Origin of the sequence: Nostoc sp. FACHB-133, assembly GCF_014698055.1 — a bacterium.
GTDB lineage: Bacteria > Cyanobacteriota > Cyanobacteriia > Cyanobacteriales > Nostocaceae > Nostoc.
In genome coordinates this window covers 1-47,877 of record NZ_JACJSH010000055.1, presented here as the reverse complement: position 1 = coordinate 47,877, position 47,877 = coordinate 1, and the positions used below count along the sequence as shown (strand labels likewise).

37 protein-coding genes and 2 pseudogenes are annotated in these 47,877 nt (G+C 40.9%); 22 read left to right on the top strand and 17 right to left on the bottom strand.

Going from position 1 to position 47,877, the window contains the following annotated elements; genetic code table 11:
• Positions 1 to 1,310 (top strand): hypothetical protein (locus tag H6G86_RS29980; protein WP_206758453.1); only part of this gene is annotated, 1,310 nt, incomplete at its 5' end.
• Between the two features lie 218 nt (positions 1,311 to 1,528).
• On the opposite strand, the gene H6G86_RS29975 is transcribed toward H6G86_RS29980, so the two are convergent.
• Positions 1,529 to 1,708 (bottom strand): hypothetical protein, encoded by a 180-nt coding sequence (locus H6G86_RS29975; RefSeq protein WP_190937362.1) that lies wholly within the window; start codon positions 1,706 to 1,708, stop codon positions 1,529 to 1,531.
• A 36-nt stretch (positions 1,709 to 1,744) separates the two neighbouring features.
• A pseudogene (locus H6G86_RS39000) lies at positions 1,745 to 1,855 on the bottom strand (IS1 family transposase); the annotation flags it as partial.
• A gap of 63 nt (positions 1,856 to 1,918) precedes the next feature.
• Between H6G86_RS39000 and H6G86_RS29970 the strand changes: the two are divergent.
• The 4 genes from H6G86_RS29970 to H6G86_RS29955 all read left to right on the top strand — a co-directional run bounded on the left by H6G86_RS29970 (position 1,919) and on the right by H6G86_RS29955 (position 6,127).
• Positions 1,919 to 2,629, top strand: a complete 711-nt coding sequence (locus H6G86_RS29970) for a TIGR04283 family arsenosugar biosynthesis glycosyltransferase (RefSeq protein ID WP_190937361.1) — start codon at positions 1,919 to 1,921, stop codon at positions 2,627 to 2,629.
• 90 nt (positions 2,630 to 2,719) lie between these two features.
• Positions 2,720 to 3,478: a TVP38/TMEM64 family protein gene (locus tag H6G86_RS29965; protein WP_114081623.1), complete on the top strand. Its 759-nt coding sequence runs from the start codon at positions 2,720 to 2,722 to the stop codon at positions 3,476 to 3,478.
• Positions 3,447 to 4,220: a TVP38/TMEM64 family protein gene (locus H6G86_RS29960; protein WP_190937360.1), complete on the top strand. Its 774-nt coding sequence runs from the start codon at positions 3,447 to 3,449 to the stop codon at positions 4,218 to 4,220. Before H6G86_RS29965 ends, H6G86_RS29960 begins: the two co-directional genes overlap by 32 nt.
• Positions 4,221 to 4,573: 353 nt before the next feature.
• Positions 4,574 to 6,127: a mercuric reductase gene (locus H6G86_RS29955; protein WP_190937359.1), complete on the top strand. Its 1,554-nt coding sequence runs from the start codon at positions 4,574 to 4,576 to the stop codon at positions 6,125 to 6,127.
• Between the two features lie 183 nt (positions 6,128 to 6,310).
• Here the strand turns inward: H6G86_RS29955 and H6G86_RS29950 are convergent, their stop codons facing one another.
• Positions 6,311 to 10,228, bottom strand: coding sequence for a PA14 domain-containing protein (locus H6G86_RS29950; protein WP_190937358.1), 3,918 nt, complete (start codon positions 10,226 to 10,228; stop codon positions 6,311 to 6,313).
• A 1,201-nt stretch (positions 10,229 to 11,429) separates the two neighbouring features.
• On the opposite strand from H6G86_RS29950, the pseudogene H6G86_RS29945 reads away from it, so the two are divergent.
• Positions 11,430 to 12,014: pseudogene (locus H6G86_RS29945) on the top strand (magnesium transporter); the annotation flags it as partial.
• A gap of 28 nt (positions 12,015 to 12,042) precedes the next feature.
• On the opposite strand, the gene H6G86_RS29940 reads toward H6G86_RS29945, so the two are convergent.
• A complete protein-coding gene (locus tag H6G86_RS29940) occupies positions 12,043 to 12,300 on the bottom strand; it encodes a hypothetical protein (RefSeq protein ID WP_190937357.1) in 258 nt (85 codons plus the stop codon).
• Between the two features lie 321 nt (positions 12,301 to 12,621).
• A complete protein-coding gene (locus H6G86_RS29935) occupies positions 12,622 to 13,494 on the bottom strand; it encodes an SDR family oxidoreductase (protein ID WP_190937356.1) in 873 nt (290 codons plus the stop codon).
• Positions 13,495 to 14,421: 927 nt separating this feature from the next.
• On the opposite strand from H6G86_RS29935, the gene H6G86_RS29930 reads away from it, so the two are divergent.
• A complete protein-coding gene (locus H6G86_RS29930) occupies positions 14,422 to 16,023 on the top strand; it encodes a peptide ligase PGM1-related protein (RefSeq protein WP_190937355.1) in 1,602 nt (533 codons plus the stop codon).
• A 69-nt stretch (positions 16,024 to 16,092) separates the two neighbouring features.
• Here the strand turns inward: H6G86_RS29930 and H6G86_RS29925 are convergent, their stop codons facing one another.
• Positions 16,093 to 18,057: a protein kinase domain-containing protein gene (locus tag H6G86_RS29925; RefSeq protein ID WP_190937354.1), complete on the bottom strand. Its 1,965-nt coding sequence runs from the start codon at positions 18,055 to 18,057 to the stop codon at positions 16,093 to 16,095.
• A 396-nt stretch (positions 18,058 to 18,453) separates the two neighbouring features.
• Between H6G86_RS29925 and H6G86_RS29920 the strand changes: the two genes are divergently transcribed.
• The gene (locus H6G86_RS29920) at positions 18,454 to 19,728 is read left to right on the top strand and encodes a Pvc16 family protein (RefSeq protein WP_190937353.1); all 1,275 of its coding nucleotides are present in this window, start codon (positions 18,454 to 18,456) and stop codon (positions 19,726 to 19,728) included.
• Positions 19,725 to 21,713 (top strand): ATP-binding protein, encoded by a 1,989-nt coding sequence (locus H6G86_RS29915; protein ID WP_190937352.1) that lies wholly within the window; start codon positions 19,725 to 19,727, stop codon positions 21,711 to 21,713. The genes H6G86_RS29920 and H6G86_RS29915 overlap by 4 nt, the downstream gene beginning before the upstream one ends.
• A gap of 164 nt (positions 21,714 to 21,877) precedes the next feature.
• Here H6G86_RS29915 and H6G86_RS29910 read toward each other — a convergent pair whose 3' ends face one another.
• Entirely contained in the window at positions 21,878 to 22,681 is an 804-nt protein-coding gene (locus H6G86_RS29910; protein WP_190937351.1) for an SAM hydrolase/SAM-dependent halogenase family protein, read from the bottom strand.
• A gap of 111 nt (positions 22,682 to 22,792) precedes the next feature.
• On the opposite strand from H6G86_RS29910, the gene pirA reads away from it, so the two are divergent.
• A complete protein-coding gene (pirA, locus tag H6G86_RS29905) occupies positions 22,793 to 22,948 on the top strand; it encodes an arginine synthesis PII-interacting regulator PirA (RefSeq protein ID WP_190937350.1) in 156 nt (51 codons plus the stop codon).
• Between the two features lie 120 nt (positions 22,949 to 23,068).
• Here the strand turns inward: pirA and H6G86_RS29900 are convergent, their stop codons facing one another.
• Entirely contained in the window at positions 23,069 to 23,512 is a 444-nt protein-coding gene (locus H6G86_RS29900; RefSeq protein ID WP_190937349.1) for a GNAT family N-acetyltransferase, read from the bottom strand.
• A gap of 146 nt (positions 23,513 to 23,658) precedes the next feature.
• Between H6G86_RS29900 and H6G86_RS29895 the strand changes: the two genes are divergently transcribed.
• A complete protein-coding gene (locus H6G86_RS29895) occupies positions 23,659 to 24,015 on the top strand; it encodes a hypothetical protein (protein ID WP_190937348.1) in 357 nt (118 codons plus the stop codon).
• A 25-nt stretch (positions 24,016 to 24,040) separates the two neighbouring features.
• On the opposite strand, the gene aspS is transcribed toward H6G86_RS29895, so the two are convergent.
• Entirely contained in the window at positions 24,041 to 25,828 is a 1,788-nt protein-coding gene (aspS, locus tag H6G86_RS29890; RefSeq protein WP_190937347.1) for an aspartate--tRNA ligase, read from the bottom strand.
• Positions 25,829 to 26,274: 446 nt separating this feature from the next.
• Here aspS and H6G86_RS29885 point away from each other — a divergent pair, with 446 nt between their 5' ends.
• Both H6G86_RS29885 and H6G86_RS29880 read left to right on the top strand, forming a co-directional pair.
• A complete protein-coding gene (locus tag H6G86_RS29885) occupies positions 26,275 to 26,538 on the top strand; it encodes a Txe/YoeB family addiction module toxin (protein ID WP_190937346.1) in 264 nt (87 codons plus the stop codon).
• A 167-nt stretch (positions 26,539 to 26,705) separates the two neighbouring features.
• A complete protein-coding gene (locus tag H6G86_RS29880; protein ID WP_190937345.1) occupies positions 26,706 to 28,862 on the top strand; it encodes a pentapeptide repeat-containing protein in 2,157 nt (718 codons plus the stop codon).
• 188 nt (positions 28,863 to 29,050) lie between these two features.
• Here the strand turns inward: H6G86_RS29880 and H6G86_RS29875 are convergent, their stop codons facing one another.
• On the bottom strand, positions 29,051 to 29,266 hold the full coding sequence (locus tag H6G86_RS29875; RefSeq protein ID WP_190937344.1) for a hypothetical protein: 216 nt from the start codon (positions 29,264 to 29,266) through the stop codon (positions 29,051 to 29,053).
• Here H6G86_RS29875 and crtD point away from each other — a divergent pair.
• From crtD to H6G86_RS29860, 3 genes are all read left to right on the top strand, one after another.
• The gene (crtD, locus tag H6G86_RS29870) at positions 29,266 to 30,780 is read left to right on the top strand and encodes a C-3',4' desaturase CrtD (protein WP_190937343.1); all 1,515 of its coding nucleotides are present in this window, start codon (positions 29,266 to 29,268) and stop codon (positions 30,778 to 30,780) included. The two genes, H6G86_RS29875 and crtD, sit on opposite strands and share 1 nt — an antisense overlap.
• 118 nt (positions 30,781 to 30,898) lie before the next feature.
• Complete coding sequence (locus H6G86_RS29865; RefSeq protein ID WP_190937342.1) at positions 30,899 to 32,005, top strand: saccharopine dehydrogenase family protein; 1,107 nt, start codon at positions 30,899 to 30,901, stop codon at positions 32,003 to 32,005.
• 235 nt (positions 32,006 to 32,240) lie between these two features.
• Positions 32,241 to 32,630, top strand: a complete 390-nt coding sequence (locus tag H6G86_RS29860) for a hypothetical protein (protein WP_190937341.1) — start codon at positions 32,241 to 32,243, stop codon at positions 32,628 to 32,630.
• Between the two features lie 144 nt (positions 32,631 to 32,774).
• Here the strand turns inward: H6G86_RS29860 and H6G86_RS29855 are convergent, their stop codons facing one another.
• Positions 32,775 to 34,073 carry a cation:proton antiporter gene (locus H6G86_RS29855; protein WP_190937340.1) on the bottom strand — a complete coding sequence of 433 codons (1,299 nt, stop codon included), beginning with the start codon at positions 34,071 to 34,073 and terminating at the stop codon, positions 32,775 to 32,777.
• Between the two features lie 622 nt (positions 34,074 to 34,695).
• On the opposite strand from H6G86_RS29855, the gene H6G86_RS29850 reads away from it, so the two are divergent.
• Positions 34,696 to 34,965, top strand: a complete 270-nt coding sequence (locus H6G86_RS29850) for a hypothetical protein (RefSeq protein ID WP_012409476.1) — start codon at positions 34,696 to 34,698, stop codon at positions 34,963 to 34,965.
• Between the two features lie 318 nt (positions 34,966 to 35,283).
• On the opposite strand, the gene H6G86_RS29845 is transcribed toward H6G86_RS29850, so the two are convergent.
• Both H6G86_RS29845 and H6G86_RS29840 read right to left on the bottom strand, forming a co-directional pair.
• Positions 35,284 to 36,423 (bottom strand): glycosyltransferase family 4 protein, encoded by a 1,140-nt coding sequence (locus H6G86_RS29845; RefSeq protein WP_190937339.1) that lies wholly within the window; start codon positions 36,421 to 36,423, stop codon positions 35,284 to 35,286.
• Positions 36,424 to 36,498: 75 nt separating this feature from the next.
• The gene (locus tag H6G86_RS29840; protein WP_190937338.1) at positions 36,499 to 37,668 is read right to left on the bottom strand and encodes a glycosyltransferase family 4 protein; all 1,170 of its coding nucleotides are present in this window, start codon (positions 37,666 to 37,668) and stop codon (positions 36,499 to 36,501) included.
• Between the two features lie 500 nt (positions 37,669 to 38,168).
• On the opposite strand from H6G86_RS29840, the gene H6G86_RS29835 reads away from it, so the two are divergent.
• Complete coding sequence (locus tag H6G86_RS29835) at positions 38,169 to 40,466, top strand: NHL repeat-containing protein (RefSeq protein WP_190937337.1); 2,298 nt, start codon at positions 38,169 to 38,171, stop codon at positions 40,464 to 40,466.
• Between the two features lie 45 nt (positions 40,467 to 40,511).
• On the opposite strand, the gene H6G86_RS29830 is transcribed toward H6G86_RS29835, so the two are convergent.
• Complete coding sequence (locus H6G86_RS29830) at positions 40,512 to 41,408, bottom strand: aspartoacylase (protein ID WP_190937336.1); 897 nt, start codon at positions 41,406 to 41,408, stop codon at positions 40,512 to 40,514.
• A gap of 170 nt (positions 41,409 to 41,578) precedes the next feature.
• Between H6G86_RS29830 and H6G86_RS29825 the strand changes: the two genes are divergently transcribed.
• Complete coding sequence (locus tag H6G86_RS29825) at positions 41,579 to 42,748, top strand: n-acyl-d-glucosamine 2-epimerase (RefSeq protein WP_190937335.1); 1,170 nt, start codon at positions 41,579 to 41,581, stop codon at positions 42,746 to 42,748.
• A 134-nt stretch (positions 42,749 to 42,882) separates the two neighbouring features.
• On the opposite strand, the gene H6G86_RS29820 is transcribed toward H6G86_RS29825, so the two are convergent.
• Entirely contained in the window at positions 42,883 to 43,236 is a 354-nt protein-coding gene (locus tag H6G86_RS29820; protein ID WP_190937334.1) for a Spx/MgsR family RNA polymerase-binding regulatory protein, read from the bottom strand.
• A 331-nt stretch (positions 43,237 to 43,567) separates the two neighbouring features.
• Between H6G86_RS29820 and H6G86_RS29815 the strand changes: the two genes are divergently transcribed.
• A complete protein-coding gene (locus H6G86_RS29815; protein ID WP_041565423.1) occupies positions 43,568 to 43,750 on the top strand; it encodes a hypothetical protein in 183 nt (60 codons plus the stop codon).
• A 136-nt stretch (positions 43,751 to 43,886) separates the two neighbouring features.
• On the opposite strand, the gene H6G86_RS29810 is transcribed toward H6G86_RS29815, so the two are convergent.
• Positions 43,887 to 44,312, bottom strand: coding sequence for a hypothetical protein (locus H6G86_RS29810; RefSeq protein WP_190937333.1), 426 nt, complete (start codon positions 44,310 to 44,312; stop codon positions 43,887 to 43,889).
• A gap of 151 nt (positions 44,313 to 44,463) precedes the next feature.
• Between H6G86_RS29810 and H6G86_RS29805 the strand changes: the two genes are divergently transcribed.
• Together H6G86_RS29805 and purD are read left to right on the top strand one after the other, a co-directional pair.
• Positions 44,464 to 44,733, top strand: coding sequence for a hypothetical protein (locus H6G86_RS29805; RefSeq protein WP_190937332.1), 270 nt, complete (start codon positions 44,464 to 44,466; stop codon positions 44,731 to 44,733).
• Positions 44,734 to 44,993: 260 nt separating this feature from the next.
• Positions 44,994 to 46,277 (top strand): phosphoribosylamine--glycine ligase, encoded by a 1,284-nt coding sequence (gene purD / locus H6G86_RS29800; RefSeq protein WP_190937331.1) that lies wholly within the window; start codon positions 44,994 to 44,996, stop codon positions 46,275 to 46,277.
• A gap of 272 nt (positions 46,278 to 46,549) precedes the next feature.
• On the opposite strand, the gene H6G86_RS29795 is transcribed toward purD, so the two are convergent.
• Positions 46,550 to 47,877: hypothetical protein (locus H6G86_RS29795; RefSeq protein WP_206758452.1), on the bottom strand; the 1,328-nt coding region annotated here is incomplete at its 5' end.

Here is a 47,877-nt window from a genome sequence, read left to right as displayed (position 1 = left end):
TTAGGTTTACAGGCTCTAACAGTTCTATGCGCTTTAATTGGTTTGCCTTCTGGGCAAAGGATACAGTGCAAAAAATTGACGAGATACAAAAAATCCAATCCGACAATGTAAACCAAGGTTCGCCTGTTATTCCTATTTCTGGCAGACCGATACGAACACAAAACCTACTTCCAGCCAGTTCCCAGATTCTGGCGAGATCCTATGGGCTGTGGTCTCCTGGCAAAACATGGGAATGCCCCAAGTGGATGCACGATACTTATTTTACCAACGGCGAGGATGGCAAAGCATACCCCACATGGCATCCACCTGTAGATTTCAACCCTGAAACAAATACGTATTGTACATACGGTCACGAGCATGGCGATGATCCGCTCAGTTCAGAGGTATTTAATATTGCAGGTATGCCAGCTTTTGGCTATGTAAATGAGCAACTAGCAAATCAATCTGTTTATAGGAATGAAGATCACTTTGGGCATAAGTTTTTTGTTGCCAATAATTGGCAGATGTTCAATGCCAGCAACACCAGTTTAATTAAATCCTGTGACGTGAGCTTAAAACTGCACATGGGTACACATTCGCCGGATGCCCTAGCAAATACAGCCCATGAAATGTTTGCGTCTGGTAAATGTGATGGACTTGAACCCTTCAATTTAAAGCATTTTGCTTTGTTTGGTGCTGCCGGAGAATTTAAAGAACCTGAAACTTCTTTGTGTGACTTATCGGTAAATCCTGGTATTACTCCCTCCCCTACAAATCAACCCTATGGTGATGCCCATCGCGCCATTCCTACTGCTGGTTGTTACCAGCGTGGGACAGTTGATGAAAAAACGGCAGATGTAAATACAAGAAATACTGAATCTTGGCTTACTGGTTTTGCTGGAAAAAGTTTTTACTTTAACATCACAAATCCTTCCCGTTTTTATGATCCGTTTACCACAACGAAGATCAATAGGACTGTGAATAGCTGCTACGACCCAGTGCATCCTCTTTCTACAACTTTAATTTGCGAAGAAACATTAGCTGCTGGTAGTAAGGTCGAGTGGGACGACCCTCGATCGCCCTTTCGAGGAACAACTCAAATAGAAACTCACTTTTCTGGACTTGCATTTAGCAATTCTGCAAATTCAGTAATCTATACAGATGCTTATGGGAGAAACGCAAGAATATCACCTGCTCCCGCTCAAGGGATTACGTTCAAGCAAATTGTTCCTGTCCAAGGATTTAAGTATGATGTAAATAGTCAAGCCAGCCTCTTCCCAGCCAGAGACTATTCTGCATTGGGACAAAATGGGGTAAGAGCGCCTAATTAAAAGAAACCGAGCAATTCTAAATCCGTAAAGCAGGGTGATCGTCCCAGCATTCCATAGAAAACTCAAAGTTTCAGTTTCTCCATCCGCCGATGTCACGCCTTCGACCGAGCAGCAATAGCCCCATTCGACCATTTGTCAGGGTGTGGCACGGGCGGTGAAAAATACTAGTTTTCATGATGAGTTGTTAATTATAAAGACTTTTTCAGACGGGGATTTATTTAAATCCAGATTCCGCAGGTGATCTCGTAAATACTGTATTTTTGAAAATGACCTAAATGCTGCATTTTAGAAGCATGACAATCACCATCAACCGCTTTTGTCACTCTCCGAAAACTTTTGCCATTTTTGAATTCTAAAGCTTTTGTATACGAAGCGATGGCTCCGCCCGCCGCAGGCATCGCAAGATTTTTCGGCGTTGCTGAGTGCGGTATGAATTAATTGAACACCAGGATAAAATAATACTTCAAGTATTGAAGTAATAATAGAATCAAGTATTTCAGTATTTTTACGTGCTTAGAATAACATAGTATTTTGCGGTAGCGACGTTAGGAGGGTCAATAAACTGAGGGTAAACTTTCCATCCGTCAGTAACATAAAAATAACAATTTATGAGTCAAAATATTGACGCAGCTAGAATTTCTATTATTATTCCGACTCTTAATGAAGCAGGGAATATCAAAGAAGCAATTGTAACTACTCAACCCAATACAAATATAGAAGTAATCATAGTAGATGGTGGCTCTAAAGATAACACCATAGAAATAGCTCAGTCTTTAAATGTCAAAGTTATCTCATCATCTCCCGGTCGTGCTGTGCAAATGAACGCGGGTGTAGTAGCTGCTAGCGGGAATATTCTCTTATTTCTTCATGCAGATACCCGTTTACCGACTGGGTTTGATGACATGATTCGCACAGCGCTACAACAACCTGGGACTGTGGCTGGTGCATTTAAGTTGCGGATTGATGCACCACTTTTAAGTTTACGATGGGTGGAGTGGGGAGTAAATATGCGATCGCATTTTTGCCAAATGCCCTACGGCGACCAAGCAATTTTTTTAACCAAAAAAGTATTTCAGCAAATTGGTGGTTTTGCTGAATTGCCTATCATGGAAGACTTTGAACTCATACGTTGCTTAAAATCCATTGGACGAATTGTAATTATTCCTACACCAGTTGTTACTTCAGCCCGTAGATGGTTGCAAAAGGGAGTATTCAAAACTACGCTGCTTAATCAAATAGTAATTATTGCTTATTTACTCGGCGTTTCACCTGAGCGAATTCGTTGTTGGTATCGCCGAGAAAAATTTAAAAGAATTTAAGCTGTTTCTCATCTGGGTACTATATCTTAGGAGCAGTGAATTTAAAATCTAGGTTTCAAACTTGAGCCTCAGAAGGTCAAACTTATAAAAATGAAAAAACCTTTATTAACTTCTAAACTCAAACTACTACTCCTAAGTTGCCTGATTTTCACTTTAATAATTGCTGCTAAACAGTTAAACTTTCAAGGACTTTTACACACATCAATCATTTGGGTTGAGAGTCTTGGAGTTTTAGGGCCTATCGCTTATATATTCATTTACAACTTGGCAACGTTATTATTTATACCGGGTTCTCTCTTGACACTCAAAGGTGGTTGTCTGTTTGGAGTATTTTGGGGGTCAATATATGTGCTAATTGCTGCAATAGTCGGAGCAACTTTAGCTTTTATTATTGGACGCTACCTTTCACGAGATTGGGTTTCTCGACAAATGGACAAACATCCTAAATTTAAAGCAATTGATTTAGCAGTTGCTAAAGAGGGATGGAAAATAGTTTTTCTAACTCGTCTCTGTCCCGTTTTTCCCTTCAATTTATTAAATTATGCTTTTGGAGTCACACAGGTTTCTCTCAAAGACTATATATTAGGTTCCTTTGGCATTATTCCTGGTACTGTGATGTACGTTTATATTGGTTCTTTAGCTGGTAATCTTGCCATGATTAACACGTCTCATCAACCAACTACTCCAGAAACTCAAGTCTGGCAATGGATAATGCAAGTAGTTGGGTTGATTGCTACCGTTGCTGTGACTGTATATATCACAAAAGTTTCTCAAAAAGCATTAGCTCAAAGTGTGGCATTAGAAGAAATAACAACCCATGACAAAAATAACAATCATTCAGATATTTAAAAGTATTGATGCCAGAAACTTACAGAAGCTTTTTAGCCTAGGTGTATTAATATTATTGATATTGGCGAGTGCTTTCGCATTAAACACAGACGCGGCTCTAGCAGAAGAATCTGCAAATCCAAATTATTTCAATCCTCAAACCATTTTACGGAATTCGTTGCAGTGGATTGATAGCTTGGGTGCGTTGGGAGCTATAGCTTTTATTGCCCTTTACATTATCGCCACCGTCGCTTTTTTCCCTGGTTCTATTCTCACCTTGGGTTCTGGCGTTATATTTGGCGTAGTTTGGGGTTCTTTGTACGTCTTCATTGGTGCAACCCTTGGCGCTACAGCTGCTTTCCTTGTGGGACGTTATTTAGCAAGGGGTTGGGTTGCTGGTAGAATTGCAGATAACAAAAAATTTGCCGCTATTGACCAAGCCGTTGGCAGAGAAGGATTAAAAATTGTCCTGCTAACGCGACTCTCGCCAATATTTCCTTTCAATTTATTAAATTATGCCTTTGGCATCACGGGAGTTTCACTTAAAGATTATTTCATTGGCTCTGTAGGGATGATTCCTGGAACCATTATGTACGTTTATATAGGTTCCCTTGCAAGTAATCTTGCCATGATTGGTACTGAAGCTCAACCTACTAACCCAACTTTACAATGGGCAATTCGGATTTTGGGTTTGATTGCGACAGTAGCCGTTACAGTTTATATAACCCGGATTGCACGTAAAGCTTTAGAAGAGGAATTGTAGGTAAGCTGTCGCGTATTTAATTTGCACAACTAGCGCGGGCAAGATGCCTACCCCACAAGAGATTCATTTTTTTGAGGATGCAAATTAAAATATTTTTAGCTTACTCTAGTAGTGTCGTTTATTCAACAGCAAATTGCTGTAAATTATCGATTGTTGAAACGTTTATACAGGAAAACTTTAATCGTATCTGTCAATTCCCAAACGGACAAAACAATTCAAAGGTTGTATTTATTATTAAACAAACATAAAAAACAAGAGACTGAGCCAACTAAATTTATCAGGATTCTTAATTTTCAATTCCTCCCAAAGGTAGTTGACTTTAGTATTTTCAATTCTTAAAAGAGGTTTCGCCAATGACCAATTCAGATTTAGAGAGAGTCACGGTTCGCCCAACGGATGAGTATAACCAAAAGTTGGTATCTTACGTGCATCCGCCAAATTGGGTTAATCCTCAACCTGCCGATGTTTATGATTTGGTAGTAATTGGGGCTGGTACGGCGGGATTAGTGGTGGCGGCGGGTGCTGCGGGTCTAGATTTGGGTTTAAAAGTGGCGTTAATTGAAAAGCATCTCATGGGTGGAGATTGCTTAAATGTTGGTTGCGTACCATCTAAAACTATTATTCGGTCTGCCCGTGTAGTTGGCGAAATCTGGGATGCTAAAGACTTGGGAGTTAATATTCCCCAACATAATAATATAGATGTTGATTTTCCCAAAGTTATGGCAAGGATGCGGCGGATAAGGGCTGATATCAGCCACAACGACTCGGCGGAGCGGTTTCAAAAGTTGGGTGTCGATGTCTTTTTGGGTAGCGGTCGATTTGCGAGTAAAAATACTGTGGAAGTTGGCGGTAAAACCCTGCGGTTTAAAAAAGCTGTAATTGCTACTGGCGCAAGAGCCGCACAACTGTCGATTCCGGGAATTGAAAAGGCGGGTTATCTAACGAATGAGACGGTTTTTTCCCTAATTCAACGACCGGAACGTTTGGCGGTGATTGGCGGCGGCCCCATTGGTTGCGAATTGGCGCAAGCTTTCCGCCGCTTGGGTTCTGAGGTGGTACTTTTCCATAGCGGTTCTCATCTTCTGAATAAAGAAGACGCTGAAGCTGCTGAAATTCTCCAAAAGGTTTTGATTAGAGAAGGAATTCGCGTAGTGTTGAATTCCAAGTTGGAAGAAGTGGTAACTGTTACTGAGGGGAAACGACTTTACTTTTCCTCCAATGGTCATCGAGATTCGGTGACAGTAGATGAAATTTTAGTCGGTGCGGGGCGATCGCCAAATGTCGAAAATCTAAATTTAGAAGCTGTGGGTGTAGAATACGACAAGCGCCAAGGTGTGAAGGTAAATGATTACCTCCAGACGACGAATCCCAAAATTTATGCGGCTGGCGATATCTGCATGAACTGGAAATTTACCCATGCTGCTGATGCTGCGGCGCGGATTGTAATTAAAAATACGCTGTTCTCTCCCTTTGGCTTAGGACGCTCGAAACTCAGCAGTTTGGTGATGCCGTGGGTAACTTATACTGACCCAGAAATTGCCCATGTGGGGATGTACGAACACGAGGCGCAGAAATTGGGTATTGAGGTGACGACAATCAAAATACCTTTTAGTAGTGTAGACCGAGCGATCGCAGATGGTGAAGAATCAGGATTTCTGAAAATCCACCACAAAAAGGGGACTGATGAAATAATTGGTGCAACTATTGTCGCCAGTCACGCGGGTGAGATGATTTCAGAAGTGACTACAGCAATGGTGAATAAGCTCGGTTTGAGTAAGTTAAGCAGTGTAATTCATCCTTATCCCACTCAAGCCGAAGCTATTAAAAAAGCAGCTGATGCTTATCGCCGCACACTCTTGACATCAAATACCAAAAAATTGCTGGGATTTCTAACAAAGTTATCTTGACAAAAATCAGTGAACAGTTATTTGACTGTTCACTGATAATTGATACAGGATTTTTCAAGTAAATGAGGTATGAAGTACAGGACTCAAAAAATCAGACATAAAAAGTTTATTCCTTCTTTCTGCCTCCTGCCGACGCTCGCGGACTCGCTAATGCTTCGCTATCCTGCCTCCTTCAAGTCATCTCTAAGCAGGTCGGAAGCGATCAATCTCACCCCCGGTCAAGTTTGCGTAGTACAGATTACCATCTTTTCCAGTAGTGATTTGTGTAGTCACTCCTAGATTTGGCGTGTCTGCTGGGGAAGCAAACCGCTTAACAGAAACCAGTTTGCCTTGGCTATCGAATGTCAAGGCATCGATAGTTCCTTGACTGAAATCACCAACGAATAACGCACCTTGATAGATTGAGGGGAAAGTATTGCCTGTGTAAAAGTCACCCAAAACAATTGAATTGGAACTAAAATGCTTGTAAGTATAAACTGGTGCTGTAACAGTTTTGCCACTACTATAAAAGTCTTTTGCTGCATTTAGGGTCGCATATTTTGGTTGTTGCAGGCTGACGATGTTTCCATTTGCATCAAGACCTCCTTCATAGAACGGCCAGCCAAAGTTAGCTCCTGGTTTTCCGACATTGACCTCTTCGTAAGTATCAAAGCCAACATCACCAATAACAGGGTTATTATTCTTATCAATTGTGAAACGGAAGGGGTTACGCAGACCTAAGTTATAGACCTTGGAGCGATTGCTATTAGGATCGCCGTTGTAGAAAGGATTACTTGATAAACCTTGACCAGTAATGGCATCAATATGCAGGATCTTGCCGGATAGATTATCGATATCCTGAACGCGAATTGCTCGCGGATCTATCCCGTTGTAGGAAGTCCCGTCTCCTAAACTGACAAACAGAGTACCATCAGTACCAAAGCGCACAGCACCAACTGAGTGAGATTCACTATCGTTGGCTATAAAATTCTGGACATTTTGGACTTTATCAAGATTATTGAGATAATCCTGCAAGCTAGTAAACGGCTTACCAGTATCTTTGTTAATAATTCCTGATGGTGCGTAGCCAAGTGAGACATTTGTGCTATTTCCATCTGGACGGCTAATATTATCCCAAGTGGCATTAGTACCCAGTAGTACAAATTGGCTGCCGGCAATGGCAGTAGTGTAATTTGTTTTCGGGTCAGCTGTTACCCGAATTAGCTGTGCAGTCCGATTCCCATTCTGATCGGGATTGTCCAATGTGCTAGCGGGATTGTTTTTAGGGTTGTTTGGATTAGTTTCTGGTGGATCGTAAGTATACAATAGGTAAACATAGTTATTGCCAGTTGGACTTTTGCCAAAATCTGGATGTACAGCAATGCCTAAAAGACCGCGATCGCGCGTGTCATTTACCTGTCCAGAAATATCGATAAATGGTGTTGCTAATAATTTGCCGTTGTCTAAGACTCGCACCACCCCATTTTTCTGGGCAATGAACATCTGCTTTTGGTCAGCTGTCCAGTCAAAAGCTGTGGGTTGATTCAAACCAGAAGCTACTGTATCTAAAGCAAACTTAGTAGAGTCATTATCAAGAATCGTGATAGTTGTTTGTTGATTAGTTAGTTGGACTCCAACTGCATTACTAAAGTTGAGAGTAAATGTTTCATTTGATTCCTCAACGTTGTCATTAATAATGGGGATAATAATGTTTTGCTGGCTTTGTCCTGCGATAAAACTCAAGGTTCCAGATTTACTTTGGTAGTCAGATCCAGCTTTAGCCGTTCCATCCACAGTTGTGTAGTTCACACTAGCAGCCCCTACAGTGTTACCCCGTGTAGCTGTCACTGTAGCTGTACCAGCACCCTCATTAATTACTGGCGCACTAAAATCGATGCCAGAGCGATCGTTATCTTGAATCGTAATTCCAAGAGTTCTTTGGAGTCCTAGTGTTGCTCCCCCTGGCTGATCGATAACAAAACTAAAGGTTTCATCTACTTCTATTAATGAATCGTCATTGATCGGAATTGATACTTGTCTGCTGCTTTCACCCGGCGCAAAAATAATTGTTCCAGCGCTTTCGCTACCATCACTTCCGTAGTCAACTCCTGCTGTGGCAGTACCAGCTATGGTTGCATACTTGATTGAAGATGTGCTGCTTAAATCACCACTCCTGAGCAAAGTTATGGTAGCATTAACAGCGCCTTCGTTTAGAGTTGTGGAAGATGATCCTAATGTGATTGTGGTCTGAAGAACTGGTGAATACAGTTGTGATTGAGGAATAATTTCTTTGGTCTGAGAAGCACTCGACCAAGCCAACTTGGAAACGGCATTGACGGTATTTTCGAAGTATTCAAGCTTAATATCATACTTCTGACCTGCAACTAGTGCGATCGAGCCGCTAAATTCAGTGGCAGATTGATTGACAAACTGATTGATGATTTGCTGACCATTCACCCAGAGTCGCACACCATCATCGCTAGTGGTATAGAAGTTGTAAGTCTCGCTGTACTTGGCTTGCACTTGACCTGTCCAACGTGCTGAGAAGGTATCTGGTGCAATGAACGATTCTGGAGAACCAAGACCCCAGTCAAAGTTCACTGTCGTATCTGTACGGGTTTGCTTCAGGTTGGTAAAGTCGATGTTGTCGTAGTACTCTGCTTTGAGTCCGTTGCCGTTGCCATTAGCACTTTGACTATAAAGTTGGGACTGAGGAATGATTTCTTTGGTTTGAGAAGCACTTGACCAAGCCAGTTTGGAAACGGCAGTGACAGTATTTTCGTAGTATTCAAGTTTAATATCGTACTTTTGACCTGCAATTAGTGCGATCGAGCCAGTGTTTTCTGTAGGTGATTGATCGACAAACTTATTAATAATTTCTTGACCATTGACCCACAGCCGCACACCATCATCGCTACTGGTGTAGAAGTTGTAAGTCTCACTGTACTTAGCTTGTACCTGACCTGTCCAACGTGCTGAGAAGGTATCTGGAGCAATGGTCGGATCTGGAGAACTAAGACCCCAGTCAAAGTTCACCGTCGCATCTATGCGGGTCTTCTTGAGGTTGGTTAAGTCGATGTTGTCGTAGTACTCTGCTGTGAGTCCGTTGCCATTACCACTAGGAGGTACGTTGCTCTGGCTATAAAGTTGGGACTGAGGAATGATTTCTTTGGTTTGAGAAGCACTTGACCAAGCCAGTTTGGAAACGGCAGTGACGGTATTTTCGAAGTATTCAAGCTTAATATCGTACTTCTGACCTGCAACTAGTGCGATCGAGCCAGTGTTTTCTGTAGGTGATTGATTGACAAACTTATTAATGATTTGCTGACCATTTACCCACAGCCGCACACCATCATCGCTAGTGGTATAGAAGTTGTAAGTCTCGCTGTACTTGGCTTCTACCTGACCTGTCCAACGTGCTGAGAAGGTATCTGGAGCAATAGACGAGTCTGGAGAACTAAGACCCCAGTCAAAGTTCACTGTCGCATCTGTACGGGTTTGCTTCAGGTTGGTAAAGTCGATGTTGTCGTAGTACTCTGCTTTGAGTCCGTTGCCATTACCAATAACAGGTACGTTGCTCTGACTATAAAGTTGTGACTGAGGAATGATTTCTTTGGTCTGAGTAGCACTTGACCAAGCCAGTTTGGAAACGGCAGTGACGGTATTTTCGAAGTATTCAAGCTTAATATCGTACTTCTGACCTGCAACTAGTGCGATCGAACCGCTAAATTCAGTGGCAGATTGATTGACAAACTGATTGATGATTTGCTGACCATTCACCCAGAGTCGCACACCATCATCGCTAGTGGTATAGAAGTTGTAAGTCTCGCTGTACTTGGCTTCTACCTGACCTGTCCAACGTGCTGAGAAGGTATCTGGAGCAATGGACGAATCTGGAGAACCAAGACCCCAGTCAAAGTTCACCGTCGCATCTGTACGGGTTTTCTTCAGGTTGGTAAAGTCGATGTTGTCGTAGTACTCTGCTTTGAGTCCATCTCCTTGAGAAAGCAGACTGGCACTAGCTTGAGAAGAAATACTTGGCAGCAGCGTCTTATCAAGGGTTTGTAGAGATTTATTATCAATTACCGTTGGGTTAGAATTTTGATTCTGTAATTCATTCATTGAAATATATGCCTCATAATAGTGCTAGAACTAACTCCATAATTAATGTTGTGGAACTAGTTTTATAATGGATATTTCCAACAAAAAAAGCGTCGCTATACTAGGTGTAAACATATTAATAAGATAACAGTAAATTTTCTTATTAATATATTTGTTGCATGTAATATTTTCTCTTAATTGCTGATAGAAACTATTTTTTATATATACTCCTTCGCTCATATTCCTTTCTAATGGGCTGACTATTTGTGTCAACCTCAAAATGAACGAATATGGGCTGATGTACCTTTCTATATATTCTTTGAAGGTAGATTATAGAGAAGAATTGGTACTACAAGAAATACCAGATATTAATTATCAAAAGGGTGCAATAGTCCTTATAAATGGTTATGTTTTATTACAAACTTATAATTTTTTGATTAAATTCACTTTGGTGAATTTAATGAAAAATTATAAGTAACCTCTCAAGAGAGCTTTTAATCTAACTGATAAGCAGTTACATAAAGTTGAAACAAAGCAAAATCCAAGATGTCAGATAAATGCTTAAGTAGTCGAAGATTATATTTTACATGAGAATGCTTAAGTACTGTCCTTAGATTTATCAACTACATATTTGACACTATATCAGGGTGTTATGTCTATCTTTTTTATAGAACTTTATTTAAATATTCATATTGCTATATACCTTTTTAAAGGAATATAAAAGTTTTAATGGTTTTTAAATAAAAATTGCCAATATAGGGAATGATGTCATGTTTTCTAGCCTCATATTTCTTAATGACATGAAAATTATATAAAGAAAATTATAATATTTAAAGATTTAAAAAAGTAATATTTATCTATGCTTCATCTTGACTATTAATTCATATCTTTGCGATCAGAAACAGGAGAGAGGCTTTGCAACCCAGTTGTTATTTTTCTCCACTTGTATGAAACTACCCTGCCTTCTCGACGCGGTAAGGGGGAATTCAAAGCCTCTCGATCTTTCACAAAGAGGAATGGAAGCGGGGTTTATAGTATACTTAACGACTTTCCAAACATCCTCTTAAACTCAATAAAGTTCAGTTAAGGGCTACTGGTAAAAATTTTGGGTTTTTGAGATGCGCGATAAATCGCCGTCTCTACAAGTGTTTTGGTCTTATCTGAACTGTATTGCTCTTAAACTAGGATGTAAGTGGGAATGTTCAAGCTGATTTGAAGATAAGAAGAAACCACCGAAGATATCTATACCTTGGGTGGTAGTGTGCAGTCGGGGGCGACAACTATTTTCAGATGAATTTATTAGAAATTGCTCAGAAGCGGGTTGTATGGTTGTTGGTTTTACTTATAATCAATACACCATTACAGGAACAATTATTAAGTCACAAGAGAAAATTTTAACAAAAATGGTGACACTGACGGCGTTTATCCCTTTGCTGACTGGTGCTGGTGGTAATGTGCGCGCCCAGTCTTCTACAGTGGTGATTCGAGGGATAAACACCGATGAAATGCGATCGCTTGACACATTGCAGATAGTTGGCCCCGAAACGATCGCAACTGTATGGGTTTACTTTCTGCAAGGGCGATTAGAAGTAGCGATCGCGGCATGTGCCTGGTAGCAATTTTTGTTTTAACTTCTATGTCCGGTTCAGCACTGCCGTTTCTATTTTGCTACCTCAGTTTAGATCCGGCATTGATGTCAGCACCATTTACTACTACAGAAGTTGAGGTAGTAGGCGTTTCGATTTATTTCAATTTGGCGCAGTTAATTTTAAAGTTACGAAAGGAGTCATTGGTCATTAATCAATAACAAATTACGAACGAAAAATGACTATTTTTTACAATTCTGATTCCGTCACTGGAGCAACAATTTCGCCAGTACCCAATTGCAGTATCATGTCTTGTTCAGTAATTAATCCACTAAGTTCTTTTACTTGTAAATTCATTTCTTCACAAGCTTGTCTGAGTTCTTGGGCAAATTTGTTGAGGTCTTGACCATAGCCACATTGATAAGCAGCAGTTTCAATTCCTTGCTTGGCATTTGCTCTAGCACAATCTACTAGTTCTGTGCCATATAGTGGTGTAGGAGATGCCATAGACGTAGTTGTTATCTCTAAATGTATGCTGCTGAATAGATTATCAATATTTCAATTGTTACTCATCCCTCTAATGGAAGACCATGAGGGTAGAGTTAGGCGTGAAGAGTTAGTAGTTAATAGGTTATAATTTTGAATTCTGATAACTTTAGTTTTGGAATTTGGAATTAAACAAAAAATATAAAATTCCAAATTCTATGACTTCTAACTCCTAACTTTTTTATCGAACAGAACTCAGGAGTCAGAATTTATTCTGACTCTTGAGTTCTGTTAGCGGTAGCGGGGCATTTAGCCCATTCTGACTTCTGAATTCTTTTTCAATTAGCCATTGACAACTTCGCCACCATTTACGTGCAGAACTTGTCCAGAGACATAAGAAGCATCATCAGATGCTAGAAATACATAGCTGGGGGCAACTTCTTCTGGTTGTCCGGCTCGTTGCATTGGTACTTGTTTCCCAAAATTCTCAACTTTCTCTTCTGGAAAAGTTGAGGGAATTAAAGGTGTCCAAATTGGCCCTGGCGCGACAGCATTAACGCGAATTCCTTTTGACACCAAATTTTGTGATAAGGAGCGAGTAAAAGCAACGATCGCACCTTTTGTAGAAGAATAATCTAGCAGTTGTGGGCTACCTTTATAAGCTGTTACCGATGTGGTATTGATGATAGCACTGCCTGTTTGCAAATGCTTGAGTGCAGCTTTAGTCATAAAAAACATTGAGAAGATATTAGTGCGGAAAGTTCGCTCTAATTGTTCTTTAGTGATTTCTTCAATACTTTTTTTAGGATGTTGTTCGGCGGCGTTGTTGATGAGAATATCGAGTTTGCCAAACTCACCAACTGTTTGTTGGATAGCTTGCTGACAAAAAGTTTCATCGCCAATATCGCCTGCGATAGTTACTGCACGACGACCTTGTTTTTCTACCAAATGTTTTGTTTCTTTGGCATCATCGTGTTCATTCAAGTAAAGAATAGCCACATCTGCACCTTCTTTAGCAAATGCGATCGCTACAGCACGACCAATACCACTGTCTGCACCCGTAATCAATGCTACTTTATCTTGTAACTTGCCACTACCTCGATACTGGGCATCATCTGCTTTCGGTTTTGGTGTCATTTCGGATTCAACACCTGGTAATTCTTGCTGCTGTGGCGGCTGCAATGTTTTCTCTTTTTTCTCTTTTGATTTAGCCATAAGTTTTTTCTTGGTAATTGAATATTGAATTGGGCATTTATTACCCCCATCTTTCTCATTAGCCATTTTCAAAAGTAAACCCTGGATCAAAAATTTAACCCAAGGTTTATTTTCCGCTTCGGCTCCTACTTACCATTTGCAATTTTTCGGATATACATATCCCGAATTGGTATCAAAGGCACTTATTTCTAGAAACTGTAGGCAGATGACGTTATTTATACTCAAACATGACAGACACTATTCACCTGACGGCAAGAACAAGTATAAAACAATGATTCGATGAAATAGTTATCTATTTCATCTGCTATTAAGTTAACTATTAAGTTGCTGTAATTTATCGCTCCATAGAGGTAAACTAAGCTAAAATTTGCTCAACCTTAAGACGGAAAATAAATTAAATAATAAAAATTATTTAATTAGTTAATCATGATTTCTTCTAGCTCACTCAAGAACTGTGCCATTGTCGATATATGAAAATATAGATTTATACTTTTTCACTTTGTAGTTGCACAACTACCTACTAGTCTGTCAAGTTTAAATTTATGGATACAGGAATCTGCTTTGATTTTTGTATCCCTCACGGAGGGTAGCTATAGTGACTTGCATGTGCAGGCAAGAGGCAATAGAAAAGAAGGCTTTCGAAATTCTACGGAGCTTTTTCACGTAATAAAATATGAGTCGTATTGACAATTTTAGATTAATGAGTTTAGTCCTTATTTTCTAAGCAATCAACTCATTACTACAAACCTTTAAAAGTGGCTTGACAGAATAATAAAATTATGCGTTCAAACTTCATTGGTATTAATTTAAGCTGATATCTGCATAGCCACATTTTTACAGGATAAAGTACTTGCTTACTAGTTACCAAACTAATAGGCCAAAAGCCTGCGTGGTGCGCTACATTGGGATTATTAGAGGGCAGGGGTTATGGCAATACTAAATATTTCCGAGTTAGAGCAGGTTGAAAAGTTTCGCCAATTACAATTAACCCTGCGCGATCGCTGGAAAACGATCGAGTCATTTGACAATAGTGAAGCGGATATTTTAATTATTCCCTCCCTGAGTCTCGATCAGCGCGAACTCCAAAAGATCGAAGGCTGCGAACATTATGAAGAAAGATTACTATTTTCTTTAATTCGGTTGCAAAATCCCCGGACTCGCCTGATTTATGTAACATCAGTACCACTGCATCCTAGTATCATTGATTATTATCTGCAACTTTTGCCAGGAATTCCCTTTTCTCATGCTCGCAATCGCTTGCTGCTACTTTCTACTTACGATTCTTCCCTTAAACCTCTCAGTCAAAAGATTTTAGAACGCCCCCGTCTACTAGAGCGGATTCATCAATCTTTGAGGCTAGATAAATCATTTATGATTTGCTACAACTCTTCACACTGGGAAGGTGAATTGTCTTTAAAATTGGGTGTACCACTGTATGCTGCTGCACCAAATTTACAGATTTGGGGGACAAAAAGTGGCAGTCGGCAAATCTTCAAGGAAAGCGGAGTACCGCATCCAGATGGCAGTGAAAAAATTTGGAACCACACAGATTTGGCAGAAGCTACCAGTGATTTGTGGGAAAGACAACCAACATTAAAACGGGTAGTGGTAAAACTCAACGAAGGTATTTCGGGAGAGGGAAATGCCTTGCTCGATCTTAGACCAATTGAGAATTTAGCACCAGGTATTGGTACTCATGCTCAAAGGGTAGCAGCAATTAGCGATCGCTTCTCAACAATGCGCTTTCAAGCAAAACTTGAGACTTGGGATAATTTTTCGGGAAGAATCTCAGAATTAGGGGCAATTGCCGAAGCATTTGTGGAAGGGGAAATAAAGCGATCGCCCAGTGTCCAAGGACGGATCACACCCACTGGTAAAGTGGAAATCCTTTCAACTCACGACCAAATTCTCGGAGGCCCAGACGGTCAGATTTATCTTGGTTGTCGCTTCCCGGCTGATGAAAGCTATCGATTGCAATTACAACAATTAGGACTACAAGTTGGTAGAAAGCTAGCAGAGAAAGGTACTTTAGAGCGATTTGGCGTAGATTTTATCACCGTTGACAAGGGTAATGGTGAGTGGGATATTCAGGCGATCGAAATTAATCTGCGTAAAGGTGGCACAACTCATCCATTTATGACCCTGAAATTATTAACAAACGGGCGCTATGACCTTTCTACGGGCTTATTTTATAGTCAGCAAGGTCGTCCAAAATACTACATTGCTACTGATAATTTGCAAAAAGAGCGCTATCAGGGATTATTACCTAATGATTTGATGGATATCATTGCTGAACACAGACTACACTTTGACACTGGTACAGAGACTGGCACAGTGTTTCATCTCATGGGTTGTCTTTCGCAGTTTGGCAAGTTGGGATTAACCAGCATCGGTGATTCTCCGCAACAAGCACAAGATATTTATAATAAAGTTGTCAAGTTTTTGGATGAAGAAACCCGCAGCGACAATCGTGATTTCTCGGCGTTTTCAGATTATTCTTTTCCCGTAGCTTGGGATGAATATATATAGGTAAAAGACAGCTCCGGGAATGAAATATGCTTTATCCATAACCTCTGTGGAGACGTACTATTAGCTGAATTAGTTCTGAATGCGATCGCTATTAGGTATTTGCTGGTTGCTAGGTTCTTTACGAGATTGAGTATAAATATAGGCTACCAAGGCTAAAGTCAGCCCAATGGCCAAAACTACTCCCAAGATTCGCAAAAAATTCGGAGTAATTTTCGTAGTTAGCTGCCCACTTAGCTTTGGTTGGTAAATAGTGTCATCTAGTGGCACTTGTGGTCTACCTTGATTTGATGCAGGTCGTGGTTGATACATTGTCACATCTGGCGGCACTTGTGGTCTGCCTTGATTCGCCCCAGGTCGCGGTTGAAACAATGTCTTATCTGGTGGCACTTGTTGTCCGCCTTGATTCGCCCCAGGTCGCGGTTGAAACAATGTTTTATCCGGTGGTACCTGTTGTCTACCTTGATTCGCCCCAGGTCGTGGTTGAAACAATGTCTTATCTGGCGGTACCTGTTGTCTACCTTGATTCGCCCCAGGTCGCGGTTGATACAATGTTTTATCTGGTGGCACTTGTTGGCCACCTTGATTAGCCGCAGGTCGTGGTTGATACAAAGTCACGTCCGGTTTGCTGGGGTTGGGATTATTCACAGGACTTTGTGGACTTTGCTCAACTGGATTAAACTGCCTCGGAACTGTTTCGTTATTAGAACCTTGGTTGTATCCAGGCTGAAGGGGAGGAACTGTTTCCTCAGATTGGTTTTGCTCAATCGGGTTAAATTGTCTGGGAATAGTTTCGTGATTTGAACCTTGATTGTATGCAGATGGGGGACGGAGAACGGTGTCGTCGTTCGATTGTCTGGGAACAGTTTCGTGATTTGAACCTTGATTGTATGCAGATGGGGGACGGAGAACGGTGTCGTCGTTCGATTGTCTAGGAACAGTTTCGTGGTTTGAACCCTGATTATATGCAGATGGGGGACGGTAAACGGTGTCGTCGTTTGATGGTCTGGGAACAGTTTCGTGATTTGAGCCTTGATTATAAGGTTGTGATTGCCCGCTAGCTTTTCCAGGTAAATTAATAGTGCCTATGACAGATTTGGCAGCAGCTTGCAAAGCTTGATTGAGTTCTTCTACTGTTGCAAATCGGTTAGCTGGGTTCTTGTGGAGGCATTTCATCACCACTGCTTCCAATTCTACGGAATAATGCTCACAACCTGGCTGCGATCTCAGTGGTTTCGGTGGTTCATAGGCATGAGCTAATACCCAAGAAGCCTCGCTGACATGACTACCCTTAATGCTGATTCCAAAGGGATCGGCGGCACTCAGCATTTCATAAAGGATAATTCCTAAACTGTAAATATCACCCCTTGCATCCAGGTTTTTATCGCTTTGGATTTGCTCAGGAGGTGCATAACGAAATGTTCCAATAAAAGTACTGGTGATATTTGTAATATTGGTATTTTCTGAAGATTCACTCCGAATTTTAGCAACACCAAAATCCAAAACCTTTACCCACTCGCCCAAATCTGTAGGTACTAAAAATATATTATCTGGTTTTAGGTCACGATGAACTACCTGAATATGCTCAGTGCTTTTTCCGCCTTCCCGTTGGAGAGTAACCCCTTGATGGGCAAGCTGTAAACCTTTGCAAACTTGCGCCATAATTTTCACCGCCCGCTCAACAGATAGCCGCTTCTCGCGCAGCAGTAATTGTCTGAGCGTTTGCCCGCGTAAATATTCCATTACGTAAAATGGAAAGCCTTCTGGGGTGAATCCACAATCACTAATTTTAACTATGTGGTCACTTTGCAAAGCAGCACAAACTGCTACCTCACGCTCAAAACGCTTTCTCATTTCTTGTGATGCCACCAGCGTATCTTTGAGCAACTTCAACGCTACTTGTTGACCCACACGGGTGTCCGTTGCCAGGAAGACATCTCCCATGCCACCCCCGCCTAACCGTTTGTCTAAACGATATCGCTCGTTATCACCTACCAAGCGACCAATCCAAGAATTTGAAGGAGGTGGGGATTTCATCTGGGGGAACCCATTCTAGTAACTTTAAGGTTTTGACTTTAGCTCAGATATACTACTAGTATTACAAATATTTTGCTTACTTGGTAACTTAGATGAATATTAGTAATATATATTACTTAGCATTTATCTGATTATACTCAGCTTAACATATTACTAACTTAAAATAATGCTAGCAATTTGATAAAATGTTTAAAATTAAGACCTATGGTACTTTAAATTGGTTCCTGATGTGAAGTTAACGCAAATTATACGAAGTCTTTAGCTTCATTAGTGCTGATACTTCGTATGCCATGCGGATAGTCTCTGTTACAGAATATTTAAAGTTTTGCAAAATATATTCTGTCAATGTACTCTGGCGTACATGATTAAGATGTGCTATTGCCATGAGGAACGAGGATGAGTAATGTACTCTCTATAGCCGCCGTGACAGCAGTACTAAAAGTCTTGCTGGAAAATGGCTTAGTCAGCGATCCGATCGCTGCTAGTGTTGGTGATGTGATTGTAACTGCCCTACCGCCCGATCGAATTTCAGTTGAAGCTGACGAGCGGGCTCAAATCAACCTCTTTCTTTATCAAGTAACACAGAACCGCAATGTCGATTGGGTATCTCAGGAATTTCGCAGCAGGCATTCTCGTATAAATGGAAACGCATCCTCTCAGAGCCAACCACTAGCTCTTGACCTCCATTACTTACTAACAGCGTATGGAGCCAAGGATTTTCAGGCGGAGCTTTTATTGGGCTATGCAATGCATTTATTACACAAAACACCAGCCATCACATCGGATATTATTGAGAATACTCTGATAAATGCCTCTACAACCAATACCTCAAGTGCTTTTTCGCAAGCTGTAGCAAGTCTATCTGTACCTGATTTAGCTGAACAAATTGGTCAGATTAAACTGACTCCAGAGTTTTTTAACATGGAAGAAACTTCTAAATTATGGTCTGCGTTACAAACACACTATCGACCTTCAGCTACCTATCTGGCATCAATGGTATTGATTGAGAGTAGCAAACCTGAAAATTCTGAAGTCTACATAATGCCCTTGTCTCAACCGACCATAGAGCAAGTTATGACTCCGGCAAAGACCGATCAAATGATTGTTCCGGGCACAACATTAGTAATTCGTGGTAAACGTTTACGCGGTGAGATTACCCGAATCCGTTTGAGTCATAGGGAGAATTTACTAGTACCTCATGATGTTAAAGAAACACAAATTAGCCTGTTAATCCCATCGGATTTATATGCAAGTGTGCAAGGTATCCAAGTTGTACATCTAACAATGGGCAATGCAGGACAAACAGATTATGTATTTGAATCAAACGTTGCAGCTTTTGTCATCCATCCAATAATTACAGCATTTGTCGCTCAAGTGGAAAATAGCGGCGACAATTTACGCACAGCAGAAATTACCGTTAAATTCCAGCCCAAAGTTGGTAAGGCACAGCGAGTAGTTTTGCTACTCAATGAATTATCAGTTAATAGTCCGGTAGCTTACTCTTTCTTGGTTGCACCACGCACTGAAGACACCGATGCAATTGTTATTCCTGTCAAAAATGTAAAGCCAGGAACTTATATTGTTCGGGTGCAGGTAGATGGGGCAGAAAGTCCACTGCACAGGAAGAATCAGTCTGGAGCTTATGATTCGCCACAGGTAACAATCTTATGAATGCTACAACAAATCGCAATTGGGATGAGGCAAACTACCACTATCTATCAGCAGCCCTTGCCGTGGTGCGTGGGATTTTAGAAAATCATACAGCAAAAGAGCAAAATCAATCTGTAGAGAAAAATCAAGAGAATTTACAGCAAGCGTTACAGAAAGCGGCTGCTGCAATGCCTTCGCCATCCGCATTGGAGAGAGTATGCAAAATATTTAGCCTCTCATCCTTTGAACGTGATTTGTTGCTGTTGTGTGCAGGTATGGAGTTGAATGGAGATTTTGCTAAATTGTGTGCCATAACGCACGGAGATTTACAACGAGCTTACCCAACTCTAAGTTTAGCTCTGTCCGCTTTACCTAATGTCCACTGGGATGCGATCGCTCCAAATGCTCCCTTACGTCATTGGCGGTTAATTCAAATTGGTGATGGTCATGCCTTAACTCTCAGTCCCGTTAGAATTGACGAACGGATTTTACATTATCTCACGGGCATTCAATATCTTGACGAACGATTAGCTGGCATCATTGAACCATTATCAGAGGTTAGCGATTTAGTCCCCTCGCACCAAGATTTAGCAGAGCGAGTAGCAGCAGTTTGGTCGCAAGCTGAGAAAATTAATAGCTTACCAATCGTGCAGCTATCTAGTAGCGAAACTACTAGTAAACGCGCCATTGCCGCAACCATTTGTCAACTCCAAAGTTTAAGTTTGTGGGTAATGCCTGCACAACTGATTCCCTTAGCACCTAGTGAGTTAGATAATCTGATTCGCCTATGGACTCGTGAGACGATTTTAAGTAAGTGTGCGTTACTCATAGACTGCAACGAACTAGATAATAATGATATGGTGCGTCTGAATGCGATCGCTCGTTTTATCGAACGCACCAAGGGCTTTTTAATAGTTACGAGTCGAGAACGGATTGGACTAGGACAACGCCTAGTAGTTAATTTTGACGTACATCAACCAACTAGCAAAGAACAAGGTACAGTTTGGCAAGATGCCCTAGGTTCAATGGCATCACAAATGAACGGGCAAGTTAAAACCCTAGTGGATCAGTTTCACCTAAGTGCAGCAACCATCCGGGCTGCTTGTGCAGAAGCCGCAGGACAGTTAGCACAAAAACCAGACAACGATATCACTAGCATTTTATGGGATGCCTGTCGTGTGCAAGCACGTCCGCGCTTGGATGAACTCGCCCAAAGGATTGAGCCATCTGGTGATTGGGAAGATTTGGTATTGCCAGAGGCACAGAAACAAGTTCTCCGAGACATTGCGGCTCATGTCCGGCAACGCAGTACTGTATATAACAATTGGGGTTTTGCTGGCAAGAGTGCTAGAGGATTGGGAATTAGTGCTTTATTTGCAGGTGCTAGCGGCACTGGTAAAACCTTGGGGGCAGAAGTACTCGCCCATAAATTACGCCTCGACCTTTATCGCATTGACCTATCATCGGTAGTTAGCAAATATATTGGCGAAACAGAGAAGAATTTGCGCCGGGTATTTGATGCTGCTGAACAAGGCGGGGTGATTTTGTTATTTGATGAAGCTGATGCTTTATTTGGCAAACGTAGTGAAGTTAAAGATGCCCGCGATCGCTATGCCAATATTGAAGTTAGCTATCTGTTGCAACGGATGGAAAGCTACCCAGGTTTAGCAGTCCTAACTACGAACTTAAAAAGTGCAATTGATACAGCCTTTCTGCGCCGGATTCGCTTCGTGGTGCAATTCCCCTTCCCCGATACAACACAACGAGCCGAGATTTGGCGGCGCGTCTTTCCCGCCGACACCCCAACCGCAGACTTAGATGCTCTGCAACTAGCCCGGCTAAATGTCGCTGGAGGTAACATCCGCAACATAGCCTTAAATGCAGCTTTCCTCGCCGCCGATGCTGGGGAGGCAGTGCAGATGAAACACTTATTGCGGGCTGCTCAGACGGAATATAGCAAGTTAGAGAAGCCTTTAACTGATGCGGAAGTTGGGGGGTGGATGTGAAGAGGGGAGAAGGCAGGGGGCAGGGGGCAGGGGGCAGGGGGCAGGAGGTAATTTTAGAAGTTGCCAAATTATTTTGCAAATATGCAACGCCATATTTGATATGATGCGTGATTCGTGGGTTTTGTAACTCACCTAAGTGAAGAGTTGTAGCCAGTGTGATTGGTTCACGTTAGAACAACTTGAAGCGGTGCTTGCCAATCTAAATGCAACTTGGAGTGAGCATTACCGCTATTAATGGCAATTTCTACCCAGCCGTGACTGCAAACTAAAGCTAGTATCTCTCCCACGTTGACATCACTGTAAATTTTACAACCTGGTATACTCAACCCAGCAGCTTGCACAGACCAAGTTTTGCCTTGTACGTAACTCGCTGGAATATTGCTCACTAGGTTGCCAAAGTGGTCAATATATTGAATGCAACCCACTACACCATTGCTTGTCTGCTTGCACTCGTCTATATCCAGTTTGACCAAACTTCCTGGGTCAATTTCTTGTCCTAGTTGTTTGAGGGAGACACCACTAGCAAGACTAGCTGCCACTGGTGCAAAAATATCTCTACCGTGAAAAGTTTTGCTTGGTTGAGGAGTTCGCCAATAGTTAAGATTTGTAAGTTCCACGGCTGCAATCGCCGGACTTTGACTAAGTACGCCGCTAAAGATACCATTATCTGGGCCCACTAAAAACCCTTGAGCAAATTCTACTGCGATCGCTCGTCGCTTGCTTCCCACACCCGGATCAACTACTGCCAGATGCACTGTCCCAACGGGAAAATAGGGATAAGCATTCATCAGGCAAAACCTGGCTGCGGCGATGTCTTGCGGTGGAATTTGGTGCGTTAAGTCTATCACCCTCAGCCTGGGGTTGGCTTGGGCTATGACTCCCTTCATTACGCCTACATAAATATCGTGATCGCCAAAATCGCTTAGAAAAGTCATGAGTCGTTGTTGACCTATCCGCTGCTCAGACATCTTTCTGTTAAAATATACAATAAGACATAAAATTCTGTAGCAACAGCTACAAAATATATGCTATGTTAACAATACCAGACATAAAGTGAAAGATTAAAGAAGGTAATCACTATGAATCAAGGTAGACTACAAAGTGCAAGGAAAGCACAAGAAGCTCATAGAGAGAATATTCAAAAAAGCCTAGAGCATCGCCTGCAAGTAGCCAAAGCAAAGGGCGACGAACAGCTAATCCGTCAATTGGAAGCTGAGATGAGGTATTCCAGCTAAATCAAGTTTTCATTGTTCTTAGTTTGTTGTGTAACCCGCTACGGCGGGTTTTTTTGTTAACGATTTTTGCGTAAGTTCTGTAATTATGCGGACATAATAGCTCAATTTGATGTCATGGCATTACTGCAACCGCAAAGCGTAATGGTAAAACTCTTCATTCTTAATGTAATCTTGCGCTTCATAGAGTTTTTGCGCGGTTATGTTAGAAATTTGAGTAGATAGAATTACTCGAATTGCTCCACTTTCTTTTGCATATTCTTCCGCAGCACTCATCAATAATTTTGCAATTCCTCTACGGCGATGCGACTCTTCTACATACAAATCGTTCAATATCCATACTCGTTTCATCGACACTGAAGAAAAGCTGGGATAAAGCTGAGTAAATCCAACTAATTTCCCATTGTCATTAGCTGCAAATACTACTGAATCATTATTGTTGAAACGTTCCTTGAAAAACTCTTTGGCAGCTTCAAGGTTTGATGTCTGATTGTAAAAAATACGATATTTATCAAATAGTACTGAAACACTTTCAAGATGATTAATATTAGCTAAGAAAACTTCCATTAATTCTCCTTATAATTTACATGCAATACTGTTCTGTTAAGTTAAATGGTAGATGAAACCAAGAAAAATATTTGCTTTCTCAATTCAAGTCGTTAATCAGCATTGCCCACCCTACTTGTATTGGAGTTACACTAGGACTTTGGCTAATGGATATAAAGATGGATGTAATTACAAATGAATTTAATAAATATTTTTCTAAATGGAAAATTACCTTGCCAGAAGAGAATATACAAAAGCGTCAGAAAGGTTCAATTTTTCAAGCTGGTTGGAAGATAAATTTTATTTTTGGGATAAAAGATAATGCTGAGTATCTTGAGTATTACGCTATCCATAGAATGACCAATGATCGTCACATCATAATTTATGAAAATGGAGAAAAAGAACATTTAGAGTGTTTAGAGCCTCCTTTAGAATACAGTCCAGCAATTGATGAAAGGCAAAGGGAGCATAATAAACATAACAGAATAGTTAAAGAAGAACTGAGCTATAAAGGCTTACTTTAACTTTCTATACCCCCCTTGCACTTTGTTAAGCTTTTGGTTTATGAGTCGAAGCAACGTGCAATTCTTTCAACTGTTTAGCATCTACACTCGAAGGTGCATCTGTTAACAAACAACGTGCTTGTTGTGTCTTCGGAAAAGCAATAACATCTCGAATGGATTCTTCCCCAGCTAGCAACATTACCAAACGATCTAAACCGTAGGCGATGCCACCATGCGGCGGTGTACCATATTCAAATGCTTCTAAGAGAAAGCCAAATTTACTTTGTGCTTCTTCAGGAGATAAACCAATTGCTTCAAACACCTGCTGTTGAATTTCTCGCTGATAAATCCGTAGACTTCCACCGCCAACTTCCACGCCGTTGAGTACTAAGTCGTAAGCTTGGGCGCGTGCAGTTTTTAAGTCGCTTAAATCATCAGGATGGGGTGCTGTGAATGGGTGGTGTAGTGCTTCTAGACGTTTTTCGTCCGCATTCCACTCGAACATTGGGAAATCTGTAATCCACAGCAAGTTGATTTTTTCTGGATCGATTAAGTTAAATTCTCTAGCGATCGCTTGCCGTAATCTATCTAAAGTTTTATTAACTGTAGCAGCATCACCAGCCCCAAACAAGAGCAAATGTCCAGCTTTAGCACCTGTACGGCGTAAAATTTCTTGTTTTTGTGCTTCGCTTAGGTTATCTTTAATCGCGCCAATGGTATCAATTTCGCCATCATCTCTGACACGGATATAAGCTAAACCTTTAGCACCGACTTCGCTGGCTTCTTTAAATAAGTCACCACCTGGTTTAATGCGGACATTAGAAATTACATCGTTACCGTTGGGAATGGGGAGGATTTTAACGATACCGCCATTAGTAACAGTATCCCGAAAGACTTTGAAACCAGAATCTTTGACAATATCTGAGACATCAACTAATTCCAAACCATAGCGGGTATCTGGTTTATCACTACCGTAACGTTCCATCCCCTCAGCGTAAGTCAGACGGGGGAAGGGACGCTGTAACTCGATGCCTTTAACTGTTTTGAAGATATGGCAAACTAAGTTCTCGTTTAGTTCGATAATTTCTTCTTGGGACATGAAGCTCATTTCCATGTCCAACTGGGTAAATTCCGGTTGTCTGTCGGCGCGTAAATCTTCGTCACGAAAGCAACGGGCAATCTGATAATATCTATCCAAGCCGGATACCATCAGCAATTGTTTAAATAGCTGGGGTGATTGCGGCAAAGCATACCACTCACCAGGATTGACGCGACTGGGTAGAACATAATCCCGCGCCCCTTCTGGGGTAGAACGGGTAAGTATTGGGGTTTCGACTTCGATAAAACCTTCCAAATCTTCCAGATAACGCCGCATGGCTTTGACAATTTGATGACGCAGTTGCAAATTTTGCGCCATGCGTTCGCGTCGCAAATCCAAATAACGATATTTCAGCCGCAAATCTTCCCGCACTGTCTCGGTGTCAGCTACAGAAACTTGGAAAGGTAACTGTTTGCGGACAGCATTGAGGAGTTCAATTTTATCAGCGTAGATTTCTACCTCGCCTGTGGGGATGCGGGTATTCAGCGATTCTTCGGGACGTTGTGTTACCCTACCAGTGATTTCGACAACATATTCATTTCGCAGGGCGTTCGCATGTTCGTAGGAATCTGGGGTGCGTTGCGGATCGCTGACGATTTGGACAATTCCAGTGCGATCGCGTAAATCTAAAAATATCACACCACCGTGATCGCGGCGACGGTCTACCCATCCGTAAAAGGTAACTGTTTCTCCAATATGTTCTTTTCGGAGTTCGCCGCAATAATGAGTTCGCATAAGTGTTAATTATTGTTTCCTGGGCTAGATTGGGAAGAAAATGTCAAAGCCTTCCCATTATCTAGCATCAATAGTAATTGTAGTAGTTCTGGTGCAATAAAAAATGGAATAATCTCACACTATATATATAAGAGAAGTCATAATACCGGAAGGCTGGGTTTTCCATACACAGCCAGGTAAAAAACTATGGCACAGACAGCAGCAATTACCAGCTTAATGGATGCCTAGAAAGGATTTGGTTTAGTCCAAATTAAGGACGAGCAGTTTGTCTCACACCGATCTGAGGGATTAACTGAAATTACTGAAGCTGAAAAACTCCCTAGATGTACTGCGACGCAGATATGTATATCATCGGGCTGAAGCTGATTTGTTGGCAAGGACAGTGATGTTGTTGGTTGTGTCTCTCTTGCTAGCGATCGCAGGATCTTACGATCTTCCCTTTAAAATTGCCGCCGAGTCATCAGTTTACCAAGCGATCGCAAAAAGATGCAAAGAATCTTGCTGCATCTGGACTCAAGCATAAAGCAGAAGAACTTCTGGCAATTTTGGAGCAAAATCTCTATGAGAATCCTCCTGCCTACGAAAAGTTAAAAGGAGATTTACAAGGGGCATATTCTCGGAGAATTAACATCCAGCATCGGCTTGTATATGAAGTGCTAGAAGAAGAGCGAGTTGTGAAAGTTTTAAGTATGTGGACTCATTACGAGTAATATTGATGAAAATTTCACAAAATCGGGAATATTGCACAGCAAAGTCGTATAAAATCTCAGTAACACTAGTTCTCTAAGATCCGTTTCCGGATTCAACCCCCCAAACCCAGATTTAATCTAATTTTCTCAATTACGAATTACGAATTACGAATTACGAATTAGTGATTATGCCGCCAGACTACTCCGGTCAAAATCTCCGAGGTCGCTCTTTTAAAAGTCAAAACCTGACAGGGGCAAACTTTAGCAAGGCGGATATTCGAGGGGCAAATTTTACTAATGCTATTCTCAAAGATGCTGACTTCAGAGGTACTAAAGCTGGACTACAAAAATATTGGGTAATTAGTTGGATAGTAGGTTTATTTATTGTTGCATTTCTATCATTATTTACCTGTGCTACAACTAATGGTTCGACTTGGTGGCGTTTGGGTAATGAAGCATTTGAACAAAATGCTTTCCTTTTCGGTATAGCTATGATTGTAATGTTATCAGTCTTTATTTTAATCACTATTTGGAAAGGACTGACATTATCTTTAGTAACTATCATATTGACCTTGATAGTTTTGATATTTCCAGCTGCAATTAGCTCTATACTGAATTTAAATGAATATCAAGTACTTCGTCGCTGGATACAAGCTCTGATTTTAGCTGTACTTGTTGCAATCTTTATATCTGGAATAGTCGCCCTAACCTTAGTATTATCTAAAATTTTTGTCAATAAATTGACTGGAATTGTTATATTAGGTTTCTTATCTGGTGGAATAACTGGGTCTATAACCAGACTTTTGATTCGAGATGGATGGAAGTATTTATCTTCTGAACCAATATGGTCTTGGAATTGGGCTTGGGTAGATTTAATTTGGGCTTGCTTTTGGAATTTGATTTTAGTACTCTTAGGTAGCTACATAGGATGCCGGGCTTTAGCTGAAAATAGAAAACCTAATTTGATTTTTTCAGTTGCGATCGCCTTTGCTGCAACAGGTGGTACAAGTTTTCGTAATGCTGATTTAACTGATACTAATTTTACTGGTGCAATTCTAAGAAATACGGATTTTAGAAAGGCGAATCTAACACGCACTCGTTTTTATGAAGCTAAAAAATTGGACTTTGCTAGAGTAGACCACCCGATATTAGCTAACCGAGGTGTTCTCAATTTGTTAGTAACCGGCAATGGTAGAGGAAAATTCTATGCTGGTGCGAACTTAAAAGGCGCAAATCTCATCGGCGCAGATTTAAAAGAAGCAAATCTAAAAAATGCTGATATTACAGAAGCCACCTTCCAAGGCGCTTGTTTAGATTGGGCAAATCTAACTCTAGCTCAAGCTGTAGGTACTAACTTCACAAGCGCTCAAATGACTGGTGCTTGTTTGGAAGCGTGGAATATTGAAAGTACAACCAAATTAGATAATGTAGATTGTCGTTTTATCTATCTTCTCGAAAACCCAAAGCCTGAAACCGATGACCGCGAACGCCGTCCCAGTGGTGGCAATTTTCAACCAGGAGAATTTACTAAGCTGTTTCAAGAAGTCTTAAATACTGTCGATTTAATTTTCCGCAATGGCATTGATTGGAAAGCTTTTGTTAACGCTTTCCAAAAAGTGCAAGATCAAAATGAAGACACAGAATTAGCCCTACAGAGTATTGAAAATAAAGGCGATGGGGTTGTTGTCGTTAAGGTTGGTGTAACTGATGGTGCTGATAAAGAAAAGATCCATAGCGACTTTACGCAAAATTATCAACTAGCACTGCAAGCTGTAGAAGAAAAATATAAAGCACAATTACAAGCTAAAGATAATGAAATAATTATCTATCGCCAACAAAGCGGAGAGATGGCAGAGATTGTAAAATTATTAGCGAATAAGCCGATTAATGTTCAAGTTGACAATAAAGTTGAGAATAAAAATATGACTAACAGCAATGATGCCAGCCGTACAATTGAAATTGGCAGTGTTGGCAGAGACTTTAATGCTAGTGGACAAGCTTTAAATTTAGGTGATATTAGTGGTACGGTAACAAATACCATCAACGAGTTACCAGCGTCTCCCGAAGCTGAGAAACCGGGAATTAAGGAATTATTGACGCAATTGCAAGCAGCAATTGAGGCTGATACAAATTTACCTCAAGAAGATAAAGCTGAGGCATTAGAACAGGTGAAAGCCTTAGCAGAAGCCGGGAAAAATCCTCAAGAGGGAGCGATGCAAAAGGCGGCGAAAACAGCTATCAAGATTTTGAAAGGGACAATTTCTAGTTTACCTAGTGCCACAAAATTGGTTGAACAGTGCAGCAATCTGTTACCACTAATTTCAAATTTTTTAGGTTTAGGGTAGCGTGTCAAATTAATACCCGGCGAATGGAATAGTGCCTCCGGCAAGCTACGCGAATGCGGCTACACAAACGAAGCCCGCCTTCACGGACTAAAATAAAATTAAGGTTTTTTATTTAACCCGCGTATTTTGTCTGTTTAGACACGGTTCATAACCCAATACGCTTCGGTTAAGGTTTTTTGATGAAAATTTTAGATCGCAACGACGTGATAAATCGCCGTCAAGACGAAAGACTGATTATTGTAGAGACGGCGATTCATCGCGTCTTCCTGTCTTAACCGAACAGTATTAGTTTCTAACGGACTTTTTAGCTTTTTAGCCGCGATCGCACCCTCCACCAAATTCCACTCAGAGAGTAAGATAAAATTATAAGTAGAAGTATTAAGAATTTTAAAGAAACTAATCAATGTCCAGCATTACTCTTGACAAAAGTAACTCTCATGTCGTCGTTATCGGTGCAGGAATAGGTGGACTGACTGCTGGAGCATTATTAGCTCATAGAGGTTACAGTGTCTTAGTTTTGGATCAGGCCCTCGTACCAGGAGGCTGTGCTTCCACGTTTAAACGGCAGGGATTTACCTTTGATGTGGGCGCAACTCAGGTGGCGGGGTTGGAACCAGGAGGAATTCACCACCGCATTTTCTTAGAATTAGAAATAGATTTGCCGCCAGCAACGCCTTGTGACCCTGCTTGTGCGGTCTATTTACCTGGGGAAAGCACACCGATTAATGTTTGGCGCGACCAAGAGAAATGGCAAGAGGAACGACAAAGACAGTTTCCCGGTAGCGAACCGTTTTGGCAATTGATGGCAACTTTGTTTGATGCCAGTTGGGAATTTCAAGGACGCGATCCGGTGCTACCACCACGTAATTTATGGGATTTGTGGCAGCTAACGCAAGCGGTGCGTCCCAGTACATTAATTACCGTTCCTTTCACTTTGTTTACGGTAGGAGATGCTTTACGGTTATGTGGATTGGGAAATGAACAGCGATTGAGGACTTTTTTAGATTTGCAATTAAAGCTATACTCCCAGGTGGATGCAGACGAGACAGCGTTACTTTATGCCGCCACAGCGTTGAGTGTATCCCAACTGCCCCAAGGATTGTTTCATCTCCAGGGAAGTATGCAAGTATTAAGCGATCGCTTGGTACAATCCTTAGAAAGAGATGGCGGCAAGTTATTAATGCGCCACACTGTAGAAGAAATCAAAGTAGAAAACGGCAAAGCTACTGCTGTAGTCATTAGAAATCAGAAAACTGGCGAAGTCTGGACAGAAGCCGCCGACCACATAGTTAGCAATGTCACCGTGCAAAACTTGGTGCAGTTATTGGGAGAACAAGCGCCATCTGGATATAAAAACCGGGTGGAAAAACTACCCCAAGCATCGGGCGCGTTTGTGGTGTATTTGGGTGTAGATGCCAGCGCGATTCCGCCTGGGTGTCCTCCCCATCTGCAATTTTTGTATGATGTCAATGGCCCCATTGGCGAGAATAATTCCCTATTTGTTTCTGTCAGTCATCCTGGAGACGGCCGCGCACCAGAAGGGAAAGCGACAATTATTGCTTCTTCATTTGTCGATCCTGCACAGTGGTGGCAGACTGAAGATTATGAAGGACTAAAAGAAAAGTTTACCCAAGAAGCGATCGCTCGTCTTGCCCAATACTTCTATCTCAAACCAGAAACGATTATTCATCAAGAAGCCGCAACACCGCGCACCTTTGCCCATTTTACAGCCCGCGATCGCGGTATAGTTGGCGGCATCGGTCAAAGGATTCCCACCTTTGGCCCCTTTGGGTTCGCCAATCGGACACCTATCCAGCATTTGTGGTTAGTTGGTGATTCCACCCATCCCGGCGAAGGTACGGCTGGGGTGAGTTATTCGGCGCTGACAGTAGTTAGGCAAATTGAGGCGCAAATGTAAAGGCGCATATCTATGCTACTTTACATAAGTCCGTGAAATGCTATAAATCATACTTATAACCGATGGCAAACAGGACGCAAAACTGATGAAATAAGGTTAGTGTTGCGAATCTGGAGTAATGACAGACAGAATTTTAATTCTTGGTGGACGGGGGCGGATTGGTAGCAGTGTTGCTCAGGATCTCGCTAACCATACGCAGGCTCAAATTACAATTACCGGACGTTCTGCGGAGTTTGGGAAGGCTGTTAGCTTGTCTTCAGGAGGACAAGTGCAGTTTTTGGTATTGGACTTGGCAGAAGTTGACAAGTTGCGAGATGCGATCGCAAACTCTAACTTAGTCATCCATTGTGCTGGCCCATTTCACTATCGAGATACTAATGTTCTCGAAACCTGTATTGCTAAAGGCGTTAATTATGTAGATGTCAGCGACCATCGTTCTTATACCAGCAAAGCTCTCCATTTTAGTGAAAAAGCTGCTGCTGCTGGTGTGACGGCAATTATTAATACTGGCATTTTTCCTGGTATTTCTAATAGTATGGTGCGTCAAGGTGTTGAAGAATTTGATAAACCAGAAAAGATCCATCTAAGTTATTTAGTTTCGGGTTCTGGTGGTGCTGGCATTACAGTCATGCGGACAACTTTTCTTGGGTTGCAGTATCCTTTTGAGGCTTGGATAGATGGAAAGTGGGAAATAATCAAGCCTTATAGTGAAAGAGAAATAGTTGAGTTTCCACCTCCATATCGACGCACCGGAGTTTACTGGTTTGATATGCCAGAAACCTTTACATTGCCCAAAGCTTTCCCATCAGTAAAAACTGTAATTACTAAGTTTGGCTCTGTTCCCGATTTTTACAATCACCTAACTTGGATTGCGGCACATATTTTTCCCAAATGGTTAATGCAGCGTCGTTACATGATTGAATTTCTATCTCATGTCAGCCATTCGATGACAGATTTCACTAATAATTTTAGTGGAATTGGGGTAGCAGTTCGTTCAGAAGTGACAGGGCAAAAAGATGGTAAAACTGCCGTTTATTGTTCAACGGTAGTGCATGAGAACACAGCGATAGCTTCGGGTTGTGGCACAGGTAGTATTGCTCAATTGTTACTAGAAGGAAAACTCAATAAACCAGGTGTTTTTGCTGTGGAAGAAGCACTCCCAACAGATTTATTTGAAGAAGTAATGCAAAGCCGAGGAATTAAAATTAATCACAGTTGGTTATAAGACAATAAGCTTGGATTAAGCAAAGCGCAACCCAACAAAAGCCCGGAAATGTTGGGTTTCGTTCCTCAGCTCCTAAAAGCTTCAGATAGGTTTAACTGAACTATAGGTAAAAATTAATATACCCTGCGATAGAAGGAAGAACTGTACCTAAACGCTTAGGATGCCTGTGAGTCTTAAATATTGAATGTATTTATACATGACCAAGGCTCATTAGGAAAACTAGGAGTATTATTCCATGCAAAAAATTCGATTAACTTTAAAAAAAGCGTTACGCTCAAGATTTTTGGTTGTTTGCTTGATGGTTTCTATCAGCTTATCAGGTTCATTTCTATTCGTTCAGCAAGCTAGTTATGCAACTACTCTTGAAGAATTAAAGCTAATACCTCCACAGTTTAAACCAAATTCTGAAGAAAAAATTAATCGTGCTAACGAATACGACCCAGGTGTTGGTATTCAAGAAGAAGAAAGACAAAAAGCTTATGAGCAAGCGATAAAAGATTCAAAGAATCTTAATACTATAGAAAAAACTTACGAAAGAAATTTGAAGGCAGAACAAGAACAAAATTCCCCAGAAACTTTTGGTGAAAAAGCGAAAGAAGTTATTGACAAGGTGACAGGTAAATAGAGAATATAGACCTAAGCATTAACCCTTACCTAGTAGATTTGGTGAGTAACATTAAAAGCCTCTATACGGTTTGGAATCATAGGTTTATCAAATTAAATTGTAGGATGTGTTATCACTGGATCGTAACGCACCCTACAAATTTTTTTATTCAAATTCATCAATTGTATCGGGAGGAGTGGTCTTTCTCCGATTAGCAAAGTTGCGCTCATACCACTTCATTAATGGAGTTGCACTAATGCCATGAATAATCACAGAAGCGACAATAGTGGTGTAAGTTATCCAAGCAATTTGTTCGGCAGTTTCACCTTTTAAGCCATTACCAAAAGCATAGGCGAGATAATATAAAGAGCCAACACCACGAATGCCAAACCATCCAAATAACCAACGAGTTTCTGCATGAAAGGTTCGGCGGCGTGAGTCTAAAGGGCGTTTACCAATAGTGCTAATCCAAACTCCTAAAGGTCTGATTATCAAGAATAACAAAATTATTACTAGCAAAGATTGCATAGCATAATTGAGTATTGGCTTTAGCAACAATATTGAACCCAATAGTAAAATTGTTCCAACTTCTAGCAGCTTTTCAACTTGCTCAATAAATTCCAATTGGGCTAGTGGTTTTTCAGGATTTTTGTAACTGCGTTGGACAACTAATCCAGCCACAAATACTGCCAAAAATCCATAGCCATTCACCATTTCTGTTAAGGAATAAGTTATAAGAATTGTGCTGATAGCAATAAAATCTTCCATTAACTTATCGGCGGGACGGCGTTTTTGAATTTTATTTTCAATCCAAACTATAGATTTGGCAACAACAATCCCCATAATAATGCCAACTGCGATCGCCCAAATTAAATCAACTGCAATCCACTGTTTCAACCAGTTACCCCAGTTGTCATCTTTTAACGCATGGAGACCAAAATAAACGAAAGGGAAAGCTAAAGCATCGTTTAACCCACCTTCAGAAGTTAAACCAAATCTCAACTCATCTTGGTCATTTATATCAGTCAGTTGTACTTCTGATGCTAATACCGGATCGGTCGGTGCAAGAATTGCTCCTAATAAAATTGCTTCTCCCCAACTCATCCCTAAAAATAATTTACCCACAACAGCCAGAGCAAAAATTGAAATGGGCATCAAAAATACAATTAATCGCACCGTGATATCCCAAACCCCTAACCTTAGAGGACGGACAATTCTTAAGCCGCAACTAAACACAGAAATAATTACTACAAGTTCTGTTATTTTTTCCAGTAGTTCGGCATTAAAAACTTCATCTCGACGTAATTGAATCAGTCCAAAGGCATAAGGGCCTAGAAAAATACCAACTATTAGGTAGATAATGGCAAAAGAAAGAGGTAGGCGAGCAATCCAACCTGACCCTAATGTTACCATCAGCAGAAGTAGACCAATTACAAATAGGTCAATAATATAGATATCTACCATATAGCGATTTGTATAAAATTAAGCGTTACTTTGTAAGCTTAATTGCAATATTTTTTTATTAGCATTACCTATGGGCAGATTTTCTGGAATTAAGGATTAGAGATTTAGATGCGCCACCAAATTAGACAAAAAGGGAATAGATAAAGCAGTTTTCCCTTGCATTAAGTACAAAGCTACAATTTTTGAGGTATGAGGCGGGAGATAGAAACATTTTTATATTTGATGCGTGAGTCTTGTATTTTCTACCTCACTTACTTGCAAACTGCTGTAAGTAAGTTGGCACAATAAAATCAAACTATGTAAAGAAAAATCAACTAGGCTAAAATCCTTATACTTATTGCCTGTTGCCTTATCCCAACGACAATTATTTACACCCACTTACTTAAATTTAGCATTAGCTTTGCCCAACCTAGACATCGCACTTCGATTCTTCGCATCTGCCCTTAAAACAATGGGATGTAGCACGCGAATATGGTAGCAGCACACAGGTGTACTACTTTTTCACTCAGACATAGCTTTTTAGTACAAATATACTATAATAGATATAGCGTCCACAAAGCTTAATTAAATGCCTAACGGCTGTGTGAAAACCTTCTGGAAGATGGATTCAAGGGTTAGTTCGATGATGAAGCATTACATTCTCAACCTCAATCCGACTGCCAAACATGAATGGGATCGGTGTATTTTACGCGATCCGCTAACTGCCAAACGCCCAGACATTGCTAAACTAATTGCTGAAGCGGTTGGTGCTGATACAGGCAGTTATTTAGTGAGCGTGAATATCGAAGTTCAAGTTTTGGAGCAAGCCGCAGTCCCTCAAGCAGAACAACTCTCGCTTTCGTTTCCAGAGGTGAGTGTGCAGTCACAACCACAACTTCGGGAAGCAGCTTAATGCGATCGCTTGAAACATCTGCATAATCAATTTAGTGTAGCTAAGTTGAGAGCAAAATTAGCGTAGCTTGCCGCCGTAGGCATCGCTCAACAACTCATATTATTTAACCAGACAACGCAAGACAAGGGGCTTCCAAAAAACAAATTATCCAAAATTATTTATAGGGGATCTTGTCCAAGATCCCCTATTTCTGCCACCGTGTACTAGTAGTTCCCAAGTGAACTTGGCGGGGTAAAGGGTAAGGGGTAAGGGGGAAAGGGTTTAAATCCCTTACCCTTTCCCCAGTACTCACAAGCGTATTTTTGGGTTGGCAGACTACTAGAATTTGTGCGACAACAGTTGAGCAATTTGCTGATTAATAGTTGCAACATCAAAACGCCGACTAGCCGTAGTCCTGGCATTATTGGCTATAGTTGCAGTTATTTCCGTTTCCTGAAGACAGGTGATAATCACCTGTGCAAGTTCTTGGGGTTCTCCTGGTGTCACTAGAAAACCATTAAGTCCATGTTCTACTAATTCCATTACACCCCCAGCTTTTGCTGCAACTACAGGTTTTCCACATAGCATCGCTTCAACAATCACTCTACCAAAGGGTTCTGGAGAAGTAGAAGTATGCGCCACCAAGTTACAAGCTGCCATTAACTGGGGAATATCTGAACGAAATCCTAAAAATTTAACGCGGTTTTCTAATCCCAGATCGGCAACTTGTTGATGTAATTGTTTGACATAATCTTGTTCGCCAAACAGTGCATCCCCCACTAAAATTACTGTCACCTCTGGCGGACATTTGGCAAGAGCATCAATTAAAATATGCTGTCCTTTCCAAGGTGCAAGACGGCTAAAGTGTCCGACTACAAATTTTCCTTGCAATCCTAATTCTTGCTGTAATTGATTAATGTCAGATTCCTCAGTCTGATAAATTTTTGGATCAAAGCCGTTATAGACAACTTCGACTATATCTGAGCGTCCCCCCGCTTGCAGAAAGGCTGTTTTACTAGCTTGGGAATTAGCAATTACTAATGAGGCACAACGATTAGCTAAGTTAATAGCAATACGAAGATTAGTTTGGCTAAAATGTTCTGTGGAAAGAATATCATGTAAATGATAAACCAGAGGACGACGACTAAAAAAACTTGCTAATGCTCCGACAACTAATGCTTTCTGGGTGTTGGCATAAATTAAATCGTATTCACGCGCTTTTTTTATTACTTTAGTAATCAAAGGTGCAAGTTGTTTTAAACTCTTTAATCCTTGTGCCAAACTGCTTTCTTTGCGAACTTGAATTGTTTGAGTTGCCAGAACTTCTACTGGGATATGATTTTGCTGTAGTAAATCTTTAAATTGTCCATCTGCAAATAAACCTACTAAAGCGTTATGAGAGTATGGTTTAGCAATATCTATTAAACATAATTCTGCACCGCCGGGTTTACCACTTTGGTCTAAGAAAAAAATTTTCATAAAACTTCCTTATAATACAATACGATTCAGACGCGATTTATCGCGTCTCTACAAAGCAATTTTTGCATCTCTAATTTAATTTAATAGAACATTCCGTACTTGTTGAGCGATTTGATTCCAGTCGTAGTGTGTAGTCGCGTAATGACGACAGGATTCTCGTGAAGGTATGGGGATGTTTCCCAAAAGCACTTGTTCTAATTTTTCAGCAATAGCTGATGCTTCTATTGAAGTAGTAATTAAATCAGGTGAAAACTCTGATAAAATTTCTGGCATTCCGCCAACTGGGGTACATAAAACAGGAGTACCACAGGCTAGAGATTCGACTATTACTAATCCAAATCCTTCAAAAGATTGACTAGGCATTATAGTCAATTCAGCAGATTGATAAGCTATAGGTAATTGCTCATCAGGGAGAAAACCTAAAAATTTAACGTTGTCGTCTAATCCTAATTCTGTCGCCTGTTCTTGTAGTGCAGCTTGAATGTGACCACGACCTGCAATCGCTAGCCAAACATCTGGTATTCTGGGCTTAATTATAGCCAAAGCTTGTAATAATTTATCAACTCCCGTTCGATGTACTAAACGGCGCGATGTAAATATAATCCGACGATTATTTGGCCAGCCTAGCTGTTTACAAGCATCTTGGCGGGATAAATTTGGTTGAAACCAGTTAATATCAACACCACCAGGAATAATATTAATTTTGCTCCACGGTACTTGATATTTATCATGCAATATTTTACCAAATGCTTTGCTCAATACAATGAAGCGATCGCAGTGATTATATGTGTTTTTTTCTATTAGATGATGCTTGATTAAAAGACTGAGATTCTTATTAACTACCTCTTGCTGACTCTCAGAAGCCCAAGGTCCATGAAAATTAAAAGTAACTGGTACTCCCTTTGGTAAAATATCTAAAAGTGGAAAGCTATATAATGCAAAGTGTAGATTAATAGCATCTGGCTTGTTTGTTCTTGTTTTCTGGAAGTTACTGCGAATAGACCATAATCTTTGCCAAATAGCACTATCGGGAGAAGCCAAGTTAGTCAGCTTAATCGGCGAATTTAATTCAACCTCCGGTAGACCGACTCCGCATAATTCAACCTGGTCTTTATTGGCTGCCAATTTATGAGTTAGTTCATACATATACCTTTCTAATCCTCCGGGATTTTTGGGAAACCAGCCTAATCCCAACGTGAGAATAGATGCAGATGATGAAGCTAAATTTTCTGGTTTATTTTTCACTAATATGTCTCCTATAAATATATGAAAATAGTAGGGATGTACAACTGTAAGCCGCTACACGATGCTCCAAAGATTAATTAATAGAATTTCCACATCCACATTCGCAATAAGATTTTTATATAGAACACCAATTTATAAACTATTTATATGTCAACGTCAACAAGGGATAAAACCTTGTGTTTTTATGAACTACATAATACTGGTTGTGATATATATGATACTTACTAATTAGCAAAGGCGAATGCTAGATAGAGAGAGCCAAAAATCACTATAAATTAATAATTATAGAAATATTATGTATTAATATCTACCATTCTTGCTGATCAAACAGTAGCTATTAATACCTTCAAAAAGGTTTTATAGATATTGGCTGAAAAATTAAATAATAAAAGTATTTTTGTAAAGATACTGTAAAATCATCGCTCACTTATAATAATTATATTTTTTACTGATTTCCTAAAAAATGATTGTATATAAATAATTAAAAGCTAAAAAACTATATGATAAATAAATTAATGACGAAGTTAGGAAAACTTCGTCATAAGCTTAATCAGCACATCAAAAAATTATCTAAACTTAGATATTTACAAAAAAGTAAAACCTTCAACTTTTTACTCAGTTTGACTGTTGGAGTCATTGTTACTACCCTTGGTATTACAACAGACTGGGCAACAATAGAAACACCCACGCTTACATACAAAACATCGTGGACAAGTAATTCTTTTGACAATACAAATCTGCTGGTACAAAACAATACTGAAACACCCACGCTTACCTACAAAACATCGTGGATAGGTAACACTATTGGTAGTGGAAATCTACGGATACAAAACAATATTGAGGCAATGTATGTTTCTCCTGACGGCACAGTTTATACCAACAGCCATTGGGATGAGGCGGGAATGGAGGCAGCCATATACAAAGATGGTAAGGTTATTGGTGCTATTGGCGATACTCACGGCTGGAGTCGTGGAGGTGGTATCGCTGTAACAGCAAATAGTAAATATATTTACCTTGCCATGACTCAGGGATCGAAGGGGAAAACTGACGAAGATTACCCCCCTGAAGGTACAAGTTGGCATTGCGTTAGACGCTATGATTTGTCGGGAAAACCTGCACCGTTTCCTGAAGGGCGTGGCTGGGATAAAAGTATGTTAATTACCAGTACTAAAAGTGAAGTAACTGGATTAGCAACAGTAGAAAGCGAGTTGTATGTGAGTGATTTTGCTGCTAACCGCATTCGTGTCTATGATACAGATACGATGAAGCAAGTACGCAGTTTTACCTTTGCCAATCCGGGAGCAATAACTGTTGATCCACAAAAAAATCTGTGGATTATTCAAAGCAAAAATGGTAGTAAACCTGCCAAAATTTTACATTATTCCCAGAGTGGAAAGCAATTGCCCGAACAGATTGCAGATATCGTTGAACCAACTGCGATCGCAGTTGATCGTCAAGGTAAGCTGTTAGTGGCAGAAAATGGCCTGCGTCAGCAAATGTTGATTTATGACATCAAAGATCAGCCAGTGCAGACGGGTAGTTTTGGTTCTAAAGGTGGTATCTATACAGGAATTGCTGGTGAAGTTGGAGATTTGAAGCTTTACGGACTTACCGGAGTTGGTGCAGATGCTTCAGGTAATATTTATATCAATAGTAATGGTTTCAACAAATCAGGAACAGATTTACGGAAATTTTCGCCATCGGGAAAACTAATATGGCGATCGCTAGGATTGATATTCGTCGATAATGCAGATGCCGATCCTAAAACTGATGGTGTAGATTTATTCACCAAACAAGAACACTATCTCATGGATTACAGTAAGCCTGCTGGTAAGCAATGGACTTACAAAGCTTACACCTTAAATCCTTTCAAATATCCTCAAGATCCCCGCCTGCATACATCGCCTGATGGAACCTTTGTGCGCCGCATCCAAGGGAAGCCGTTTTTGTTCCTCACAGATATGTACAACAGCTTCCTGCAAATATATCGTTTTAATCCAGACAAAGACGGCAAAATTGCTATCCCAGCCGCAATGTTTGTCGGTAGCAATGGCGCAGACAAACCATTTATTGCCGGAAATTGGCCGCCGAATCAACCACAAAAAGGCGAATGGATCTGGCGCGATCGCAACGGTAATGGCAAATTTGAAAAGAACGAATATGACACCAGCAAAGATTATCCTTATATCGGCGGATGGTGGGTAGACAGCAAAGGAGATGTCTGGAAAGCTTTGCGAACAGAAGATGGCATTCGCCACTATCCTTTACAGGGAATAGATGCTAAAGGCAACCCCATCTACAACTATGATTCGATGGAAAAGCAAACTACTCCCAGAATATTTAACGACTTGCGGCGGATCGAATATTTCCCCGAAACAGATACTATGTATTTGTCAGGCTTTACAGTAGATCACCCCGCCTTCGGTGATGATACTGGAGTTGCTGGATCTGAAATTGCCCGTTTTGACAATTGGAGTAAAGGAAATCGTATCCCCAAGTGGCGAGTTGTGATTCCCTACGACACCACCGGCAAGCGTGAAGTGTCTACAGCAGCCATAAGTGTGGCGGGCGATCGGGTATTTGCCGTGAAAGTCAAAACCGCAGAGGTATATGTCTATAATGCCAAGACGGGAGCGCAAGTACAACAGTTAAAACCAGGCCCAGAAGTTGGCAGCGAAAGTGGCTGGATTGATATACCTTATGGTATCCGCGCATTTCGTCGTTCAAATGGTGAGTATCTGGTATTTGTGGAAGAAAACTGGAAAGGAAAAGTGATTATGTATCGGCTAGCAGGTTGAATATTTACTAGCTGATTTGCAATCTTGGTTAAAAGGGCAAAGAAATCAAACTACCTCTTGCAGCTTTTGACTGAGATACATCGCAATTCCTTTCTCGTAGTAAGCGGCTTCATTAATAAAAATAGGATAAACAGTAGACTCTCCCTCATAGAAAATATCTTTTCCTGCAAAAGTTAGAAACATTGGATCGCCTGGATTTAGAGGTTCATAGTCTCTAAACTGAAGCTGGGGATGAATCATGGCTTGAATCTCCCCACTTTGCAGCCCGCCGTAAACATCGCTTCTAGGATAATCGATAGTTTCAATATATTGATAGAGTGTAAGCTGGCTGCTTGTCTGCGGAATATTACCTTGATTGCACCCTTCAAAATAGTCTAAAATTGCATAAATAAGCTGCTCTGTTTGCTGAAATAATTCGGCATTTAAAATATTCTGAGCCACAGCACCAACTTCGATAACAAAACCCAATTCGCACAAAGAACGAAGAAAACCACCTTCTTTAGATTGCTGATTCACAAAAACCTTTACCATCGGATTGATAGAACTTAAATAAGCAGCTAACCGAAGTAAGAAAGGGTTCAGATCACAAAAAATCAGACTTAACCCCATGTTGGCAGTTGTGCTGTGCAAATCAATAATTACATCTACAAATGGCAGATTTTGCGGTTGCAGTATTTGTTGGATTGCTTTCGCGCGCGTATCTTCATAACTTGAGAGTTGAGGATTTTGTAAACCTTGATTGGTGAAGCAACGGTTTAAATCTCTGTCAATGTATCGTTTACCTTCTTCGATAGCTTTAAGATTGCCAAGTAATAGCAGAGTTTCAAAAGTTATCCTATTAATTAAATTTGGATACTGCTGAAACTTTTTGACTAGATATACTCCTGTTAACTCATTCCCGTGGTTTCCTCCAACGATCGCAACTCGTTTAATCTGGCTCATAACAACCTCACTGTCTCCCCTACGGTTATCGAGAATAGTGCAAGATACAAGATAGAAGTATAACTGTTGCTGACTAAATCTTGTAAAAGACTGACGCGATTGCTCCATGTTCGAGCCAAAATGTGATAACTGTTAAGCTGTTAGCTTTAGCACAAAAGGGGTGGAAATTTATGGAGTATAATTTTCAAACGCTCGCTGAACTTTACAAAAACGCCCTCCTCAACGACGTACTCCCATTTTGGGAAAAATATTCTCTCGATTGGCAGCAAGGTGGCTATTTCACTTGCCTAGATCGCTACGGCAAAATTTATGATACAGACAAATTCATCTGGCTGCAAAACCGCCAAGTGTGGACTTTTTCGATGCTTTATAACCAGCTAGAAAAACGCGAAAGCTGGTTAAAAATTGCCAGCAATGGCGCTAATTTTCTTGCCCAACATGGCAGAGATAGTGATGGTAACTGGTACTTTGCTCTCACCCGTGAAGGAAAACCACTGGTTGAGCCTTACAATATCTTCTCTGATTGTTTTGCAGCGATGGCATTTAGTAAATATGCACTCGCTGGGGGCGAAGAATGGGCAAAAGATGTGGCCATACAGGCTTATAACAACGTTTTACGCCGTAAAGATAACCCGAAAGGCAAATATAATAAAACCTATCCCGGCACACGCCCGATGAAATCATTGGCTGTACCAATGATTTTAGCCAACCTGACTCTAGAAATGGAATGGCTGCTACCAAAAGAAACCCTAGAGAATGTTCTAGCTGAGACTGTCAGTGAAGTGATGACCGATTTTCTCGACCCAGAACGGGGACTAATGTACGAAAATGTTGCCCCCGATGGTTCCCACATAGATTGTTTTGAGGGACGGCTGATTAACCCTGGTCACGGTATTGAAGCTATGTGGTTTATCATGGATATCGCCCACCGGAAAAACGATACCAAAACTATTAATCAAGCTGTTGATGTGGTGCTAAATATCCTAAATTTTGCTTGGGATAGCGAGTACGGCGGATTGTATTACTTTATGGATGCAGACGGTCATCCTCCACAACAATTGGAATGGGATCAAAAATTGTGGTGGGTTCACCTAGAGTCTTTGGTTGCATTAGCAATGGGCTATCGCCTGACAGGGCGTGAGGTATGTTGGGAATGGTATCAAAAGATGCACGATTATGCCTGGTCACACTTTGCCGATTCAGAGTACGGTGAGTGGTTTGGCTATCTCAATCGACGCGGGGAAGTATTGTTAAACCTCAAAGGTGGCAAATGGAAAGGATGTTTTCACGTACCGCGTGTATTATATCTTTGTTGGCAGCAGTTTGAGGCATTAAAGTAAGTTGAGCTATCTCAGCAAGTAGATTTTTCTAGCTAACCACTTAGCTAGGATTTATTGGAATTGAAAGTTTATTTGAAGTAAATGCACTTTATAATGTGTTGTGAATAAAGAGTTAAAGCCATTAGCCATCTGAATTAAAGCTTTAATTTTGTTTTAATTACTGCCTCATCTCTAAAGCCTACTAACACTGCTGTTCCATCTTTAACGAAAATTGGGCGTTTTAGCAGCATTGCATCGTTAGTAAATGCGTCAATCCACTGTTGATCAGTCCAAGTCTTCTTTTCATCTCCTAAAGCTCGATAAGACTGACCGGAGGTATTTCGCATGGAAGCAGAACCCAAAGACTTCATCCAATTTTGGATCATCTCACTGTTGGGTGGAGTTTCTTTAGTATTGATGAATTCATATTCAATGCTATTGCTTTGGAGGCACATCAGAGCTTTTTTGCAAGTGCCACAGTTGGGAATTCCATAAACTTGAATGGACATAAAGTAGTTACGCAATAATTACCATTTTTATACATCATATAATCGATGTAACCCTTATTTTAAGTTTTTTGAAAGTTTAGATTTTACTTCTTGTGGGTGCAGAGAGTTTATGAGAGTTTTGAACAGCAAGCACTACCCAGCCAAGATAAAATAAGGAAAATATATTATGGTATATGCACAATCTGTAGTTTTAATAGCATTAGTATCTCTGTATTCGTTAAGCACGTACAATTTAGGTCGGTTATTACCCACATTAGTCTGATTGTTATTAGTCAGAATGAAGTGGTGCAATAGATTGCACTGTTACCAAAGCTAAATACAGAGGTAAACTATGTTTCCTTTTTGGGGTAATCCTTGCTATGGAAGCGAACCTATTTCGCACAAAGCTAGCTTAGAGCGGAAATTAAAATTCTTGATTTGGATACGAGATGATTTAGAGTCTAAACTGGCTGGCATTAATGCTTCTATTGATACCATTCGGCAGCAAATAGAACGCTCAGACTCAGCTACTTAGAATTTAATTTTTGCAGAGATTTGTACTTCAAACGACATGCTTTAATTTTATGCTTCGATAGTTGATCGGGAGCGATGTCTACGACGGGCTACGCCTACGCCTTGCAGAAAACCTTAAAAACACGTAGAGTTTGTCATTAGACATCGCTCAAGCTGCCTTTGCCGTTAGTTACAGTTTGGGTGGGTTGAGTGACGGGAACCGTTACAACTATAGGAACTTGTGAAATAGATTTTTTACTCGTACTCCGCTTTCGGTTAGAGCCACCTGCTTTTGAATACTCCATGCTGTTTTTGCCGTAGACAGTTGCAACTGCACTAAGCATCCTTTCAGATAGTTCCGAGAGTTCTCTGTCCATCTGATTCATCGTCTTACGAGATTCCTCAAGATTAGACAGAAGCGTATTATGGGCTTCTAGTGTGGCACGAGTATTATCAATGAAGCGGGTATAAGCTTCAATTGTTAATCCGTGCCCTAAATCCAAGTTCTCATTAATGGATTTAAGCAGTGCAAGACGGCGTTGAGCTTTGTCCACAGCAGCAGAACCGCGAGTTTTTAAAGACATGGTAGATATTTCTTAAATAGTTCTATTTCAACATAGCGGAATGCCTTTCTACGTGAGATGAGTAGTTTTGTGGATTTAATTAAGAGTTAATATTGAGAGTTTCTCTGTATTTTTACTACTCCATCCACCTGTATTTGTCTGTTGTTTCGGGATGAACGCAATCATTTATGTAACAGCGTCCTCCGAAATAGCAAATGTTGTCGCCGAAATAGCAAATGTTGTCGCCGAAATAGCAAATGTTGTCGCCGAAATAGCAAATGCGATCGCTGAAATAGCAAATGCTGTCGCCAAAATAGCAAATGCTGTCGCCAAAATAGCAAATGTTGTCGCCGAAATAGCAAATGCTGTCGCCGAAATAGCAAATGCGATCGCCGAAATAGCAAATGCGATCGCCGAAATAGCAAATGCGATCACTGTATAGAATAGTGAGTGCCTTAGCGTTCCGCAGGAAAGCTATCGCTTTACAAAAAACCTCAAAAATAAAGCGATCGCTAGAATGCCCTATCTCTTCACGGCAATGGATGTATAATTACAAATCCTGAAACGTAGATAATTATTTCTCCCCTTTCCCTGCCTCTTATGGCCATGAGAGGACTTGTACAAGTGTGATAATTGGTGAAAAAATTGATCGCGAGAGCCTAATCAGGTATTCTCGTTTGCAAGGGACGCACGAGGAAATAAGTGAAAGTTTTAGTTATAGGTAATGGAGGGCGCGAACACGCTCTGGCATGGAAACTGTTGCAATCTAAGCAAATTGAGCAAGTTGTCTGTGTACCAGGGAATGGGGGAACAGCAAGTATGGAACGTTGCCAGAACTTGCCCCTAGGAGTAGATGATTTTGAAGGCATTAGCCGATATGCCCTAGAACATGGCATAACTCTAGTAGTAGTTGGGCCAGAAGTACCTCTATCTAAGGGAATCACAGATTACCTTCAAGATAAAGGATTGATGGTATTTGGCCCAGTCAGAGCGGGAGCGCAAATTGAAGCGAGTAAAGCTTGGGCAAAAGCCCTGATGCAAGAAGCAGGGATTCCGACGGCACGGGCTGCGGTATTTACGGAGGCAGGAGCAGCAAAATCTTATGTCAAGTCTCAGGGAGCGCCAATTGTCGTTAAAGCTGATGGCTTGGCAGCTGGTAAAGGTGTGATAGTAGCTGAAACAGTTGCACAGGCTGAAAGTGCTGTTGATGCAATTTTTCAGGGACAATTTGGTAGTGCTGGTGAATTTGTCGTCATTGAAGAATGTTTAATTGGGCAAGAGGTATCAGTTTTAGCATTAACCGATGGATTAACGATTCGTCCCTTGCTGCCCGCTCAAGACCATAAGCGAATTGGTGACGGCGATACAGGCGAGAATACTGGTGGTATGGGAGCATATAGCCCAGCACCCATTGCGACACCAGAGTTGATGGCACGGATTCAAACAGAAGTTTTAGAAAGAGCGATCGCCACCTTACGAGCTAAAGGCATTGATTACCGGGGTGTGCTGTATGCTGGCTTAATGATTGCACCCAATGGCGACTTGAAGGTTTTGGAATTTAACTGTCGCTTTGGCGATCCAGAAACCCAGGTGATTTTGCCATTATTAGAAACACCCCTAGAAGAGTTACTTCTAGCCTGTGTACAACAGAGGTTAAGTGAATTACCGCCCATTGCTTGGAAAAAAGGAACATCTGCCACTGTCGTTGCCGCTTCAGGTGGTTATCCCGGAGAATATGAGAAAGGTAAGGTTATTACTGGCATTAGCAACGCAGAGATAACAGGAGCAACTGTATTTCATGCAGGTACAAAATTAAACCAGCAACAAGAAGTTGTGACAGATGGGGGTCGAGTATTAAATGTGACTGGAATCGGAGAAAATTTTGAGCAAGCGATCGCCCAAGCATACTCTGGGATCAAATATATTCAGTTTGAGGGCATATATTACCGGAGAGATATCGGTCATAAAGTGGTGAGTGCGAAGTAGAAAACGAACGCTATAGTAAGCGATCGCATTGAACATATATTTGGACTTACACAAAGCTAGATGCTGTAGGGGCAATTCATGAATTGCCCTTATTGGCTATTTATTATTTGCGTAAGTCCTGGAAAGATAGTATTTTGGACTGCCTGTGCCACAGCTATTGCTGCTCGGTCGAAGGCGTGACATCGGCGGATGGAGAAACTGAAACTTTGAGTTTTCTATGGAATGCTGGGACGATCACCCTGCTTTACGGATTTAGAATTGCTCGGTTTCTTTTAATTAGGCGCTCTTACCCCATTTTGTCCCAATGCAGAATAGTCTCTGGCTGGGAAGAGGCTAGCTTGACCATTTGCATCATAATTAAATCCTTGGACAGGAACAATTTGCTTGAACGTAATCCCTTGAGCGGGAGCGGGTGATATGCTTGCGTTTCTCCCATAAGCATCTGTATAGATTACTGAATTTGCAGAATTTTCAAATGCAAGACCAGAAAAGTGAGTTTCTATTTGAGTTGTTCCTCGGAAGGGCGATCGCGGGTCGTCCCACTCGACCTTACTACCAGCAGCTAATGTTTCTTCGCAAAGTAGAGTTGTAGAAAGAGGATGTGTCGGGTCGTAACAGCTATTCACAGTCCTATTGATCTTCGTTGTGGTAGACGGATCATAAAAACGGGAAGGATTTGTGATCCTAAAGTAAAAACTTTTTCCAACAAAGCCAGTAAGCCAATATTCACTATTTCTTGTATTTACATCTGCCGTTTTTTGATCAACTGTCCCACGCTGGTAACAACCAGCAGTAGGAATGGCGCGATGGGCATCACCATAGGGTTGATTCGTAGGGGAGGGAGTAATACCAGGATTTACCGATAAGTCACACAAAGAAGTTTCAGGTTCTTTAAATTCTCCGGCAGCACCAAACAAAGCAAAATGCTTTAAATTGAAAGGCTCAAGCCCATCACATTTACCAGACACAAACATTTCATGGGCTGTATTCACTAGCGCATCCGGCGAATGTGTACCCATGTGCAGTTTTAAGCTCACGTCACAGGATTTAATTAAACTGGTGTTGCTTTCATCGAACATCTGCCAATTGTTGGCAACAAGAACCTTATGACCAAAGTGATCTTCATTTCTATGAAGAGATGGATTAGATGGATTATTAGTTGCTAGTTGCTCATTTACATAGCCAAAAGCTGGCATCCCTGCAATATTAAATGCCTCTGAACTGAGCGGATCATCGCCATGCTCGTGACCGTATGTACAATACGTATTTGTTTCAGGGTTGAAATCTACAGGTGGATGCCATGTGGGGTATACTTTGCCATCCTCGGCCTTGGTAAAATAAGTATCATGCATCCACTTGGGGCATTCCCATGTTTTGCCAGGAGACCATAGCCCATAGGATTTGGCCAGAATCTGAGAACTGGTTGGCAGTAGGTTTTGTGTTCGTATCGGTTTGCCAGAAATAGGAATAACAGGCGAACCTTGGTTTACATTATTGTTGGATTGGATTTTTTGTATCTCGTCAATTTTTTGCACTGTATCCTTTGCCCAGAAGGCAAACCAATTAAAGCGCATAGAACTGTTAGAGCCTGTAAACCTAA

Coding starts and splice junctions, on each gene's coding strand:
- H6G86_RS29975 (WP_190937362.1), bottom strand. CDS start 1,708: ATGCCTGCGGCGGGCGGAGCCATCGCTTCGTATACAAAAGCTTTAGAA.
- H6G86_RS29970 (WP_190937361.1), top strand. CDS start 1,919: ATGAGTCAAAATATTGACGCAGCTAGAATTTCTATTATTATTCCGACT.
- H6G86_RS29965 (WP_114081623.1), top strand. CDS start 2,720: ATGAAAAAACCTTTATTAACTTCTAAACTCAAACTACTACTCCTAAGT.
- H6G86_RS29960 (WP_190937360.1), top strand. CDS start 3,447: ATGACAAAAATAACAATCATTCAGATATTTAAAAGTATTGATGCCAGA.
- H6G86_RS29955 (WP_190937359.1), top strand. CDS start 4,574: ATGACCAATTCAGATTTAGAGAGAGTCACGGTTCGCCCAACGGATGAG.
- H6G86_RS29950 (WP_190937358.1), bottom strand. CDS start 10,228: ATGAATGAATTACAGAATCAAAATTCTAACCCAACGGTAATTGATAAT.
- H6G86_RS29940 (WP_190937357.1), bottom strand. CDS start 12,300: ATGGCATCTCCTACACCACTATATGGCACAGAACTAGTAGATTGTGCT.
- H6G86_RS29935 (WP_190937356.1), bottom strand. CDS start 13,494: ATGGCTAAATCAAAAGAGAAAAAAGAGAAAACATTGCAGCCGCCACAG.
- H6G86_RS29930 (WP_190937355.1), top strand. CDS start 14,422: ATGGCAATACTAAATATTTCCGAGTTAGAGCAGGTTGAAAAGTTTCGC.
- H6G86_RS29925 (WP_190937354.1), bottom strand. CDS start 18,057: ATGAAATCCCCACCTCCTTCAAATTCTTGGATTGGTCGCTTGGTAGGT.
- H6G86_RS29920 (WP_190937353.1), top strand. CDS start 18,454: ATGAGTAATGTACTCTCTATAGCCGCCGTGACAGCAGTACTAAAAGTC.
- H6G86_RS29915 (WP_190937352.1), top strand. CDS start 19,725: ATGAATGCTACAACAAATCGCAATTGGGATGAGGCAAACTACCACTAT.
- H6G86_RS29910 (WP_190937351.1), bottom strand. CDS start 22,681: ATGTCTGAGCAGCGGATAGGTCAACAACGACTCATGACTTTTCTAAGC.
- pirA (WP_190937350.1), top strand. CDS start 22,793: ATGAATCAAGGTAGACTACAAAGTGCAAGGAAAGCACAAGAAGCTCAT.
- H6G86_RS29900 (WP_190937349.1), bottom strand. CDS start 23,512: ATGGAAGTTTTCTTAGCTAATATTAATCATCTTGAAAGTGTTTCAGTA.
- H6G86_RS29895 (WP_190937348.1), top strand. CDS start 23,659: ATGGATATAAAGATGGATGTAATTACAAATGAATTTAATAAATATTTT.
- aspS (WP_190937347.1), bottom strand. CDS start 25,828: ATGCGAACTCATTATTGCGGCGAACTCCGAAAAGAACATATTGGAGAA.
- H6G86_RS29880 (WP_190937345.1), top strand. CDS start 26,706: ATGCCGCCAGACTACTCCGGTCAAAATCTCCGAGGTCGCTCTTTTAAA.
- crtD (WP_190937343.1), top strand. CDS start 29,266: ATGTCCAGCATTACTCTTGACAAAAGTAACTCTCATGTCGTCGTTATC.
- H6G86_RS29865 (WP_190937342.1), top strand. CDS start 30,899: ATGACAGACAGAATTTTAATTCTTGGTGGACGGGGGCGGATTGGTAGC.
- H6G86_RS29860 (WP_190937341.1), top strand. CDS start 32,241: ATGCAAAAAATTCGATTAACTTTAAAAAAAGCGTTACGCTCAAGATTT.
- H6G86_RS29855 (WP_190937340.1), bottom strand. CDS start 34,073: ATGGTAGATATCTATATTATTGACCTATTTGTAATTGGTCTACTTCTG.
- H6G86_RS29850 (WP_012409476.1), top strand. CDS start 34,696: ATGATGAAGCATTACATTCTCAACCTCAATCCGACTGCCAAACATGAA.
- H6G86_RS29845 (WP_190937339.1), bottom strand. CDS start 36,423: ATGAAAATTTTTTTCTTAGACCAAAGTGGTAAACCCGGCGGTGCAGAA.
- H6G86_RS29835 (WP_190937337.1), top strand. CDS start 38,169: ATGATAAATAAATTAATGACGAAGTTAGGAAAACTTCGTCATAAGCTT.
- H6G86_RS29830 (WP_190937336.1), bottom strand. CDS start 41,408: ATGAGCCAGATTAAACGAGTTGCGATCGTTGGAGGAAACCACGGGAAT.
- H6G86_RS29825 (WP_190937335.1), top strand. CDS start 41,579: ATGGAGTATAATTTTCAAACGCTCGCTGAACTTTACAAAAACGCCCTC.
- H6G86_RS29820 (WP_190937334.1), bottom strand. CDS start 43,236: ATGTCCATTCAAGTTTATGGAATTCCCAACTGTGGCACTTGCAAAAAA.
- H6G86_RS29815 (WP_041565423.1), top strand. CDS start 43,568: ATGTTTCCTTTTTGGGGTAATCCTTGCTATGGAAGCGAACCTATTTCG.
- H6G86_RS29810 (WP_190937333.1), bottom strand. CDS start 44,312: ATGTCTTTAAAAACTCGCGGTTCTGCTGCTGTGGACAAAGCTCAACGC.
- H6G86_RS29805 (WP_190937332.1), top strand. CDS start 44,464: ATGAACGCAATCATTTATGTAACAGCGTCCTCCGAAATAGCAAATGTT.